At 60.8% G+C, this 57,312-nt stretch carries 55 protein-coding genes, 1 pseudogene and 1 riboswitch (1 of these 57 only partly in view); of the genes and pseudogenes, 26 read left to right on the top strand and 30 right to left on the bottom strand.

The window, feature by feature from the left end; all coding sequences use genetic code 11:
- Both GSQ77_RS28830 and GSQ77_RS28825 read right to left on the bottom strand, forming a co-directional pair.
- Positions 1-178, bottom strand: the 5' end (the start) of a protein-coding gene (locus GSQ77_RS28830; protein WP_158907526.1) for an ABC transporter ATP-binding protein. 911 nt of this gene lie to the left of the window's left edge; only the first 178 of its 1,089 coding nucleotides appear in the window; the start codon lies at positions 176-178; the stop codon falls past the left edge of the window.
- A gap of 107 nt (positions 179-285) precedes the next feature.
- Positions 286-1,455, bottom strand: a complete 1,170-nt coding sequence (locus tag GSQ77_RS28825; protein WP_158907524.1) for an ABC transporter substrate-binding protein — start codon at positions 1,453-1,455, stop codon at positions 286-288.
- 287 nt (positions 1,456-1,742) lie between these two features.
- On the opposite strand from GSQ77_RS28825, the gene GSQ77_RS28820 reads away from it, so the two are divergent.
- Positions 1,743-2,669 carry a dihydrodipicolinate synthase family protein gene (locus GSQ77_RS28820; RefSeq protein ID WP_158907522.1) on the top strand — a complete coding sequence of 309 codons (927 nt, stop codon included), beginning with the start codon at positions 1,743-1,745 and terminating at the stop codon, positions 2,667-2,669.
- Positions 2,670-2,947: 278 nt separating this feature from the next.
- On the opposite strand, the gene GSQ77_RS28815 is transcribed toward GSQ77_RS28820, so the two are convergent.
- Both GSQ77_RS28815 and GSQ77_RS28810 read right to left on the bottom strand, forming a co-directional pair.
- Positions 2,948-3,649 (bottom strand): FadR/GntR family transcriptional regulator, encoded by a 702-nt coding sequence (locus tag GSQ77_RS28815; protein WP_158907520.1) that lies wholly within the window; start codon positions 3,647-3,649, stop codon positions 2,948-2,950.
- Between the two features lie 588 nt (positions 3,650-4,237).
- On the bottom strand, positions 4,238-4,858 hold the full coding sequence (locus GSQ77_RS28810) for a hypothetical protein (protein ID WP_254067877.1): 621 nt from the start codon (positions 4,856-4,858) through the stop codon (positions 4,238-4,240).
- Between the two features lie 184 nt (positions 4,859-5,042).
- Here GSQ77_RS28810 and GSQ77_RS28805 point away from each other — a divergent pair, with 184 nt between their 5' ends.
- Positions 5,043-5,570, top strand: coding sequence for a TlpA disulfide reductase family protein (locus GSQ77_RS28805; protein WP_158907518.1), 528 nt, complete (start codon positions 5,043-5,045; stop codon positions 5,568-5,570).
- Positions 5,571-5,653: 83 nt separating this feature from the next.
- On the opposite strand, the gene GSQ77_RS28800 is transcribed toward GSQ77_RS28805, so the two are convergent.
- On the bottom strand, positions 5,654-7,201 hold the full coding sequence (locus GSQ77_RS28800) for a GGDEF domain-containing protein (RefSeq protein ID WP_254067876.1): 1,548 nt from the start codon (positions 7,199-7,201) through the stop codon (positions 5,654-5,656).
- A 260-nt stretch (positions 7,202-7,461) separates the two neighbouring features.
- Here GSQ77_RS28800 and GSQ77_RS28795 point away from each other — a divergent pair, with 260 nt between their 5' ends.
- The 3 genes from GSQ77_RS28795 (at position 7,462) to GSQ77_RS28785 (ending at position 9,685) form a co-directional block, all read left to right on the top strand.
- Positions 7,462-8,451 carry a CHAD domain-containing protein gene (locus GSQ77_RS28795; protein WP_158907516.1) on the top strand — a complete coding sequence of 330 codons (990 nt, stop codon included), beginning with the start codon at positions 7,462-7,464 and terminating at the stop codon, positions 8,449-8,451.
- Between the two features lie 110 nt (positions 8,452-8,561).
- Positions 8,562-8,861, top strand: coding sequence for a hypothetical protein (locus GSQ77_RS28790; RefSeq protein WP_158907514.1), 300 nt, complete (start codon positions 8,562-8,564; stop codon positions 8,859-8,861).
- 20 nt (positions 8,862-8,881) lie between these two features.
- A complete protein-coding gene (locus tag GSQ77_RS28785) occupies positions 8,882-9,685 on the top strand; it encodes a DUF4239 domain-containing protein (RefSeq protein WP_158907512.1) in 804 nt (267 codons plus the stop codon).
- On the opposite strand, the gene GSQ77_RS28780 is transcribed toward GSQ77_RS28785, so the two are convergent.
- On the bottom strand, positions 9,682-10,272 hold the full coding sequence (locus tag GSQ77_RS28780; protein ID WP_158907510.1) for a TMEM165/GDT1 family protein: 591 nt from the start codon (positions 10,270-10,272) through the stop codon (positions 9,682-9,684). The two genes, GSQ77_RS28785 and GSQ77_RS28780, sit on opposite strands and share 4 nt — an antisense overlap.
- 21 nt (positions 10,273-10,293) lie before the next feature.
- Positions 10,294-10,467: riboswitch (yybP-ykoY riboswitch) on the bottom strand.
- A gap of 205 nt (positions 10,468-10,672) precedes the next feature.
- Between GSQ77_RS28780 and GSQ77_RS28775 the strand changes: the two genes are divergently transcribed.
- Complete coding sequence (locus GSQ77_RS28775; RefSeq protein WP_158907508.1) at positions 10,673-11,815, top strand: porin; 1,143 nt, start codon at positions 10,673-10,675, stop codon at positions 11,813-11,815.
- Between the two features lie 105 nt (positions 11,816-11,920).
- Here the strand turns inward: GSQ77_RS28775 and GSQ77_RS28770 are convergent, their stop codons facing one another.
- Entirely contained in the window at positions 11,921-12,757 is an 837-nt protein-coding gene (locus GSQ77_RS28770; RefSeq protein ID WP_216854969.1) for a GntR family transcriptional regulator, read from the bottom strand.
- A 151-nt stretch (positions 12,758-12,908) separates the two neighbouring features.
- On the opposite strand from GSQ77_RS28770, the gene GSQ77_RS28765 reads away from it, so the two are divergent.
- From GSQ77_RS28765 to phnE, 10 genes are all read left to right on the top strand, one after another.
- Positions 12,909-14,306 (top strand): 3-isopropylmalate dehydratase large subunit, encoded by a 1,398-nt coding sequence (locus tag GSQ77_RS28765; protein ID WP_158907507.1) that lies wholly within the window; start codon positions 12,909-12,911, stop codon positions 14,304-14,306.
- A gap of 55 nt (positions 14,307-14,361) precedes the next feature.
- Complete coding sequence (gene leuD, locus GSQ77_RS28760) at positions 14,362-14,970, top strand: 3-isopropylmalate dehydratase small subunit (RefSeq protein WP_158907505.1); 609 nt, start codon at positions 14,362-14,364, stop codon at positions 14,968-14,970.
- 150 nt (positions 14,971-15,120) lie between these two features.
- Entirely contained in the window at positions 15,121-16,155 is a 1,035-nt protein-coding gene (locus GSQ77_RS28755; protein WP_158907503.1) for an ABC transporter substrate-binding protein, read from the top strand.
- Entirely contained in the window at positions 16,152-16,970 is an 819-nt protein-coding gene (locus tag GSQ77_RS28750) for an ABC transporter ATP-binding protein (RefSeq protein WP_158907501.1), read from the top strand. The genes GSQ77_RS28755 and GSQ77_RS28750 overlap by 4 nt, the downstream gene beginning before the upstream one ends.
- 8 nt (positions 16,971-16,978) lie before the next feature.
- Complete coding sequence (locus GSQ77_RS28745) at positions 16,979-17,779, top strand: ABC transporter permease (protein WP_158907499.1); 801 nt, start codon at positions 16,979-16,981, stop codon at positions 17,777-17,779.
- The gene (locus tag GSQ77_RS28740; protein ID WP_254067874.1) at positions 17,772-18,545 is read left to right on the top strand and encodes an ABC transporter permease; all 774 of its coding nucleotides are present in this window, start codon (positions 17,772-17,774) and stop codon (positions 18,543-18,545) included. Before GSQ77_RS28745 ends, GSQ77_RS28740 begins: the two co-directional genes overlap by 8 nt.
- Before the next feature lie 16 nt (positions 18,546-18,561).
- Complete coding sequence (locus GSQ77_RS28735) at positions 18,562-19,452, top strand: oxaloacetate decarboxylase (RefSeq protein ID WP_158907497.1); 891 nt, start codon at positions 18,562-18,564, stop codon at positions 19,450-19,452.
- 126 nt (positions 19,453-19,578) lie between these two features.
- Entirely contained in the window at positions 19,579-20,478 is a 900-nt protein-coding gene (locus tag GSQ77_RS28730) for a phosphate/phosphite/phosphonate ABC transporter substrate-binding protein (protein WP_158907495.1), read from the top strand.
- Entirely contained in the window at positions 20,475-21,335 is an 861-nt protein-coding gene (gene phnC, locus GSQ77_RS28725) for a phosphonate ABC transporter ATP-binding protein (protein ID WP_158907493.1), read from the top strand. The genes GSQ77_RS28730 and phnC overlap by 4 nt, the downstream gene beginning before the upstream one ends.
- Positions 21,336-21,354: 19 nt before the next feature.
- On the top strand, positions 21,355-22,167 hold the full coding sequence (phnE, locus tag GSQ77_RS28720) for a phosphonate ABC transporter, permease protein PhnE (RefSeq protein WP_254067873.1): 813 nt from the start codon (positions 21,355-21,357) through the stop codon (positions 22,165-22,167).
- Between the two features lie 21 nt (positions 22,168-22,188).
- Here the strand turns inward: phnE and GSQ77_RS28715 are convergent, their stop codons facing one another.
- Both GSQ77_RS28715 and GSQ77_RS28710 read right to left on the bottom strand, forming a co-directional pair.
- A complete protein-coding gene (locus GSQ77_RS28715; protein WP_254067872.1) occupies positions 22,189-22,407 on the bottom strand; it encodes a helix-turn-helix domain-containing protein in 219 nt (72 codons plus the stop codon).
- A gap of 52 nt (positions 22,408-22,459) precedes the next feature.
- The gene (locus tag GSQ77_RS28710) at positions 22,460-23,767 is read right to left on the bottom strand and encodes a type II toxin-antitoxin system HipA family toxin (protein ID WP_254067871.1); all 1,308 of its coding nucleotides are present in this window, start codon (positions 23,765-23,767) and stop codon (positions 22,460-22,462) included.
- Positions 23,768-24,032: 265 nt separating this feature from the next.
- On the opposite strand from GSQ77_RS28710, the gene GSQ77_RS28705 reads away from it, so the two are divergent.
- The 4 genes from GSQ77_RS28705 (at position 24,033) to GSQ77_RS28690 (ending at position 30,706) form a co-directional block, all read left to right on the top strand.
- Entirely contained in the window at positions 24,033-26,462 is a 2,430-nt protein-coding gene (locus GSQ77_RS28705) for an acetamidase/formamidase family protein (RefSeq protein ID WP_158907489.1), read from the top strand.
- Between the two features lie 241 nt (positions 26,463-26,703).
- Positions 26,704-27,633 carry an ABC transporter substrate-binding protein gene (locus GSQ77_RS28700; RefSeq protein WP_158907487.1) on the top strand — a complete coding sequence of 310 codons (930 nt, stop codon included), beginning with the start codon at positions 26,704-26,706 and terminating at the stop codon, positions 27,631-27,633.
- Entirely contained in the window at positions 27,633-29,291 is a 1,659-nt protein-coding gene (locus GSQ77_RS28695) for an amino acid ABC transporter permease/ATP-binding protein (RefSeq protein WP_158907485.1), read from the top strand. Before GSQ77_RS28700 ends, GSQ77_RS28695 begins: the two co-directional genes overlap by 1 nt.
- Before the next feature lie 173 nt (positions 29,292-29,464).
- Positions 29,465-30,706, top strand: a complete 1,242-nt coding sequence (locus tag GSQ77_RS28690; RefSeq protein WP_158907484.1) for an acetamidase/formamidase family protein — start codon at positions 29,465-29,467, stop codon at positions 30,704-30,706.
- A 22-nt stretch (positions 30,707-30,728) separates the two neighbouring features.
- Here GSQ77_RS28690 and GSQ77_RS28685 read toward each other — a convergent pair whose 3' ends face one another.
- From GSQ77_RS28685 to GSQ77_RS28620, 14 genes are all read right to left on the bottom strand, one after another.
- Entirely contained in the window at positions 30,729-31,703 is a 975-nt protein-coding gene (locus GSQ77_RS28685; RefSeq protein ID WP_158907482.1) for a glycosyltransferase family 87 protein, read from the bottom strand.
- A 729-nt stretch (positions 31,704-32,432) separates the two neighbouring features.
- Positions 32,433-33,452 carry an IS110 family transposase gene (locus GSQ77_RS28680; protein ID WP_158907480.1) on the bottom strand — a complete coding sequence of 340 codons (1,020 nt, stop codon included), beginning with the start codon at positions 33,450-33,452 and terminating at the stop codon, positions 32,433-32,435.
- A gap of 78 nt (positions 33,453-33,530) precedes the next feature.
- Positions 33,531-34,118 (bottom strand): hypothetical protein, encoded by a 588-nt coding sequence (locus GSQ77_RS28675; protein WP_158907478.1) that lies wholly within the window; start codon positions 34,116-34,118, stop codon positions 33,531-33,533.
- A gap of 276 nt (positions 34,119-34,394) precedes the next feature.
- The gene (gene lipA, locus GSQ77_RS28670; protein ID WP_158907476.1) at positions 34,395-35,402 is read right to left on the bottom strand and encodes a lipoyl synthase; all 1,008 of its coding nucleotides are present in this window, start codon (positions 35,400-35,402) and stop codon (positions 34,395-34,397) included.
- A gap of 56 nt (positions 35,403-35,458) precedes the next feature.
- On the bottom strand, positions 35,459-36,175 hold the full coding sequence (lipB, locus tag GSQ77_RS28665; RefSeq protein ID WP_158907474.1) for a lipoyl(octanoyl) transferase LipB: 717 nt from the start codon (positions 36,173-36,175) through the stop codon (positions 35,459-35,461).
- A 61-nt stretch (positions 36,176-36,236) separates the two neighbouring features.
- On the bottom strand, positions 36,237-36,524 hold the full coding sequence (locus tag GSQ77_RS28660) for a DUF493 family protein (protein ID WP_158907473.1): 288 nt from the start codon (positions 36,522-36,524) through the stop codon (positions 36,237-36,239).
- Between the two features lie 14 nt (positions 36,525-36,538).
- Positions 36,539-37,423 carry a D-amino acid aminotransferase gene (locus GSQ77_RS28655; protein WP_158907471.1) on the bottom strand — a complete coding sequence of 295 codons (885 nt, stop codon included), beginning with the start codon at positions 37,421-37,423 and terminating at the stop codon, positions 36,539-36,541.
- Positions 37,424-37,514: 91 nt separating this feature from the next.
- Positions 37,515-38,705 (bottom strand): D-alanyl-D-alanine carboxypeptidase family protein, encoded by a 1,191-nt coding sequence (locus tag GSQ77_RS28650; protein ID WP_158907469.1) that lies wholly within the window; start codon positions 38,703-38,705, stop codon positions 37,515-37,517.
- A 48-nt stretch (positions 38,706-38,753) separates the two neighbouring features.
- Entirely contained in the window at positions 38,754-39,419 is a 666-nt protein-coding gene (locus GSQ77_RS28645; protein ID WP_158907467.1) for an alpha/beta hydrolase, read from the bottom strand.
- A 116-nt stretch (positions 39,420-39,535) separates the two neighbouring features.
- On the bottom strand, positions 39,536-39,856 hold the full coding sequence (locus GSQ77_RS28640; protein WP_158907465.1) for a ferredoxin: 321 nt from the start codon (positions 39,854-39,856) through the stop codon (positions 39,536-39,538).
- A gap of 114 nt (positions 39,857-39,970) precedes the next feature.
- Positions 39,971-40,621 carry an ABC-type transport auxiliary lipoprotein family protein gene (locus tag GSQ77_RS28635; RefSeq protein ID WP_158907463.1) on the bottom strand — a complete coding sequence of 217 codons (651 nt, stop codon included), beginning with the start codon at positions 40,619-40,621 and terminating at the stop codon, positions 39,971-39,973.
- A gap of 11 nt (positions 40,622-40,632) precedes the next feature.
- Positions 40,633-41,559, bottom strand: a complete 927-nt coding sequence (locus GSQ77_RS28630) for an MlaD family protein (protein WP_158907461.1) — start codon at positions 41,557-41,559, stop codon at positions 40,633-40,635.
- Positions 41,549-42,508, bottom strand: coding sequence for an ABC transporter ATP-binding protein (locus tag GSQ77_RS28625; protein ID WP_158907459.1), 960 nt, complete (start codon positions 42,506-42,508; stop codon positions 41,549-41,551). Before GSQ77_RS28625 ends, GSQ77_RS28630 begins: the two co-directional genes overlap by 11 nt.
- Positions 42,508-43,638 carry an ABC transporter permease gene (locus GSQ77_RS28620; RefSeq protein ID WP_254067885.1) on the bottom strand — a complete coding sequence of 377 codons (1,131 nt, stop codon included), beginning with the start codon at positions 43,636-43,638 and terminating at the stop codon, positions 42,508-42,510. Before GSQ77_RS28620 ends, GSQ77_RS28625 begins: the two co-directional genes overlap by 1 nt.
- Positions 43,639-43,937: 299 nt before the next feature.
- Here GSQ77_RS28620 and GSQ77_RS28615 point away from each other — a divergent pair, with 299 nt between their 5' ends.
- From GSQ77_RS28615 to GSQ77_RS28605, 3 genes are read left to right on the top strand one after another with little or no spacing between them, the layout of a single operon-like run.
- On the top strand, positions 43,938-45,011 hold the full coding sequence (locus tag GSQ77_RS28615; RefSeq protein WP_158907455.1) for a biotin--[acetyl-CoA-carboxylase] ligase: 1,074 nt from the start codon (positions 43,938-43,940) through the stop codon (positions 45,009-45,011).
- A gap of 21 nt (positions 45,012-45,032) precedes the next feature.
- Entirely contained in the window at positions 45,033-46,022 is a 990-nt protein-coding gene (locus tag GSQ77_RS28610; RefSeq protein ID WP_158907453.1) for a type III pantothenate kinase, read from the top strand.
- Positions 46,019-46,546, top strand: coding sequence for a hypothetical protein (locus GSQ77_RS28605; protein WP_158907451.1), 528 nt, complete (start codon positions 46,019-46,021; stop codon positions 46,544-46,546). The genes GSQ77_RS28610 and GSQ77_RS28605 overlap by 4 nt, the downstream gene beginning before the upstream one ends.
- Positions 46,547-46,616: 70 nt before the next feature.
- Here the strand turns inward: GSQ77_RS28605 and rfaE2 are convergent, their stop codons facing one another.
- Positions 46,617-47,099: a D-glycero-beta-D-manno-heptose 1-phosphate adenylyltransferase gene (rfaE2, locus tag GSQ77_RS28600; RefSeq protein ID WP_158907450.1), complete on the bottom strand. Its 483-nt coding sequence runs from the start codon at positions 47,097-47,099 to the stop codon at positions 46,617-46,619.
- A gap of 113 nt (positions 47,100-47,212) precedes the next feature.
- Complete coding sequence (locus GSQ77_RS28595; RefSeq protein ID WP_158907577.1) at positions 47,213-48,085, bottom strand: ferritin-like domain-containing protein; 873 nt, start codon at positions 48,083-48,085, stop codon at positions 47,213-47,215.
- A gap of 692 nt (positions 48,086-48,777) precedes the next feature.
- On the opposite strand from GSQ77_RS28595, the gene GSQ77_RS28590 reads away from it, so the two are divergent.
- Entirely contained in the window at positions 48,778-49,380 is a 603-nt protein-coding gene (locus GSQ77_RS28590) for a chalcone isomerase family protein (protein ID WP_158907448.1), read from the top strand.
- A gap of 63 nt (positions 49,381-49,443) precedes the next feature.
- Here the strand turns inward: GSQ77_RS28590 and GSQ77_RS28585 are convergent.
- From GSQ77_RS28585 to GSQ77_RS28565, 5 genes and pseudogenes are all read right to left on the bottom strand, one after another.
- Positions 49,444-50,592: pseudogene (locus GSQ77_RS28585) on the bottom strand (patatin-like phospholipase family protein); the annotation flags it as partial.
- A 123-nt stretch (positions 50,593-50,715) separates the two neighbouring features.
- On the bottom strand, positions 50,716-51,486 hold the full coding sequence (locus tag GSQ77_RS28580; protein WP_158907444.1) for a PhaM family polyhydroxyalkanoate granule multifunctional regulatory protein: 771 nt from the start codon (positions 51,484-51,486) through the stop codon (positions 50,716-50,718).
- A gap of 162 nt (positions 51,487-51,648) precedes the next feature.
- Positions 51,649-52,476, bottom strand: coding sequence for an enoyl-CoA hydratase/isomerase family protein (locus GSQ77_RS28575; protein ID WP_158907442.1), 828 nt, complete (start codon positions 52,474-52,476; stop codon positions 51,649-51,651).
- 107 nt (positions 52,477-52,583) lie between these two features.
- On the bottom strand, positions 52,584-53,744 hold the full coding sequence (locus GSQ77_RS28570; protein WP_158907440.1) for an ABC transporter substrate-binding protein: 1,161 nt from the start codon (positions 53,742-53,744) through the stop codon (positions 52,584-52,586).
- Positions 53,745-53,986: 242 nt separating this feature from the next.
- Positions 53,987-54,976 (bottom strand): fumarylacetoacetate hydrolase family protein, encoded by a 990-nt coding sequence (locus GSQ77_RS28565; protein WP_158907438.1) that lies wholly within the window; start codon positions 54,974-54,976, stop codon positions 53,987-53,989.
- Between the two features lie 160 nt (positions 54,977-55,136).
- Here GSQ77_RS28565 and GSQ77_RS28560 point away from each other — a divergent pair, with 160 nt between their 5' ends.
- A complete protein-coding gene (locus tag GSQ77_RS28560; protein WP_158907437.1) occupies positions 55,137-56,051 on the top strand; it encodes an IclR family transcriptional regulator in 915 nt (304 codons plus the stop codon).
- Positions 56,048-57,312: DUF3108 domain-containing protein (locus tag GSQ77_RS28555; RefSeq protein ID WP_158907436.1), on the top strand; the 1,265-nt coding region annotated here is incomplete at its 3' end. The genes GSQ77_RS28560 and GSQ77_RS28555, both read left to right, overlap by 4 nt.

Below are 57,312 nucleotides of genomic sequence, written 5' to 3'. Positions count from 1 at the left end.
CGGCAATGCAATTCAATGCAGTCGACTTGCCGCACCCCGACGGCCCCAGCAAGGCGATGAATTCGCCACGCTGTATGTTCAGATCCAGCCCCTTGAGGGCGTGAACCTGCTGGCCTTCGGCGTTGGTGAAACTCCGGCATACCGAATCGAGCCGCAACTGCTTGAAATTGTGCTTCATAACGATGTCTCTAACGCTTCAGATGAGTGATCCGGGCGCAGCAAAATGCACCGCCCGGATCACGTCGTAAAAAGCGGCCACACAACATGTGACCGCTGCCGTACTACTTACTTGGACTTCTGTGACCCAACCTCGGCGTCCCACTTCTGGAACGCAGCCACCATCGCCGACGCATCGAGCGGCACTACCTGCGGATGATCCGCGATCAGCTTCGTGTACTCGGGACGGCCGTAGGTCTTCAGCACCTCCTGGCTATGCGCAGGCGCTTGATCGATCGACACGCCCTTGATCACGGGACCCGGATAGAAGTAGCCGTCGTCGTAGGTCATCGCTTGCTGCGTCGGCTCAAGCATGAAATTCATCAGCTTGAACAGCACGTCCAGCTTTTCCTTGGGCACGCCTTTGGGGATCACCATGTAATGCGCGTCGCTGACCCAGGTCATATTGTCGAATGCCTGGATCTTGAAGCTCGCGGGAACAATGCCCAGTGCGCGCGGGTTGATGTCCCAGCCCGTCATCGACACGGTCATGTCGCGTGAACCTTCGCCCAGCTCTTTCATCACTGCAGACGTGCCGCCCGGGTAGTAGGGGATGCAGTCGTTGAGTTGCTTGAGAAACGCCCAGGTCTTGTCCCAGCCGTGGATCGGATCGTGCGGATCCTTATCGCCCAGCAAGTACGGCAAGCCCATCAGGAAGGCACGTCCCGGACCGGAATTGGCCGGACGCGCATAGATCAACTTGCCCGGATGTGCCTGGCACCACGACAGCAATTGCGCCGGCGTCTTGGGCACGTCGGTCACCTTGGCCGGGTTGTATTCCAGCAGCGGGCCGGCCGGCGAATAGGTCACTTCGAGGCCGAAGCCGTGCGCAAGCTCCTGCATTTTGAGCGGGCCGGCGGCGAATTTGTCCAGGACACCCGGAAACTTGGCAGCTTGGTCCGGCAACAATGGCATCCACAGGTTTTGCTGGATGCCGGCGGCCAGCGCATCGGTGCCGGTCAGGACCAGATCGATATCGGAACGTCCGGCGGCCTGCATGGCTTTCAGCTTGCCCGGCAGTTGCGGCGCCGGCGCGTTGGTGAAAGTCATGTTTGAAACGAGATCGGGGTATTTATCGCGGAACGCTTCGAACCCCTTTTGCGTCAGCGCCAAATTGCCGGCCACGTCGACTATGTTGATAGAAACGGGGGCCGCGTACGCCGGCACAGTTGACCACATCGCAGTCAGCAGCACGCCCAAAACGGACAGGCGCCCCGCTAATTTGCTTGATAACTTCATATCGTCTCCTTTTTTTTGGTTCTTTGGACCGCGTAAATCGCCCCGGTTCTACCGAGTTTTGTCAAAGATAGCTAAGTTGTCTTACTATTGTCAAGGAACCTTTAAATGGTTGTTTTAGAGAAAAATTGCAGAATTTTCATAAAAATCAATTATTTATGCTTTCATCAATTTTTCAGGGTCGGTAAAAACCCTTAGCAAAAATAGTGTATTTGCTTTTTTGTCTTACAACTTTTATACTGATTCAACATTTTGGCGATCCCTTTTTCGCGATTCAACAAGGAGCATGCATGAACCCCATCTCAGCGCGGCGCGCGGATTTGAACCTGTCCCCGCTTGCGGTCCCTCCCGTCGCGCGCAATGCCGACCTGTCATTGAACCCCGTCGAGAACGGTAAGCTGATTCGGCACCTCGAAGAGGGCGGGATACGATTCCTGATGTATGGCGGCAATGCCAACTTCTATCAGTCCCAACTCAGCGAATACGCTGAAATGCTGAGCATGCTGGACGATTTAAGCAGCGACCAGACGTGGATCATCCCGTCGGTCGGCCCCGATTTCGGCAAGATCATGGATCAGGCGCCCATCCTTAAGAAGCTCAACTACCCGACCGCAATGGTGCTGCCCTACGTCGGCCCGATGACGCAGGCAGGCTTGCTTAATGGGCTGCGCCGGTTTTCAGATGCATTCGGTAAGCCGTTCTTCCTGTACATCAAGTCCGACGAATACATCGACCCGCAGCACGTCGCAACGCTCGTCGGCGAAGAGCGGATTCTGGCGGTGAAATACGCGTCGGTGCGCAGCGATCCGGCCAACGATCCCTACCTGCGCAGGCTGTTGGAGGCGGTGCCGGCTGAATACTTCATCAGCGGCATCGGTGAGCGCCCGGCGATTGTCCACTTGCGCGAATTCGGCATGAACAGCTTCACGACGGGCTCGGGTTGTATCGCTCCGCGCGGTTCGCTCGAAATCTTGAAAGCCATCCTGGCTGGTGATTGGAATCGTGCCGCGACATTACGCGAGCATTTCATGCCACTCGAGGATATTCGCGACGCGACCTCCCCGATCCAGGTTCTGCATGATGCGGTCTCGGCTTCGAAAATCGCTCAAATGGGCCCCGCGGTCCCGTTTTTGTCCAATACCCTGCCGGAGAACCTACCCGCACTGACCGAGGCGGCGCTTCGCTTGGCCGCATTCAATCAGTCGCTGTTCGCTTGATGACAGGCTGACGCCGTAGCTGGCTCGATAGCGTTCGACTGCGTCAATTTGACACGCCCCACGGCAAAGCTTGCCGTGGGGCGTTTGTTATTGAAGGCCGCGATGTTTATAGAGGGATATTCTGTTCTTGCCGGATGACCGGCGCATGAATCGCAGCTTGCGTCGCTGCTTGCATCGCTGCATGAGCCCGTACATGAGCCGGTGTATGAGCCCAGCCGCGGCCCCGGGCCTGGACCGGGTTGGGATCCCAGGCGTGGACCGCCGCCCGCCGAGCGGGACTAATCGCCCTGGAACATGCGCTGTTTCGCGTTGTCGATGTGCTCGCGCATGCTGATTTCCGCCTGCAATTCGTCGCGCCGCCGGATCGCCTGCAGCACCCTGGCGTGTTCCGCTTGCACCTCTTCGCGACGCTGGTCGCTCCTCTCCTGCGATAAGCTGCGCGAGAGTTGCATGCTGAAAGCCGTTTGCTCCTGGATCGAATCGAGCGTCGACACGAAGAAGTTGTTTTTTGAAGCGATCGCAATGGCGCGGTGAAACAAGAAATCCTCGTGAGAGCCGACCTTGTCGGACGCGATCACCTGGTTCAACGCTTCGTAAGCCGCTTCGAGCGCAACGATGTCGGCCGAATCGTGCATCTTTGCCGCCAAACGCGCCGCACCCGCTTCCACACTCAGGCGGAATTCATAGCACCGACGAATATCGGCGATGCTTTCGACACGCGCGAAGCGCAAAACGCTCTTGCTCGGCGTATGCGTGACGTAGGTGCCCGATCCTTGACGCGAAACGATCAGGCCGTCTGCCCGTAACCGCGCCAATGCCTCGCGCACCGTAGGACGCGACGTGCCGAAACGTGAACATAGCGCTTCCTCCGTAGCGAATCGCTCGCCCGCCTTGAACTCGGCGTCGACTATCAACTTCAGTAGCTCACCATATAGGACATCGACCACTTTCTGGCGATTCGGACCGGTGCTAGGCGTCATTAAAAAATTCTCGGGCATCAGTAATCTATTGCGTAAACCGTGCACATAGTGGCGCTTCACCATGGGATTGAAGCGTAAGGAGAAATTGTCTCACATGTTGTCAGACAGATCGACGGTTGCTTATCCCATTTGGAGTTCTAGCCTCGCGCAGACCCTCGCCGTCGCGCTTGCCCCAGCCTAACCGTCGCCGCTGCGACGCTCTGTCATCCCTGTCGCCACGCTGCGGGCCCAAATAAAACCTACATAAATCGCTTGTCAAGACTTGACTTATACACAATCGCCTTTTTTCCCAACCGATGCGGTTAGGTCGATGTGTCCCCACGACCGTGACCGCTTAAACCGTTGATTTCATTGCACTTGGGCATTTTGCCCAGAATGCTGGCAAAGTGTCTGGAAGCCTTGCCGTTCAAGCATTTAGCGTCGACTTTCAAAGATATCCACAAAGTTATCCACAGGAACTGTGGATAGTTTTAAAAGCGCTGCCGAATCAGTGAGATAAGCGATTTAGCTCGTTTTCACTTTAGCTCTGAGCGCCATCTTTCAAACCTTGCGCCGCGGCCTGGCAGTCAAAAAATCGTCGACCGAGCATCAAAATAACTTAAACGAATCGAAGAATTGATCGACCTGTTCGGTTGCGGGCTCGGTGGGTGCCACGATGACCACTTCGTACACGCGCGCGCCATGCGCAGCAAACCGCGCCGACATGAACCGGTGCTCGTGTTTGGAATCGGGGACGACCCCGCTGGCCGCGAACTGCGTCGCCGGGATGCTTTCGCCCGTCGCATCGAGCTGGATGCGCGCGGGCTGCACCTGGGGCGCCACACCAATGTTCCTGGCCAGCCCTTGTTGCAGATAATCGAGCACCGCCGCCTGCAACGCCGGGGTGTCGGCCGGCAGCATCACCACGCCGACCGCGAACACGGTGTCGCCGACCCGTGCGCTTTGCATCTGCATGCGCAGCGATTGCCCGGCAATCTGCACTGAACGTTCGTCCAACGCCGGCTTGGCCGGATAGGTCGCACTGAAGCCGCCGTCCGTGTTGGTGACGCTGCGCCAATCGAATGCAGGCGTGCACGCTGTCAGGCAGGCGCCAAGCGCCAGGCCGGCCGCGCCTAGCAAGACTTTCCGCGGATTCGGGAGTGCGCGGCGGATCACGTCAAAGGCGCGCAGCAAAGTAGCAAGCGAGGGAATGGTGGGTAGTTTGAACATGGCAAGGAAAAGGGGCCACCGGCACAAGGAGTGCCGGTAAAACGTCTATTATCCTTCACCCACGCCCGGCTTAGGTTCTATCGTCGGCCCAGCCATTTAAGAGGGCATTTAACGCCGCACTACGTCCTTCACCAATTTGCACTAAAATGCCAAGGCAGCTGGAAAAAGTCCCGAGGTCAAGAAAATGAATTCACCGCAAGCCGCTACACGTCGCTTCGCCCCCGCGCACATTGCGCTGCTGGTCGCGGCGATCGTCATTGCCGCACTCGCCTGGTTTGCGTTCGGTACCTCCAAGCAAGTGCCGTCGGCAACCTTCACGCTGCTATCGGGGCAAAAGATTTCGACCGATCAGCTCAAAGGCAAGGTCTACGTGATCAATTTCTGGGCGACCGATTGCGACACCTGCATCCAGGAAATGCCGCAAATGGTGCACACGTATAACGAATTCAAGGATCAAGGTCTGGAATTCGTCGCGGTGGCGATGAGCTACAACGCTCCGATGTATGTCGCCAACTACAGCCAGACGCGTCAGTTACCGTTCAAGGTCGCGCTCGACGACGGCAGCGCAGCCAAGCAGTTCGGCGACATCCAGTTGACTCCGACGACGTTCGTGGTCGACCGTGACGGCCATATCCTGAAGCGCTATGTGGGCGAGCCGCAGTTCTCGGAACTGGACGATCTGCTGAAGAAAGCGCTGGCCAAGCAGGCTTGAAAGCGCGTTTGACTCGATAAAGAGGACGGGGGCTCAGCCGGTAGAGAGAGACCCGCCTCTTACCCGGTAACGAGACCCGCCTCTCATCCAATAAACAGATCCGCCTCCTCGCGCGCGCACACTCGGTTGCGCCCGGTCAACTTTGCCGTATACAAAGCCTTGTCCGCGGCATCGATCAATTCTGTCGGTAGTGTCGTTCCGCGAGCCGGAACAAAGGCCCCCACACCCGCGCTCAACGTAACAAAACCCGCCGGATTACCGGCATGTTCGATTTTCAGGTCGTGAATCGCATTGCGGATTTTCTCTGCGACGTTCACCGCACCGATGACATTCGTGTTTGGCAGCAACACCGCGATTTCTTCGCCCCCGTACCGGGCCGCGAGATCGCCGGGGCGTTGTGGCGTCAGGTTCTTGATCGTGCGGCTAATCTCTCGCAAACACTCGTCACCGGCAGCATGGCCGTAGATGTCGTTATATTGTTTGAAGCAATCGACATCCATCATGATCAGCGCAAGCGTACTGGCCTCGCGTATGGCCCGGCTAAACTCGTTGCCTAGCGTCACGTCGAATTGGCGGCGGTTGGCCAGTCCGGTCAGGCCATCCTGCATCGCGAGCCGCTCCAGCGTTTGGTTCAGGCTTTCCAACGCATCGCGAGCGCGCACGACCTCGGTCTCAGCCTTGGTCCGAAATTCGATCTGCTGGATCAGGCGCCAGCCGAAGAAAGCCACCACCAACGCCAGAAAAATAACGCCCCCGGAATGCCAAAGCGTGTCGCTCCACCATCCGGACAACACTTCGTCCTTGGACAGCGCGGCGGCGACGAACAGCGGATAGCGCGTCAAACGACGGAAGCTGAATATCCGCGTTACACCGTCTTGCGAGGACTTCGTCAATCGCATCCCGACCGGGCCCTGCGCGACGTAATCGCGAAAGAGTCCGGTATCGCTCACGTTCTTTCCGACGGAACCCTCCGCTAACGGGCGACGCACCAGCATCACTCCAGATTCCGAAATAAGCGCAATTGCACCGGCGTTGCCGATGTCGAGGCTAGCGTAAAAGCGCGAAAAAAAATCGATATCGATCGTGGCCAGCGCCACGCCCGCAAAACTGCCGTCCGGGTGATTGATGCGTCGCGACACCGGAATAATCCACTTTCCGGTCGACCGGCTGATTACGGGGACCCCGATGTGAGGGCCCCGGTCGGTATGGGTACGATGAAAAATGAAGTATTCGCGATCCGAATTATTCAGATTCAGCAGAACCGCCTGGGAATCCGCAATCCACCGTCCGTTTTCGTCGTACACGAACAAACCGTTCAATTGCCCGAGCGCGGCCGCCTGTTGCGTCAAGACCGTGTGTATCCGCGCTAAAGCCGCCGGGCTGGTGCCGTCGTGCTCGATCCGTTCCACGATGCCAATCAGCGCGGTATCGGCCTCCTTGAGGGTGTCGTCCGCCTGCTGCGCGGTCGCGCGCGCAAGGTTCGACGCGGCCACTTCGGTTTGGCGCAACTCGATCGCGCGCCCGTTCCAGCTTCGCCAGCCGTCGATCACGATAAGACTCGTGCACACGGCCACCACAAACGCAACCGCTCGCAATGTGATGGAGGACCGCTTGAATATCGAATCGCTCACAATTTATAGGGCTCCGCGGGTAGGCAGAAACGGTGCACGCCGTTCAATATACAGGTCGGTGGACCGAGATCGAGTTCGATAAGCGAATTATCGGCGCCGCCGGCTGCAACTTGAATTGCCCGCGCACTGAGCAAAAACTTAATTTTTTACGTGAACGAATGGAAGCCAACGGGCGTCTCACCACAGAGCCACGCGGTTATTCTGAGTACTATAAATAATAGGCTCGGGGTCATCCCCAGCGATTTTTGGACCGCTACGACGTGAAAAGCGAAACCGCATTGACGCCTGACGCATTGACGTCTGAAACGACCGCTGCCGAAGGGTTTCGAAGCTTGGTTCCCGCCCTCATCGAAGCCGCGTTAGGTCGTGCGCGCGAGTTGGAAAACAAGTCCGACGCCGAAGATTTTCACAAGCTACGCATCGCCCTGCGACGTTTGCGTTCGCTTTGGTGGGCGTACGAGCCGCTGCTCGACAGCCAGGATGCCGAGCTTCATCGGGAGCAATTCAAGCGGCTCGCGGACGCTGCCGGCAACACCCGGGACTGGGACGTTGCGCTTGAGCTTTTCTCCAAGAAAAAACGCACGCGGACTTCGTTCGCCGAACTGCTGCCGGCCCTCGACGAGCAGCGCATCCGTGCATTGCTGCTCAGCCGCGCCACCATCAATCCCGCCGAGGTCGAGCAAATTTTGCAACGCGCGCTGGATGACGCGCTCGAACAACTGGCCCGCGACGACAGCGCGATCAAACTGACCCAATTTGCCAATGAGCGCATTCGCTCGGCCGAAAAAACGCTGCGCAAGCGGCTCAAGCAGGCAGCGAAATCGGATTGCGATTATGAGGCCCTGCATCGGGTACGCATCGCCGGCAAGAAAGTGCGATACATGCTGGAATTTTTCTTACCGGTGCTCGACGACTCGCATCGAACGACCCTCGAACACATGGCCGAGTTGCAAGAGGAACTCGGCGAGCTCAACGATTTCGTCGCCAGCGAAAACCTGATTCGGCACTACGCGAGCCAAATTGGGCGAAAGACCGGTGGGCGAAAGACCGGCGGGCAAAACACGAGCGAGCGAGAGACAAGCGGGGGAAACACGGAGCGGGGAAAAGACGCGGGCGGAAAAGACAAAGGAGCGCGAGACCAGGCCACACAAGGCGATGTCGACGACGCGTTGCGATGGCTAAAACGTAGAAAGCGGCGTCGCATGGATCGTGCGCACACGCTGTTAAAGCGCCTGCACGCCCATCGTTAGCGCTACGGCGCCAAACTAGGCTCAAGTAGGGCTCAATCTCGAGGGACCTACCGCGCGCCGTGTTATATGATTGCCCGATGGGCTTCGAGCCCTTCGACGGGAGGGTCCGTATGCAGTCTCCAACCGGGTCGGTTGTCGCATTGAGCTCCGCCGCATCGACCGTCTTTTCGATCGGCATGGTATTTCTCGGGTATTGGGGCTTGAACGAGTCGACGAAATGGCGGCCGCTCGACGTAGTGGTTGCCGCCTTGGCGATCTGCGGCTTCGTCTGCCTCGCCTCGGTGCCGTGGTTCGCCACCAAACCCAGTCACGACCCCGATGAGGCTGCGGCCTTGCGCATCGCGCGACGCGCGTTCCTGTTGGGCGTCAGCGCAGAGTGGCTGGCCATCGTTGTTTCCCTGTTCGCATGACAAACCGACACTGACCGGACATGTCCGAGATCGGCTCAGCCCTGCTGGTTTTTGTACTGCTGCTGGTCGGCACCGGCGTGGGCGTACTCGTTCGGCCCTTGCTGCCTGAAGAGCACAAAGCTCACGAAACCGTGCAGCTCATTCAGTTGGTTATCGGCATGCTCGTCACGTTCGCGGCGCTCGTGCTGGGCCTGATGACCGCCTCCGCAAAAAATGGCTTCGATGCCATCAGCAACGACTTTCGCACCTATGCGAGTGACCTCGTACGGCTCGATTCGAGCTTGCTCGAATACGGCCCCGACGCGAACCAGGCGCGCAGCGTCTTGCGCACTTATACCGCCGCTGCGATCGCGAGCACCTGGCCGCACGAGCCGGCGCCGCCCGGTAACGACTACCCGCGCCATCTACGCACGGACCCTGGCACGGAAGAACTCGAAAGCGTCGAACTCGGCAATTTGCTTGGCGTAGTGGAACGAGATATCCGCGCGCTAAACCCCAGCGACTCGCTGCACCGTTCCCTGGCTGACGATAGCCTGATGCAATTCGACCGGCTCAGCACAGCTCGCTGGAAATTGATCGAAGAAGCCCATAGTTCGATCTCCGAACCGTTCTTCGTTACGCTGACGTTCTGGCTGTTCATCATCTTCCTGAGCTTCGGGCTGATCGCGCCACGCAACGCGCTCGCTCTGGTCACCATCACCTTGGGGGCACTGTCGATTGCGTCGGCCGTCTACGTGCTCGTCGACCTGGACACGCCCTTCACGGGTTCGATCGCGATATCGAGTCAGCCGATGCGTGACGCGCTTGCCCATTTGAACCGCTAGAACATCGGATGCGCGACCGGGTATAGCGCAGTGCGCAGCGCGAATCCGCCCAGCACTACGAAGATGATGGCCGCAACGATATGCACGGCCTGTGCCGGTAGCCGATCGGAAAACCGGTTGCCCAGATAAATCACCGGGACATTCGCCAACATCATGCCCAGCGTAGTGCCGGCCACTACGCCAAAGAATTCGTGAAAGCGCGCAGCCAGGGCGATGGTGACGATCTGGGTCTTGTCACCCATCTCCGCCACGAAGAACGTGAGCGCCGTAGTCAGGAACACGCCCATCGCGCGCTTCGTCGCAATCGCGTCGGCGTCGTCCAGCTTGTCCGGAATCAGGATCCAGACGGCCATCAATGCGAAGGATGCGACCACCGCCCAATTCATGATGTTGGGGCTGACCACGCTCGCGAGCCACGCACCGAGCGCGCCGGAGCCGGCGTGATTCAGCACGGTCGCAACGAATACACCGAGGACGATCGGAATCGGCTTTTTGTAGCGGGCCGCGAGCACCAGCGAAAGCAGTTGGGTTTTGTCGCCGATTTCGGCCAGGCCGACTACGGTAGTCGACACGAGAAAAGATTGCATGGGATTCGCTCTGGTCACCGGGTCGCATGTCGAACGATGGCGCATATCCCCGCGACCCGGCTAGGTGGGAATACGCGTCATCGGTCTTGCCAGGCTTTACGCTGCGCACGCCATGAGCGGTTTACACCGCGCAAGTATGTTGACGTGCGCCCCTGGACATTGCGTCCAAGGCGGCTACTCCCCGAAGAGCGAGCGAATTATAACTGACCGCTAAGGCATGGGGCGATGAAGGATCGCTATCGCTTTTTATTCGCCATTAGCGCGAAACGCCGCGACTGCCTTGAAATATTCGGTCATCGACACTCTTTTTTCCAAATACAAACAATTCTCATTTATGTTTAGAATGACCGCTCTTTCGCTCATGCGGCGCCTCGCCTCTTGCATCTCGATCGTCAACGATATGAAAAGCAAATCCTTCGTCATTGCCTCATTGGCCGTCGCTTATGCCTGCAGCGCTCACGCGCAAAGCAGCGTCACGCTGTACGGTTTGATCGACGCCAGCATCGTCTACGTGGATAACCCAAAAGGTCAAAGCGTGGTGCAGGCCGGCAGCGGAACCGTGACCGGCAGCCATTGGGGCATCGACGGTCGCGAAGATCTCGGCCAAGGGACCCAGGCGATCTTCGAGCTTGAAAACGGCTTCAGTGTGACGAACGGCTCGATCCGGCAAGGCGGTCGGGAGTTCGGTTATCAAGCGTACACAGGGCTCGGCAATAACCGGCTGGGAACGGTGACTTTCGGCCGTCAATACGATTCGGTCGTCGATTATCTCGCGCCGCTCAGCTTCACCGGGGCACACCCGGGCGGTAACAACCTGAGCGTGCATCCGTTCGATAACGACAATCTGAACAACTCGTTTCGGGTCGATAACGCAGTCAAATACTCGAGCATCTCGTACTCGGGCCTGAGATTCGGCGCGCTATACGCGTTTTCGGATGAGGCAGGCGGCTTTGCGGACAATCGGCTGTACAGCTTTGGCGCGTCGTACAGCGTCGGCCCATTGAGCCTGGGCGCCGGCTATTTCCAAGCGAACAATCCTGGCAGCAGCAACACCGATGGCGCCATAACCCTGACCGAGCGGACCTTTATCGCCGCGCTGCAACGCACTTACGGCGCAGGGGTAAATTACTCGCTCGGCGCGGCAAAAATCGGCTTTGTCTGGACGCGCACGCAGCTCGGCGGTCTCACGATGATAAACGGCGCGAATAGCCTCGGGATTGCGGAGAATGGCGACGGCGCCAGCTTCGACAACTACGAAGTCAACGGTAGTTATCACCTCACACCCACTTTAAGCCTGAACAGCGAGTACACGTTTACCGATGGCAACCTGTCGAGCGCGACAGGCCAGCACCGTCCGAAATGGCACGAGGTATCGCTGCAGGCCGATTACTTTCTTTCCAAGCGGACCGACGTGTATCTGCAGGCCAGCTACCAACATATCAGCAGCGATGGTTCCGGTTTAAGCGCCGATATCAGCGGCCAAGGCATGTCGGGATCGGACCAGCAGTTGTTGGCGGCAGCCGGTTTGCGGCATCGGTTCTAGAGGCGCAGTCTAGAGGCGCGGTCTAGAGGCGCGGTCTAGAGGCGCTTCTACACGCCGGTTCTATAGGCACGGCCTTCGGCCGCGCAGTTCCAGCCCGTGCCGGTTCTACGCCGCGTCGTCTTTAGCCACGCTACGCCGACGTCGCCGGGTCGGCGGCGCTTTTAACAGCGCCTCGCTCGACGCCGCCAAAGCCGGGTCGATCTCGGTCGCATGGGGGTCGAGCGTCGGCGTGTTCACGTCTTCTTTCAAATCCAGACTCAAACGCGCATCGGCGATGTGACGGCGCATCAATTGCTCCGCCAAATCCCCATCGCGCGCGCGCATGGCCCGCAAAATCTCGCGGTGTTCTTCGTCGGCATTGGCGCGCTTGGGCGTCACGCCCGAGCGTGCGCGATATAGACGCAGCAGGTAATACATGTCGCCGCACAGGTATTGAATCAACTGCCGATTCAAACTGGCCTGGGCGATCCGGTAATGGAAATCCCATTGCTGCGGCTTGCGATGAAATGCGCTGCCGGCCGGCGGTTCGGCCGAAACGTGGCGAAACTCCACGCACTTCTCCAATTCGTCGAATTCGGCATCGCTCATATGCTGGGTCGCGAGCTTGCATGCGAGGCCCTCCATGACCTCGCGCACGGCAAAAATTTCACTCACATCCCAATCGGACAGCGCGGCCACGCGCACGCCGATGTGCGGCACCCGGTGGATCAGGCGCCGCCCTTCCAGTCGGTTGATCGCTTCGCGCAGTGGCCCGCGGCTGATGCCCAGCCGCGCCGCCAGCTCCGACTCGCTCAACTGCATGCCGGGCGGCAAAGTGCCGTTGAGAATCGCGTGGTCGAGCATTTCGCACGCACGGTCGGCCAGCGTCTGGATTTCGAGGCGGCGCATACCGGTATCGGGAGGCGCCAATGCCGAACGGAAGTCGGCTTGCTCAGTCGTCATGTTTGCGTTTTGATGTTTAAATTAAACTGTTGACAGGTATTGCACATACCTTCTATTCTCGCTCAAAAGAAGTAGACGAAGATATTTTTATCGCTCAAAAAAGTGCGACGAGATATCTTCTCGCTGACAAGAAGCAACGCGGGGACACAAGATGCAAACGCTTTTCAATAAAATATGGGACAGCCACTTCGTCGCGCGTCGCGACGATGGCAACGAGTTGATCTACGTGGACCGGCATGTGCTGCACGACCTGCATGCGCCGCCCGCATTCGAACGCCTGAAACGCAGCGGTTTTCCGGTGCGCAGGCCCGACCTTACGGTCGCGGTGACCGACCACATGGTCGCGACCGCGCCGCAGCGCACCGAAAGCAGCAACCCCGAGGGCGCGCCGTTCCTGGCCGCCACGCGCACCGGCTCGGCGCTGCACAAAATACGCCTGATCGGCCTGGACGATCCTGCGCAAGGCATCGTGCACGTGGTTTCGCCGGAGCTGGGCATAGCGTTGCCGGGCAGCACGCTGGCGTGCCCCGACAGCCACGCGTGCACGGTCGGCGGCTTGGGCACGCTCGGCTTTGCGACCGGCACGACCGAACTGGTGCATGTGCTAGCAACCCAGATGTTGGCGATTCGCAGGCCGCGCCAGATGCGCATCATGCTCAATGGCACGTTGAACGCGCATGTCACCGCCAAGGATTTGATCCTCTACCTGATCGGACATTACGGCTCGGCAATCGCACGCGGCCACGCGGTGGAATATGCGGGGCCGGTCGCGCGAGCGCTGCCGGTCGAAGCCCGGCTCACGCTATGCAATATGACCGCCGAATTCGGTGGCCGCACCGGGCTGATTGCTCCCGACGACACGGTGTTCTCCTGGCTGGCCGGGCGCGACTGCGTGCCCAGCGGCGCACATTGGGACGCAGCCCTGGCCAGTTGGCAACACTTGGCGAGCGACGACGCGGCGCACTTCGACCAGGATCTGGCCATCGACTGCAGCGACCTCGAGCCGCAAATTACCTGGGGCATCGATCCCACGCATGTGCTGCCGATTTCAGGACGCATTCCCGACCCGGCCACCGCGGCACTCGACGCGCGGCCCGGCTACGAACATGCGCTCGACTACATGGAATTGCGCGTGGGCATGCCGATCGAAGGCGTGCCGGTGGACCGCGTGTTCATCGGCTCATGTACCAACGCGCGCTTGAGCGATCTGCAAGCAGCGGCGGCTGTAGTGCGTGATCGCAAGGTAGCGCCTGGCATGCTGGCCTCGGTGGTGCCCGGTTCTTCCACCGTCAAGGCTGAGGCCGAGAGCCTGGGGCTGGACCGCATTTTCCGCGACGCCGGTTTCGATTGGCTGTCCTCCGGCTGCTCGATGTGCGCGGGTGTCAACGGCGACGAAGGCCGGCCGGGCCAGCGCATCGTCTCGACCACCAATCGCAATTTCGCCGGTCGCCAGGGCGCGGGCGTCAAGACGCATCTGGCCAGCCCCGCGATGGCGGCAGCGGCGGCGATAGCGGGCAAGATCGTCGACGTGCGGCGCTTTCTTAGTTGATCGATGAGTTGACCACTGAGTCGATCCCCTCCTCTCCTATTCTCCTTTTCCAGCCATGCGACGTTTCGAGCTAGTGCAAGGCATTGCAGCGCTGCTGCTGCAAGACGATATCGATACCGATCAAGTATTGCCATCGAGCTATCTGCGGGGTCTGCATTCGGACTACGGCGTGGGCCTGTTCGCGCAATGGCGCAAGGACCCCGACTTCGTGCTGGCTCGGCCCGAGTATCAGAGCGCAAAAATCCTGATCGCCGGTGCCAACTTCGGTTGCGGCAGCACACGCGAGCATGCCGTCTGGGCCATCGACGGATTCGGCTTCAGGGTATTGATCGCGCGCAGCTTTCCCGAAGTGTTTCGCGCCAACTGCCTGAAAAATGCGCTGCTGCCCATCGTCCTCGACGAGGCGCCGCACGCTGCGTTAGTGAACGCTGTGCGCGCCGCGGGCAGCACCGGCCAGTTCACGGTTGATCTGGTGAACCTGCGGATCGCCGGCCCCGACGGATTCACGCTCGCATTCCAGATTGCACCGAGCGACCGTACCGCCTTGCTCGAAGGGTTGGACGAAATAGGCATGTCGCTGCGCGCAAGCGATGCGATCGACGCCTACGAAGCACGTGAACGCGCCGAGCGGCCCTGGCTTCAGGAATTGAAAAAGCCGAGCTAAAGGCGCCGACCTAAAAATCCGATTTCAAAACGCAATCTAAAGAACCGAACTTCAGAACTCAGCTTCACAGCCCGATTTCACAGCCCGACTTCAGTGCCCAGCATAAGGGCCCACGTCACTTGCCCGGCTTATACGTTTTACGGAGGAGACATGACACAAAACGCCATAACCAACAAAGCCCCTGGCAGCACCACGATCCGCTCGGGGCGCAGGTGGCCCCGCGCACTGCTTGCGCTGAGCGCTGCTTGCGTCGCACTGTCAGCCCCGGTGAGCTCGCGCGCAGCCGAAGTCGTGGTGTCGCATTACGCCGAGCTGATGTATGGGGTACCGTGGGCGATCGCCCTCGACCAGGGCTTCTTCAAGAAGCGCGGTGTCGATATCACCGGCTTTCTGTCATCCGATGGCGGTGGCACTACGATCCGCAATATGATGGCCAGCGACATGCCGTATACGGAGACGGCATTGAGCGCCGCGGTGAGCGCTATCCATGATGGCCTGGATCTGAAGATCGTCAACGGTGCCGTCAATAATGCGGCGGACCTGGTGTGGGTCACGTTGCCGAACTCGCCGGTCAAGAACATCCACGATTTGGCCGGCCGCAAGATCGCCTACACGCGCGCCAGTTCAACCACCGAAGTACTGGGCTTGCTCGCCCTGCAAAACGCTGGCATCCCGACCGACAAAGTCACACGCCTCTCGCTAGGCACCATAGGCGGCGGTCTGACCGCACTCGATCAAGGCGCAGTCGACGCCGCGCCCGAGCTCGAGCCGACCTACTCGCGCAACATCAAGAAGTATCGCGTGGTATTCAACGTTGCTGATGTGATGCCGCCGATCACTCAGCATGTCGGGGTCGTCAGCACCAAGTTCCTGCACGATCACCCCGATCAGGTCAGGGCCATCATCCTCGCCCGCCGCGACGGCGTGCAATTCCTCAAGGCGCATCCTGAACAGGCCGCGAAGATCGCCGCGCAGGCCTACGACATGCCGCTGCCCACCATCGACACCGCACTGCATCGCCTGCTCGCTGCCGGTTACTGGGACGAGGGCAAATTCGATTATCAGGCGATGGACCGCTCGGTGGCCGCGCTGCATCTGGTGGGCGCTTATCCCGATCAGAAGGTCGACTGGTCGACCATCGTCGACGAATCGGCGCTGCCGCCCGACCTGAGGAGCAAGAAATGAGCGCCACGACCAAGGCCGCCAAGGTCGGCCTGCGCATCGACGCGCAGGGTTTGACGCGCCGCTACACGCGCGCGGATGGCAGTGAATTGCACGCGCTCGGCCCGATCGATCTGGCCTTGCGTCCGGGCGAATTTTTCTCGATCGTCGGCCCCTCCGGTTGTGGCAAGTCGACGCTGATCGATATCCTCACGGGGCTCGCGCCTCCCGATCAAGGCACTGTGTCCGCTGACGGCGTGCCCTATGCCGGCAAGGTGCCTGCCGGTGTCGGTCTGGTGCTGCAGGAGGACGCGAGTTTTCCCTGGCTGTCGGTGTGGGACAACGTCGCGTTCGGCCTGAAGCGTCTGGGCCGGTCGCAGCAGGACATCGACGCGCGTGTGACGCACGCGCTCGGGTTCATGGGCTTGACCGAATTTGCGCACTCACGCACGAATCAACTCTCGGGCGGCATGCGCCAGCGCATGTGCATCGCGCGCACGCTGGTGCTGGAGCCGCGTTTCCTGGTGCTCGACGAGCCGTTCGGCGCGCTCGACCAGCAGACCCGTCTGCTGATGGGCGACGAACTGTTGCGAGTGTGGCGCGAAACCGGCGCTACAGTGCTGTTGATCACGCACTCGCTGGATGAAGCCGCGATGCTGTCGGACCGCGTTGCCATCATGTCGGCACGCCCGGGCACCTTGCTCGAAACGATAGAAACCGGATGGGACCGCGACCGCGACAGTACGGTCGCCAGCACCGCGGCCTTCGGCGCGATCTCCGGCAGGTTGTGGGAGCGCCTGCGCGGAGAGTCCATGAAATCGATGCGAGGCGCGACGTGATTAGCCACGTGCGCAGTCAAGTCAAAAAGCCCGGTCTGCTGCGGCGCGCCGGCCCACTGCGCTTGGCTATCGTCCTGCTGGCCCTGGTGGCACTGGAGGTAGCCTGTCGCGCGGGGTTGATCAAGCACATCACCATGGTGCCTCCCAGCACCATGGTCGTCGCGGCCATCGATGCCCTGCTCGACCCGGCCATGCGGCACTCGATCTTGATCACCCTCGGCGAAGTGCTGGTGGCCAGCGTGCTATCGATCACGATCGGCGTGGCGTGCGGCTTCTGGCTATTTGCGGTGCCGTGGCTGCGCAAGTTGGCGGACCCGGTGCTTAGCGCGTGGTACGCGGTGCCCGTCTTCGTGTTTTACCCGGTCATGATCGTGCTGTTCGGCATCGGCGCGCGGCCGATTATCGCCATCGCCTTCGTGTTCTCAGTCGCGGCGATGGTGCTGAGCACCGTGACCGCGCTCGACCGCATTCCCGTTGCGCTGTTCAAGATGGCGCGCTTGCATCGGCTCGACTTGCCGCGCCGCGTGTTCTTCGTCTTGCTGCCTGCGGCTTTGCCACACTTGATGGTTGGACTGCGGCTGGTCACCGCCTATGCACTGATCGCGACGATTGCCGGCGAGTTTATTTTGTCCAGCGTCGGCATCGGTCACGAGATTGCGTTCAGCTATGACAACTTCATGACCTCACGCATGTACGGACTGATCCTGATCGTGATTTTTGCCGCGGTCGGGCTGAACATGGCGCTGTCGATGCTGGTGCGGCGCATGGGCGGAACGGTTACGGTTATCAAGGGGGTGTCCGGTGTCTAGTACCTACCGTTTGCAGGGACCGGCGCGTTGCCTGGGCCGTCTGCCATTGCCCGGCGGCCTGGCCGCGCTGGCGTTCGTCGCGCTTTGGCAAGTGCTGGCGCTGTGCCTCGGACCCGATGCGCTGTCGGGTCCGGTGCCCGCAGTGCAAAGGCTGATCGAAATCCTCGGCGGCGCGCGCTATCGCCCCGATCTGGTCGCGACCGCCGAGGGCTTCACAATGGCGCTGGCCATTTCCTGGATCGCGGGGTTGGCCGGTGCGGCCTGGCTAGGTATGCGGCATTTGGCGGGCGATGTCGCCGAGCCACTGCTGGTCTCGTTCTATGCGATTCCCAAGGTGACGCTGTATCCCGTCGTGCTGTTGATCTGCGGGCTCGGCCTGCCGGCCAAGGTCACCTTCGGCGTGATGCATGGCATCGTGCCGGTGATATTGATCGGCATGGCGGCGATTCGCAATCTCAAACCCGTCTATGTGCGTACCGCGCGAGCCATGCAGCTGTCGCGCCTGAACACGTTCTTTCACGTGCTGTTGCCTGCGGTTCTGCCGCAGTTCATTACCGGCATGCGCATCGGCTTTTCGCTGACGCTGCTGGGCACGCTGATCGGCGAAATGTTCGGCGGCGGGCGTGGCCTGGGCTACATGCTGATACGCGCGATCAACCTGGCCGATAACGACACCATCATGGCGATTGCCTTGCTGCTGCTCGTATTCGCGGTAACGGCCAACGGCGTACTCGGCTATCTTGCACGGCGCTTGGCCGGCGATTAAAGGAAGAAAAAAAACAATGCATCCAGGAAAACGTCTGCGAGAACTATTGGCGCAACCCCGCATCGCGGTGTTGCCGGGTGTCTATGACGCGCTGTCGGCCAAGCTCGCGCAAGCGCACGGTTTCGAGGCGCTGTTGGCAGGCGGCAATGCGGCAATGGGTACGCTGCTGGGCGAGCCTGATCTCGGACAGATCAGCATGCGCGACTATGCAGACCACTACGGCCGGATCGCCGCTGCCGTGCAAATCCCCGTGCTGGTCGATGCCGACACCGGCTTCGGCGGAGTCCACAGCGTGCGGCAGGCCGTGCGCGCGTTCGAGCGTGCCGGCGTGGCCGGGCTGTTCATGGAGGACCAGACTCTACCCAAGCGCTGTGGATACCTGGCAGGCAAGGCGGTCGTGCCGATCGACGAGATGCTAGGCAAACTCGCAGCCGCGCTCGACGCACGGACCGATCCGAATTTCGTGATCTGCGCGCGCACCGACGCGCTCAGCGTACTGGGGCGCGACGCGGCAATCGAGCGAGCACAGCGGTATTGGGAAGCCGGGGTCGACATGACTTTCGTGCAAGGCGCCGACCGCATGGAAGATCTGCGTGCCGTTTGCGCGGCAGTGCCAGGTCCGCAATTGGCCAATGTGTCGCAGGCGGCGCAGGTCGCCGGGGCATCGATAGCCGAGATCGAAAGCGCGGGCGCGGCGGCCGTCATGTACTCGATCACGACGATCCTGTCGGCCGCGCGCGCGGTCGATCAGGTGCTGGGGGCACTTAAGCGTGACGGCAATCTGAGCGCGGTGACCGAGCGCTTGATGCCGATCGAACGGTATAACGAGATCTGCGGCCTCGCCGAAAAAGAAGCGCAAGAGCGTCGGTTTTCAAACCCGACGCCGCGTCGATCACGCCCTGGTTAACTACGCGGCAGTTCAGCTCAACCCAGCCGATCACACCCCAATAAAGCGCCGACGGCCGTCACGGATCCGTCACAAGCGATCCCTATACTCATCGCAACTCAACGTTGTGCTGATGGGAGATTGAACTTGAAGGCGTCCTTATTACTAGCCGTGGCTGCTCTGGTTACGGGTTTCACTGCCGGCACGGCAAACGCTGCCGGCGTATGCCCAAATGGCGGAGTGATCCGGTTCGGCGTCGAACCTTTCGAGTCGGCACAACGCATCCTGCCCGTGTACACGGACCTCGCCAAGATGATCGGCGACAAGGTCGGCTGTAAGGTGGAGTTGTATGTCGCCACCAGCTACAACGCCGAAATCGAAGCAATGCGCAACGACAAGCTGGAACTCGGCGAGTTCGGCCCGTTGGGCTACGTGCTCGCGCACCAAGTTGCCCACGCTGAAGCCGTCGCCACCTTTGCCGGCGCTGACGGCAAGCCGGCTACCTATTACGCCTCCATCGTCACGTGGCCGGGTTCGGGCATCAAGACGCTGACCGAGACCAAAGCGCGCTCGTTCGCCTACGCCGATCCGGCCTCCACCTCGGGCCACCTGTTTCCCGCGTTCGGTCTGCGCAAGGCCGGGGTCGACCCTGACACCGGCGTGAAAGCCATTTATGCCGGCAGCCACACGGCGTCGTTCGAAGCGTTGCGCAACCACAAAGTGGATGCCGGCGAACTGAACAGCGAAGAGATCGCCAGCGCCAAATTGCACAACGAATACGACGCCGCCGCCTACACCACGCTGTGGCAGTCGGAGCCGATTCCGCTGGATCCGTTGGCGATTCGCGGCAATCTGCCTGCCGAGTTCAAGGCCCGCTTGGCCAAGGTGCTCAGCTCACTCGACTTGCACGATTTGCCGGCGGACGATCAGAAATTCCTGGCAGCCAATGAAAGCCCGGCTTTGATCACGGTGCCTCAGTCCGACGCTGCCTACAATCAGATCCGCGATCTGGTTTCCACGCTGCACATCGACCTCGCCAAGCTGTGAACACTCTGTATAGCAATGCTGACGCGTTTGCCCTGGATGATTCGGGGCATACGAACGTCGACGGCGGCCGGCAAGCTACGGTCGCCGCAAATAGCGCCGCCCGCACGGGCGTGCGCTTGGCTGTGCGCGACCTGGCCATGCGCTATCCGAACGGACACACCGCGCTCACCAATCTGAACCTGGCGGTCAACGCCGGCGAGATGGTGGTTGTCTTGGGCAGCAACGGTAGCGGCAAATCGACTTTCATGAAATGCGTAGTCGGCCTCAATCGACCAACCAACGGTTCGATCGAGGTCGCTGGGCGCGACCTGGCCCAGTTATCGGGCAAGGATTTGCGCATCGGCCGTCTGCCGCTCGCGATCATTTCCCAGAATGCCAATCTGGTCAAACGGCGTAGTGTGTTGGCGAATGTGTGCTGCGGCACGCTGGGCCGTCACCGTACGTTGGCTACTGCACTGGGCCGAATTCCGAAAAGCGAAATCGAGTCGTCGTTGGGCTTTCTTGACGAAGTTGGCTTGCTGCACCTGGCGCACCAGCGTGCCGGCACGCTGTCGGGTGGTCAGGCGCAGCGCGTGGCCGTTGCACGCGCACTCGCGCAACGCCCGCAAGTGCTGCTCGCTGACGAACCGGTAGCTAGCCTCGACCCGGAGGCCGCCGATGAAGTGATGCAATTGCTGCGCCGTCTGGCAACCGACGACGGCCTGGCAATCGTGTGCGTACTGCATCAGCCCGAGCTGGCGTCGCGCTATGCCGACCGGCTGATCGGCTTGCGCCGCGGCCGGATGGAATTCGATCAACCTGCATCCGCGGTGTCCAGCCGTCAGATAGCCAGCCTGTACACGTCAGAAGCCGCTTAAGGCTTGAGCCAAGACCCGCATGAATCAAACTTTTAGTCCTACCCTTCCTGGGGGCATGCCCCCCAGGAAGTCGGCGCTGCATACGGCATGGTTCGTATTCGCGGCCGTCGTGGCGCTGGCGGTATTCGCCCAGACGCTGTATGTCGTGCAGGCCCGTCCGCAAGACCTGATCACCGGCGCGCATGGGATGGCCGATATCATTTCGCGCGCAATGCCTCCCGCTTATGACCAGTTCGTGCCGAATCTTTGGCCGGTGCTGGAAACGATCGATCTGGCTATTTTCGGCACGGTGTTTGGCGTGTTGATGGCGTTTCCGCTGGCGATCCTGGCTGCGAGTAATGTGACGCCGGCTCGTCCGCTGTATTTTGGCGCGCGGGCGTTGATTGGTATTACCCGCGCGGTTCCTGATCTGGTTTGGGCGTTGTTGTTTGTTACGGCGGTTGGCTTGGGTCCGTTTCCAGGTGCGCTGGCGTTGGCGGTGCATTCGGTTGGTATGCTCGGTCGGTTGTTCGCCGAGGTTATCGAGGATATGGATATGGGGCCAGTGGAAGCGTTGACGCTGACCGGTGCCGGGCGTCTGCAGGTGTTCACGCATGCGGTGGTGCCCGGGGTGCTGCCGTCGCTGCTGGGGATTAGCCTGTTCCGCTTCGATGAAAACCTGCGCTCGTCGCTGATACTCGGATTCGTGGGTGCGGGCGGTATTGGGTTCCAGTTGCTGACTTCGATGAATCTGTTCCAGTATCAGACCGTATCGTTGCTGCTGATTATTACGTTTGCACTGGTGGCTTGTGCGGAGCGTGTTTCGGCTTATTTGCGCAGCAAGGTGACCTGAGTAGCATAGGAGGAAGGGCCGTTAAGTCGGCTGGTCGGGTTCGTTCCGCCGGACCCGGACGAAACCGACCTGCAGACCGAAGAGCTTTGCGACGCTGTTGAGGGAGTCGACGGTCGGGTTGCCGGTACCGCGCTCGATGTCCTGGATGACCCGGCGGCTGACGTCGCGATGCGCGGCGAATTCCTCCTGGGTCAAGCCTGTCATCTGGCGCATCGCTTTCATCGCCTCAGGAATGGTCATGTCGCCGCGGCCGATCCTTTCGTAGAAAGTTCGGCGCAGAGCGTTCTGCTCGTCACGGGTAGGTCGGGTCCGACGGGGCATGATGAGTCTCTGGAGGTTGAAGGGCTTTCAGTTGGCGGACCTGCGTATCAATGGATTGCGTCAGGAACTCGATGATGTCGCGATCGACGCCCTGCGCTTCCATGATGTCGGGCAGGCATTCGACCTGCTTGGCAAACCGGCTCAATGCCTGGGCGAGCACTCGGCGCTCGTGTTCATGTATAGGGAGCACCGCGAGCACGTCGGCCCAGTCCGTCAGCTCGATGCGGCTGTCGGGCGCATACCATCGCAGCGCACGTGGAATCAATTCGGGATCCAGATACATGGGCGCGAAGTCGAACAGGGGCGTGAGCCGGACCTGACCGTCAACCCGTTGCACGGCTGTATTGCGCGCGTGATTGTCTGTGTTGCGTAGCGCCAGATTGAGCACGTCCCGCTTGATGAATTCGAGTGTTTCTGCCGCGGGGTCGGTGACAACCTTGCGGATCCCGACCACCACGTCGAAGAGGCTCGGGCGCAGCTCAAAGCCGGACAACCCCAGAATGGATGCCACGCTTTCCTGATGAAGGCGAACGACTTTCCCATCGCGCACGATCCGGTCAAATCGCGGGATCAGCAGAACGTCGCCGTGAAGAGTCGGCAAATCCGTATGCGTACGAATACCCAGCGCGGCGGCCACCCGCATATACGCCGCTTCGTTGCGCAGGACTTTGTCATCGGCCGTGCTATTCCCGCGCGGTAGCTTCGCGATCAGGTGCTCCGCCGCATCGGCATCGGGCAGGACGGCATCACCATGCAGCAGGCCCGCTCGGTCCCTGGTCAGCAGGTATTTCGGCGCCGCACCCTGGACCCCCGTGGTGCCGGTGCCCAGCATTCCATGCAGGAACATCATCTCCTTGAATTCCGCGCTGCGCAAGACGACCTCGTCGATCGTCAGGCCGGGCAGGCCACGCGTGGCCGGGTGCCGTGCCACGTGTGTATCAAAATAGCCGACCGCCTCCGCCACCCGGATCCGGCCGATCGGATTGAAGGCGCCTGCGCGGACCAGCGCAAAGTCCGCGTTAGGGCCATCGGACAGTTTCAGCTCGCTCAACAAGAAACGACGACCGGCTCCCTGCGGGACAAGGTCGTAGAGGAAGGCGGGCATGGTCCGGGCCGCGCGAATGTCAATGTCTACGGGCTCAGCCAGTGATAGCGGAGCGTTCGTATGCTCCACGGCGTACATGACCAGGTAATTCCACTGGCAAAGGCCGCCGTTAAGCTCGATCTGCGCGCAGTCGACCCAGCGATCATCGAGAAATATCTGTAGGTTGCAATCCATGAAACAACTCCTTACGCATCATATATGCAGCACAATAAGGCGGTGGATTGATTATACGCTTCTTATAAGTGCTTTTTAGCAAATCGAACGATGGATGGCTTGCGCGCCTAATCTGTGCATCCTCGCTCCGCCGCAGTGCATCTTCACACCAATGCGTCGATGCGTTCTACCGGTCTGGCTTGAATCGGGCCGCCCGCGTGCATGGCGCGATGGCATGGACATTGCGTAGATATCCTCCCACGATCAACGTCTCCAGGGTATCCGTTTGGACTTGCAGCGCTTTACCACCGAGTCATATCCCGAAGCTGAACGCTTGCGCGCATGGACCGGCGCATTGGATCGCGTCGGCCTGCGCAGCAGCACCAGCGCGGACGAGGTCCGCTCACTGCATGGCACGATCAAGTCACAGACTTCCACTGGCGGATTCGAGCTGAGCCTGCTGACTTCGGTCGCGCAAACGCTGGACCTCAAGACCGACGCCGGCGACAGCCTGATGATCGTGCTGCACGCGGACGGCGACGCAACACTGGTGGCCGACGGCGTGCGGGAGCGCGTAGCGATCGGCGACATCGTGTATGCGTCGTCCCGCGAGCCGTTACGCCTGGCGTTTGCGGCGGAATTCCGGGTGTTCGTGGTCCGTGTGCCGAACAACGCGGTTAACGCCAGGTTGTTGATGCCATTTTCATTACGGGCCGGCTGCCTCTCGGGCGACACGGGTATCGCGCACGTGTTTTCGGGTTTCCTGCGCTCAATTGCCGAAAGCGTCGAGACGCTGTCATCGAACGATCTGCGCCCGCTCGAGTTGGCATTGGCCGAATTTCTCGTCGCCAGCCTCGCCGGTCATGAACGGGAGGGCAGCTTCGGCGGCCTCACTCCCTCACAGGCGGCGATTTTCTCGCGCGTTTGCCGGATCATCGAAGCAAGACTGGCCGATTCGGAAATCAGTCTTGCGCTGATCGCCAAGGAAGAACGCGTCTCGCCACGTTATCTGCAAAAACTTTTCGAAACCGTCGGGCAAAATTTCTCGACCTATCTGCGCTCGCGCCGACTCGAACGCTGCCGGGCCGAACTGGTCGATCCGCTGTACGACAAGGTGTCGATTTCAGATATCTGCTTTCGCTGGGGCTTTAACGATTCGGCCCATTTCAGCCGGGTATTTCGCGAGCAGTACGGCGCGTCGCCGCGCACCTTCCGGCATGAAGCGAGCCTCGAGTTGTCGCGGCACTTGGTGCGGCGCATCTCTCGCGGGTTGCCGCTTAATGCGCAGAGCCTGCTGCAGCATGTCCAACCCGTACCCCATGATAGTGCCGACCTGTCGCGTACGCCCACGGTCGCCGCCGCGGATACTTTGGTCGCGCCGCCTCCCATCGACACGCATCAGGGCAAACCGGAAATCGCCGCCAAAGCACCGTCGCGATCGCGACCGCGTCATCATCTGCTGCGCGCCACCGCCAACACCGTTCACTGGGGTTATTTCAGCCATGACCTGAAGCCGGTGCTCGAGGTCAGCAGCGGCGATACGGTGACGATAGAAACATTGACACAACACGCCGCCGACGACTGGGCGCGCATGATCGAAGGCGATCCCGGTGCCGAAAGCGTATTCCACTGGACCGCCAAGCATAAGAACGTCGACCGGCGCGGCGCGGGTCCGATGGACGCGTCGATCTATGGACGTGGCGCAGGCGAAGGCTTCGGCGTACATATCTGCACCGGGCCGATCGCCGTACGCGGCGCGCAGCCAGGCGACGTGCTCGAGGTACGCATCCTCGACATCCATCCGCGTCGCTGCGCGAACCCGCGCTTTCCTGGCCGCGCGTTCGGCAGCAACGCGGCCGCCTGGTGGGGTTTTCATTATCGTGAGCTGCTGACCGAACCCAAGCCTCGTGAGGTGGTCACGATTTACGAACTCGACGCGACCGACGCCGCCAACCGCGGCAATGCCAATGGCGAAACCGCCTGCGCGCGGGCGGTCTACAATTTTCGCTGGACACCGCAGCGCGATCCGTTCGGTGTGCTGCATCCCACCATCGACTACCCGGGCGTGCCGGTCGACCATACAACGGTGGTCGAAAATCACAACATCCTCAAGAACGTCAAGATCCCGGTGCGTCCGCACTTTGGCGTCATCACGGTGGCGCCGCAGCAGAATGGCCTGATCGATTCGATCCCGCCCTCCACCTTTGGCGGCAACCTCGATAACTGGCGCGTCGCTCGCGGTGCCAGCGTCTTCTTGCCGGTTGGCGTGCCCGGCGCACTGCTGTCGATTGGTGACCCGCATGCATCGCAAGGCGATTCCGAACTGTGCGGAACGGCGATCGAGTGTTCGCTGACCGGCGACTTCGAGCTAGTGCTGCATAAAAAAGAAACGCTGGCCGACCAGCCATTTGCAGACCTCACCTACCCGCTGGTCGAAACCGCAGACGAGTGGATACTTCACGGCTTCAGCTATCCCAACTACCTGGCTGAATTTGGCACCAGCGCGCAGAGCGAGGTCTACGACAAGTCGACGCTGGATTTGGCCATGCGCGACGCGTTCAATAAAACGCGACGCTTCCTGATGACGACAAAAGGGCTATCGGAAGACGAGGCGATCTCGTTGATTTCAGTGGCGGTGGATTTTGGCGTGACGCAAGTGGTCGACGGCAACTGGGGTGTCCACGCAATAATCCGCAAGGCTTTGTTCACCGACTAGCGTCCCTTGCTTTCGTTGGCCGACCAACGCCCCCCGCCTTCGTTGGCCGACCAACGTCCCCTCCGTTTCGTCGAATTGCACCCCGAGCGGATGACCCGCACCCCGACGTGCACCCTCGTGCAAGCATTTGTGCGTTTCAAGACAAGCCCCCGGAATTTCCTTCACCTACGCTCCTACCTGTGCGATGCAACACGGCCCGCGCGGTGCAGGCCATTGTCATCAGCCGCTTAGGAGTTTTCCGATGCACACCAACCTTTTCGACTACGGGCAAAGCTTCCGGACCGCAAACAGGGCTATCGGGCGTTGGCGCCTGGCCGTGTTCGGCTGCGTCTGCCTGATGGTGTTTTTGATCTCGGGGCGCGCCCAAGCGGCGACGTCGGCGGTACCGGCCGAGTGCACAGCCTTGCAGGCGAAGTACCCGCAATTCAAGGGTAAGACGCTGATCAACGCAATCAACCCGCACACGCCGGGCTACGAAGCGCTCGACCCCAACGACCCGAGCAAATACATCGGCTTCGACGTCGATCTGGGCGACACGATCGCCAGTTGCCTGGGCGCCACCATGAGCTACACGCCCGTCACGTTCGCGGCCTTGTTGACCACCCTGCAAAGCGGCCAAGCCGATATCGTGATCTCCGACATCTATGCGACCGAGGACCGCGCCAAGGCAGCCGACTTCATCACCTATTCCAAAGTGTTCGACGGCGTTCTGGTCGTGAAGGGCAACCCGAAGAAGATTACCGGCATCAACACAACGATGTGCGGCGATGCGGCGGCGGAGAACACCGGCTATGTAGAAGTGCCGCTGATCCAGAATCTCGGGCCGGCGTGCAAGGCCGCGGGCAAACCGGAAGCCTCGGTGCAACTCTATGACAACAACGCCAACGCCATTCAGGCAATCCTGGCCGGCCGCGCCGATACCTACGTCAATGACGTCAATACGGTGGACCAGGCGGTCAAGGCCTTTCCGGACAAGCTCGCTAAGGCAACTGCCGTAACGCTGCCCTATTCGGTCGGCATCGCCGTGCCCAAGGACAAGCCGGAGTTCCGCGCCGCCGTCATGGCCGCACTGGTCGCAATCCAGAAGGCCGGCATCCAGACGCAACTGCTTAACAAGTGGGCGCTGGGCGCAGAAAACCTCGAAACACCCAAGCTTATCGTGTCGAACTAATGAATCTTTTTTTGCACTATCTTGGTCTGCCTTACCTGCTTAAGGGCATCGGCTTCACGGTCGCGGTCACTGGGTTGGGTCTGGCAGGCGGAGTGTTGGTAGGACTGGTGTTGGCGAGTATGCAGCTCAGTCGCGTCGGGCCACTGGCCGCGATCGCTCGCGGCTATACGGTGATCTTTCGCGGCACGCCGCTGATTCTTCAATTGGTTTTTGCTTACGATGCCTTGCCGCACATCGGCCTGAAGTTGAGCGCGATGGCCGCGGCGGGTCTCGCCCTGGCGGCCAACGAAGGGCCATTCATCGCGGAGATTCTGCGCTCCGGCGTGCTGGGTGTCGACCGCGGCCAAGTTGTCGCGGGCCAAGCACTGGGGATGACGCCCTGGGTGCTGATGCGCCGCGTGATAGCGCCTCAGGCGATACGCACGATGGTGCCGGCGCTTGGCAACGAGTCGGTCAGCGCGTTGAAGAATTCGTCGCTGGCTTCGGTGATCGCCGTCGACGAGTTGACACTGCGCAGCACGCAGTTGGCTTCGTCGACGTTCGACTTCTTCTCGATCTTCTTTGCGTCCGGCCTGATTTACCTGTTGTTGACTGGCGCGATCAGTGTGATCCAGTTATTCGTCGAAGGTGCGCTCGATCTCGACCGGCCAACGTCGCCGAATCGCTTCAAGCAACTTTTTGCGCGTTTGTTTGCGCGGGATAACTTCAGCGTTGCTGCGAGGTCGAAGGCAACGGCTTCGGCCGAGTTGGCGACATCGCTAACGCCGCTAACGCAGGCATCGTCCGTACATACATCGGACGAGCCGCCACCGACTATCGCCAGAGCACCGATGCCCGATCGGGCCAAACGCTACGCCGCACTCGCGAGTGAAGGCCCAGCGGTGCAAGTGCGTGGCTTGAAAAAGCGCTACGGTGAGCAGATCGTGCTCGATGGGTTCGATCTTACGATCCGTACCGGAGAGGTCGTCGCGCTGCTTGGGCCCAGTGGGTCGGGCAAGAGCACGCTGCTGCGCTGTATCAACCATCTTGAGAGCTGGGACTCAGGCGATATCCGCGTCGAAGGGCGGCGCATCGGTTTTCGCGTCGACGGGCGGCCGTCCAACCAACACGAGCTGGCAAACGAACGCGCCAGCGTGGGCGTCGGCATGGTGTTCCAGCAATTCAACCTGTTCAGCCACCTGAGCGCACGCGAGAACGTGGCCGGCCCGTTGCGCTGGGTGCACGGCATGGCGCCCGCGGACGCCGATCGACGGGCACGCGAGCTGCTGGAGCGTGTCGGCCTCAGTCATCGCGCCGACGCGTTGCCCCGGCATCTGTCCGGCGGACAGCAGCAACGCGTAGCCATTGCGCGCGCCCTGGCGCCGAACCCTCGGGTACTGCTGCTCGATGAACCGACTTCCGCGTTGGATCCGGAGTTGGTCGGCGAAGTGCTCGATGTGATCCAACGACTGGCGATCGAAGACGGGCTGACGATGATCATCTCCACGCACCAGTTGCGCTTCGCCGACGAAGTGGCCGATCGCGTCGTGTTCCTCAGCGGCGGATCGGTGGTCGAAGAAGGTCCGGCGCATGAGGTGCTGACGCAGCCACGCCATCCGTTGACGGCCAAATTCCTTAGCGTGATGGGGGCCGACAGCAGGCTGGAAGTCGCGCCATAAGTGCGTTGCAACAAGTGAGCGGCAATCCGCACGCCGCCGTCAGGAAGATGAGTCAGCACGATGCAGCGATCGGGCCGTCGTCAAGAGCTCTTGAAATCGAGCCCGATCCGTCCGCGTCTACCTATTTCAGAACCGCTGTGCGCGACGCGCGCGGCGCATCACGAGGTCCAAACATGAAGCATCACATCCTTCCCGTGTCGTCCGATACCGTGCATTGGGGATACTTCAGCAAGAAGGTCGCGCCCGCTCTAACGCTGAAGTCCGGCGACCGGGCCACGATCGAGACACTGACTCACCACGCGAATGACGACCACGAACGCATGATCTCCGGCGACCCCGGCGCCGAAAGCGTCTTTCACTGGACCCGCGAGCACAAGGCGGTATCGCGGCGCGGCGCTGGCCCCACGGAGGGCCCGTTCAAACTCGGCTCGGGCGAAGGGATCGGCGTGCATTTGCTGACCGGCCCGGTGGCAATCGAAGGGGCTGAACCCGGCGACGTGCTGGAGGTTCGCATTTTGGACGTGCGCCCGCGACCCAGTTGCCATGCGTGTCACGCCGGGCGCTGCTTCGGCTCGAATGCGGCCGCTTCATGGGGCTTCCATTATCACGACCTGATCGAGGAGCCCAAGCCTCGCGAAGTCATCACCATCTTCGAACTCGACACGTCCGGTGAACCCTACGCACGCGCCGTCTATAACTATGTCTGGACGCCGCAGACTGATCCCGATGGCATTGTTCATTCGATGATCGACTACCCCGGTGTAAAGGTGGACCATACGCTCGTGCGCAAGCGCGAGAACATTCTGCGCAACGTCAAGGTCCCGGCACGCCTGCATTTCGGAACGATGGGGCTGGCACCCTCGGAGTCGGACTATGTCAGTTCGATCCCGCCCAGCTACACCGGCGGCAATATCGACGACTGGCGGGTCGGCAAGGGGGCGCGGATGTATTACCCGGTCGCGGTCGAAGGCGCGTTCTTTTCGGTGGGTGATCCGCACGCGGCGCAAGGCGACAGCGAACTAGGCGGCACCGCCATCGAGACCTCGCTGACCGGCGATTTCGAGTTCGTACTGCATAAGCAGTGCGACTTGGGGGGCACCATCATGGAGGGCTTGACTCATCCTCTGCTGGAAACGGATGAGCAATGGTCTGTCTACGGCTTTACCTTTCCGAATTACCTGGCTGAACTCGGGCCCAACGCGCAAGTCGAGGTGGCGCAGCATGGCAGTGTCGACAAGGCCATGCGCGACGCATTTCGCAAGCTGCGGCGCTTTCTGATGACTGTGCACCATCTGAGCGAAGATGAGGCGATCGCGCTGATGTCTGTCGCGGCGGACTTCGGCGTTACCCAGGTGGTCGATGCCAATTGGGGGGTGCATGGGTCGATACGTAAGAATGTTTTTACGGATAGCTGAGCTAGGCAGAGCGTTGCACTATTTAAGACCCGAGGTTTGTGCCCACTAATGATTGATTCGCGACGGCGGCCGCGCTCATCTCCTGGCGCGTGCGCCGCACAGCCACGAACATCAGTGCCATGAAAACCAACGGTCCAAAACCCACGTTCCACAGATGTCCAGTGATCGAACCCAGCGTGGGATAAAGCCACGCGACGCACAATATCTCGCGCTCCCATCGCTGCCATCCCTCGCGCAGCGCGCGGGCGGTAAATAGTGCGATCGGTGCGCCCAGCCATACCGCATCGTAGTTGTAGATGTATGGGCTCACCAAGAACGTCCCGGCGACCAGTGCCATGGCACGCACGTCCAATTCGCGGGATCTCAGCCATACCCAGGCAACGGTGCCTGTCGCCGCGACGGCCACGCATGCCTGGGCCACGTAAGCAGGCAAGGCCGCGACGTGGAGTCCACGCAGCGCTGTGAACAGGCTCGCGGTCTCTGCCCACGGCAGCACGCCGTTGGCGAGGTGGCCGTTAGCTTCGCTCAGTCCATGCAGAAACGCGGGCAGCACGGCCATCCCAAACATGGCGACCGATGCGCCGACGAACAATACAACCGTTGCAGCCGCCGCGATGAATGTGGTCCACATACCCGCACATGCGAGCGCAATGGGAAACAGGATCGCGAGATGCGGCTTGATCGACAACATGCCGATACATACCCCCGCCAGTACCGGCCGCTTCTTCAGCAATAGGAATGCGCCCAGCACCAGGGCGGCTGTCAGGCATCCGTTCTGTCCATACCCCGCATTGAGCCAGATACCGGGAAAGGCGAGGATCGGTAGCCACGCTTGGCGCATCGGCAGCACCCGGCGAAGCAGAAGAACGAAAATCGCCGAGGTGACGAAAATGAAAATCGGATAGGCAATAGGACAGGGCAACAGCGAGAGCGGCTCGACCAGTAGCAGGAAGTTCGGTGGGTAAGACCACGCTCCTGGCACTGAGATATGGGGCATCGCGCTCCGCGCAACGTGGGTGATGGCTTCGCGGGAGTACGCTTCGAGCGGCGTGCCATTAAGTGTAAGGCGCGATGCGGCCCAGAATGTTACGAAATCGAAACCGTTCGGTTGGCCGTATATGCGCCAGGCCTGCCATGCGCTACGCAATCCGTAGATCGTGAATGCAATGATTAGCGTCGCACAATAGGTATGCAACCGGCGTAAATTCAGCCAGTGTCGGGCCGGTGATGCGGGCAACGCATGCATTGATTACCTAACAAAAGGACATTCAAAGAGGGGTGGCGATGAATAGCCACCCGGTAAAGGTGACAGCGCTAGATCATAGCGCCGATTCGGCAGGTTTTGAATTGGCCGCTTGCTGATGAGTCGACAAGGCGTGCCGGGTTTCGGCCAGGTTAGTGTTGTTTTGCATGGAATCCTAACCCAACTGGTCTTAGTGGGTCAGGCTTCGGTGCATGTATGGACCCGACGCGTTTTGCAAGCTCTGTGTGGTGACTGGAAATGGTCTGCATGCATGTATTCGGCTTGCTTGTGGGCAGTTGCCGAAGCACGCCCGCAGCCTCGATGAGATCCGCGCACCCTATCCTGAGCAAATCATCGGCTTGAGCCTACTCAGCCGGCACTGAAGGCAGGTTTCAGGATGCTGGTTCTACCAATTTCGTCATCACCTATAAGAGCTACGCAAACCTGCGCTGGATGAAACACCAATCTCAATCTATCGTACGTTCATGCTGCCGCCGGCCGATACGCCGCGTCGCTGCTTAATAAAACTTGAAGAATCCGCGCGTTCTTGTTGGCTAGGGCCACCGCCGCGCAATTGTAGCCACGTCGGGCAATCAATTGCTGCAGCCAGCGGCTTCGTTTATCCGTCTTAGCTCCCGCGTATTGCAAAACAGTTCTTGCGCCATGAATCAAGAGCGTTCGCAAATAGGTATCGCCTCGCTTGCTAATGCCCTGCAAACGGGCTTTCCCACCCGAGGAGTACTGGCGAGGCACCAAGCCCAACCATGCAGCTAAATGGCGGCCGTTGGAGAACTGTTTGGCGTCGCCGATGGCGCCGACAATAGCGGTTGCAGTAAGCGGACCAACGCCCTCGACAGCGGTGATCTTGCGACACAACTCGGAATTCTTCACGAACTCCTTGATCGACACTTCAAGCCAATGAATTCGTGCTTCCAATGCCTGGAGATGTTGCAACATCTCGGTGAGCAGTGCCTGGCAGAAGGCGGTGAGTTCAGAGCCCTCATTGCCCAACGAGATCGGTATCGCACGCTTGAATGCTTGTGGCGAGCGTGCAGTGACCAAGCCGCGCTCTGCCAGCAAACCCCGAATTTGATTGATGATAGCCGTGCGCTGGCGGACCAGAATCGCACGCATCCGATGCACGGCTTGAATATCCTCTTGCTCGACCGATTTAATGCTAACAAAGCGCATTGTGGGCCGAGAGACGGCTTCGACAATGGCCTCAGCGTCGTTACGGTCGTTCTTATTCGTCTTCACGAACGGCGACACATATTGGGGGCTTATAAGCCGCACTTCGATACCCAATGCTATAAAGCGACGTGCCCAGTGGTGGGCTGAACTGCAAGCCTCCATCGCGACGATTCGGGGACGAAGCTTGTGAACGGTCTCGATTAATGCGCCACGACCGACTTTGGAGCGGTGGACGGCCCGCCCACTGCGCTCAGCGCCATGTAACTGGAAGACGTGCTTGGCTAGATCAATGCCGAGAATATCGATTTCCATGATGAACCTCCTGATGTTGTCTGGTGAAGACGACATTCAGTATGTAACGCGCCTCCCCGAAGGGGCGCCGGGTCCATCTCAGTAAATCAACAGCCCGGTCACAGAATCGAATTGCTCAGCAGTCCATAACCGATCAGCCCGGAAGATGCCACAAACGACGCGCTTGAGAAGATTGCTAGACGATCCGAAATAGAATCTGACCAACTCAAGCATTGGGATCAACACGATCGCGCCGCTATACATGAATCGCATGCACCACGATTCAGTATGAGCGCGATGGTAGGGGTGAGCGGCAAACGGAAGCCAGTAATTTCCAGTCACGGCACCGTTATCGCTGGCGCCAGCCCTTACAGCGATAGCAGATGTTGGATCGATTTTTATTTCTTCGATGTTCGTCACCGAGACATCGTATGGCGATACTTTCCTGCCATCAGCCCAGATCGAATCGATGGGAATTCCGGACAGCTCGCCTACCGGGACTACCGTATCAACTAGATTCTGTTTAACCGTGGCGTGACCAATCGACTCGAGCGTCACGGATATCGTGGGCTGTGTATAAAGCCGCGTCTGATAATGGAACGCTACATCACCGAGCCATGCGACGCGCCAAGTTCCTGTAGGGAAAGTGAGAAGCTTGAAATCTCTACTCGACGTCACCTCGGCCATGGACAGGTTTCTATACGTTCATTTTTTGAACAGGGCGAATCGATCGATTCGCCACTACCCGGACCGCACACGAGCCCACGGATTGGGTCAATCCTAGTTGACAATATCTCGATGCATCGCCGTCACCATCGATATTTAGCCGCCTCAAGCGGCACAATCATATCAAGCCATTGATTTATATGGATAAAGATGGTTTTTCAGGAGCATCTTTGGTCGCGGAAATTATCAAATATCACCACAAATTTTCAGATAATTCTGTAAATCTGAACGATATTTTCAAATAACGTTGTCTATCACACCCGCTTCAAACGCCTGCACATCAGCGTGATAGCTTGAACGTACCATCGCACCCACTGCTGCATGCGTGAAGCCCATCTTGTTAGCTTCGGCCTCATACATCTTGAACACGTCCGGATGCACATAACTGCGCACCGGCAAATGATGCTCCGACGGCTGCAGGTACTGACCTATCGTCAGCATGTTGACGTCATGAGCGCGCAAGTCGCGCATCACCTGAAGAATCTCTTCCTCGGTCTCACCCAAGCCCACCATCAACCCCGACTTGGTCGCGACTTCCGGATGCGACGCCTTGAACTGCTTGAGCAAGTTCAGCGAATGCTGATAATCCGAACCCGGCCGCGCTTCACGATACAAGCGCGGCACCGTTTCCAGGTTATGGTTCATCACATCGGGCGGCGCTGCCGTAAGAATTTCCAACGCGCGATCGAGCCGTCCGCGGAAATCGGGCGTCAAGATTTCGATGCGCGTCTGCGGCGACAGCTCGCGCACACGTCGAATACATTCGACGAAGTGAGCCGCGCCACCATCGCGCAAATCGTCGCGATCCACGCTGGTAATCACCACATATTTGAGCCTGAGCGCCGCGATGGTCTTCGCGAGGTTTTCCGGCTCATTGACGTCAAGCGGATCCGGCCGACCGTGCCCGACATCGCAAAACGGGCAACGACGCGTGCACTTGTCGCCCATGATCATGAAGGTCGCCGTGCCCTTGCCGAAGCATTCGCCGATATTCGGACAGCTCGCTTCCTCGCACACCGTGTGCAACTGATGTTCGCGCAAAATCTGTTTGATTTCATTGAAGCGCGAACTGCCGGTCGCCGCTTTCACGCGGATCCAATCGGGCTTCTTGAGCTTTTCCGCCGGGATGATCTTGATCGGAATGCGTGCCGTCTTGGCCTGCGATTTCTGCTTGGCAGTAGCGTCGTAGGCAGTGCCGTCGGCCGCGATTGTTTCAGTCACGGTACCGGTATGTGCTTCGGTCATATCAATTCCATTTTCTTGCATCCGCCGCAGCCCACCATGAGCCTGGCCGCAAGTTTTCAGACAGCTTCGATCTCGACAACAGGTGCCTGCAACGCCGCCGCAGTGCCGCAAAACTGCACGGCCAGTTGCTCGGCAAGCGTGAGCGCCGCATCGTTCCAGTCGGCCTCGATGCCGAGGCTGGCCATATCGACCGTCTGCAAACCCGCATAACCGCAAGGGTTAATCTGTAGAAACGGACGCAAATCCATACTGACATTCAGACTTACGCCGTGATAACTGCAGCCTTTGCGAATTTTCAATCCCAGCGCGGCTATCTTGGCGCCGGCATAACGTGCAGGCGCAAAGTCCTGCGTCAGATAAATGCCGGGCGCGCCGGCCTTGCGTTCGCTGGCCAAATTATACGCCGCGAGCGTATCGATCGCCGCCTGCTCGATCCGGCGCACCAATTCGCGCACCGTCAGTTGGCGGCGGCGCAGATCGAGCAGCAGGTAAGCCACCACCTGGCCCGGGCCGTGGTAAGTGATTTGCCCCCCTCGGTCGACCTTGACCAGCGGGATGGCGCTATTCGGATTGAGCAGGTGCGCCGGGTCGCCGGCCAGCCCCAGCGTATAGACCGGCGGATGCTCGACCAGCCACAATTCGTCGGGCGTATCGGCTGTACGTGAGTCGGTAAAGGCACGCATTGCGTCGAAGCTGGCGGCGTAGTCTTCTACGCCACGCCGGCGCAACACTATGGGCAAGACAGGAGAGTTGGCGGGAAATTCGGATTCCATCGCGCAAGTGTACCGAAAAGCGGCCGGCGGCGCGCACAAGCCGCCCCCGCGCCGACTATCATTACATGACGACCTTGACCATCGGGTGCGCGGTGAGCGCACGGTAAATATCGTCGAGATGCGCGCGGTTGATGGCGCGCACGGTGCAGGTCAGCCCTGTGTAGTTGCCCCCGCTGGACGGCCGCACTTCCATCGTGCCGGCATCGAACTCAGCATCGAATTGCAGTATCACCTCGGTTACGGCACCGGCGAATTCCGGATGGCTCTTGCCCATCACCTTGATCGGGAAATCGCACGGAAAATCAAACAATGCGTCGATCGCACTGGTATCGGTACTGTCGGTAGTCATGACATTTCTCCTTTTCAGGCTTGGGCCGAGCGCGCCTTCATCTGCTGATAGCCGTCATACAGCGCCTTAAATACCGGCCCCGGCCGACCCGTCCCCACTGCAACGCCGTCGATGAGCGCGACCGGCACCACTTCCTTGGACGCCGAGCTGAGGATGATTTCATCGGCACTGCGCAATTCCGCTTCGCTGATTGCACGGGCTTCGAAGGGTATGTCCGCCGCTACGCAGAGTTCCTCGACCAATGCATAGCGTATGCCTTCCAGAATCAAGTTGCTACGCGGCGGCGCCAACAAGCGCCCTTGTCGTACCACCCAAACATTAGACGACGACGCCTCGGTCAGATAACCGTCGCGCAACTGGATTGTCTCCAGCACATCGTTCTCGGCCGCGTGCTGCGCCATCAACACGTTGCCGAGCAGCGAGGTCGACTTGATATCGCAGTGCAGCCAGCGCTTGTCGTCGGCCACCACGACCGCGACGCCGCGTTCGCGCTGCGCAGCGCTAGGCAGATTGAGCGGCGTGACCATCGCAAACACGGTCGGCGTGACGTGCGCCGGAAACGCATGGGCACGTTTGGCGACGCCGCGCGTCACCTGCAGATACACAAGGCTGTCGGGCACCTCCGGATCGAGCGACGGATTGGCCGCCAGCGCCTGGCCGATCAGCTCGCGCCACTGAGCCGGGCTGTGCGGATCCGCGATGCCGACCTTGGCCAGGCTGCGCGCAAGCCGCTGCAAATGCTGCTCCAGCCTGAACGGCCGCGGCCCTTGGGCGCTGTGATACGCGGGCACCACTTCATAAATGCCGTCGCCAAAAATAAAGCCTCGGTCCAGCACCGATACGCGAGCCTCGGAAACTGGCCCCCAAACTCCATTTAAGTACACCACCTGTTCGGTCATAACGTGATCCTGACGTGCGCCTCAGTACCCGAATCGCTCTTCGGGTTATCTGTCGGCTTGTTGCTGGACTGTTGCTCGCTTTTCTGCTGGCTTATTTCTTCTGGAACATCAGCAGCGCCGAATCCCACAAGCGGCCCAGAATACCCGCTTGCGGCACGGCGTTGAGTGCCACCACCGGCACGCTGGCAATTTCCTTGCCGTCGTCCGACATCACTTTGGCCGTACCGACTTGCTGGCCCACCGTAATCGGTGCGATCAGCGGTTCGTTCAATGCGAACGCGGTCTTCGTCTTGGCAGCGGCGCCCTTCGGAACCGTCACGAATTGATCGAGCTGCACGCCCACTTTGACCTGGCTTGCCGTGCCTTTATAAACGCGCGGTGTGGCCAGCGCCTGCCCGCCATGAAAGAGGCGCACTTCGTCATAAGCCGAGTAACCGTACTCCAGCATCTTCATGCTGTCCTGCACCCGGTTGTGCTCACTCGGTTCGCCCATCATCACCGATACGAGGCGGCGGTCCACGCCGTCGGCTCCCGCCAACGGACGTTTGGCCGAGGCAATCAGGCAATAGCCGGCGGCTTCGGTATGGCCGGTCTTCAAGCCGTCGACAGTCGGATCGATCCACAGCAGGCGGTTGCGGTTCGGTTGCTTGATCTTGTTGTAGGTAAATTCTTTGATCGAGAAGATCCCGTAGTACTGGGGAAAATCGCGAATCAGACGCGCCGATACGATGCCCAGATCGCCGGCGCTCGTGTAGTGCTGCGGATCGGGCATGCCGTTCACGTCGGCAAAGTGGGTGTGCGTCATCCCCATTTTCAGGGCTGCCGCATTCATCATCGTGACGAAATTCGATTCGCTGCCGCCGACCAGTTCGGCCAGTGCGATCGCGGCGTCATTGCCCGACTGAATGATCATGCCGTACACCAGGTCATGCACGGTGACGGGCTTGTTCGCCTCGATGAACATGCGCGACTCGTCCGTATGCACACGGCGCACCGCGTCGCTGGGCAAGACCGTCTGATCCATCGAGATCTTCTTGTCGGCCAGCGCCTCGAACACCAGATAGGCGGTCACCAGCTTGGTCAACGAGGCGGGTTCAACCCGTTCGTCCGGGTTTCCGGAGGCGAGAATCTGATTGCTCGTCGCGTCGATCAGCACCCAGGAGCGGGCGGTAACGGCAGGTGGCGGCACCTGGGCCGCGGCCTGCAGCGAGAATAGCGAAACGTAAGACGTCAAGGCTGCGGTAAGCAGGGCGGAACGGGAAAATGCGACGGGGAAAGTCATAACGGGCGGGGAAAGCTCACTGGAGAAGGTCAAGAACAACGGCGCAAATTATACGCGCCACGCATCGGTAATGATTTGTTTGAGCAGGTGCAGCTTGCGGTGAAAGAAATGTTCGGCGCCCGGAACCACGATCACCGGCAGTTCCTGGGGCCTGGCCCAGTCGAATACGGATAGCAGCGGCACCGTCTCATCTGTCTCGCCGTGAATCACGATGGTGTTGGCGGGCACGTCCGCCACTTGCCAGCGGCTCGCGGCCGTGGCGACCAATATCACGCGTAGCGCGGGCGTGCCGGCCTGCGCGAGTTGCTGTGCTACGTGCGAGATCACAAAGGTACCGAATGAAAAACCCGCCAGCACCAGCGGCAACTCGGCAAACCCGGGCCGGGTGCGGGCATGCGCGATCACGGCCAGCAGGTCGTCACGCTCGCCGATACCTTCGTCATGCGTGCCGGCCGTACGTCCGACGCCGCGAAAATTCGAGCGAAATACCGCGTAACCCAGTTGTGCCAGCGTGCGGGCCAGGGTTTGCGCGACTTTGTTGTCCATCGAGCCGCCGAACAGCGGATGCGGATGCGCAACCAGGGCAATTCCCTTTAACGCACCGGCCTGCGCAGCAGGGTCTGCCAGCGCGCGCGCCGCGTCAGGCAAGTCGAATGCGACCTCGATGGCCCCCACGGGACCATCGATCAGGTAAATCTCGGTGTGTACGTTCATTGTCTCGGATCGGTCGCGAAAAAAGAAGCGCGGGTAAAAAGTGTGATGCCTAAGTCTGGTAAATAAGTCAGGTCAGTAAGATATGTAAGATGCCCAGCGAAGTATGCCCAGCGCCTTTACTGCGGCAGCAGCAGGCGTTCGACAATCTTGCCCTGGACCAGATGGCTATCGACGATTTCGTCGATATCGGCTTCGTCGATATAGGTGTACCACGTGCCTTCGGGATAGATGACAACGACGGGACCTTCCTCGCAGCGGTCCAGGCAACCCGATTTATTGATGCGCACTTTGCCCGGGCCAGCCAGTCCCAACTGCTTGACGCGACGTTTGGCGTATTCCTGCATTTTCTCCGAGCCGCAGGCCGCGCAACTGGGCCGGTCGCTGCCTTCGCGCTGGTTCAAGCAAAAGAAAACATGGTGTTTAAAGTAGGCGCTCATGGCATTCCATCGTAAAACAGTCTTGGGCAAGTCGAATTGACCCGCCGGGGTCCGGTGAGTTCATTATAACGAGTGCGGCATCGGCCCCACTTCTATCCAGCCGCATTCTTGCACTTACTTCAGCGGCTGCGCCGCCAACCATTGGATCAGCGATCCGATCGACGCGTCGGTGGCCTGCCTCAACGCCCGCGCGCCGCCGGCCGCGTCGGCCGTGGCCGCGGGCGCCTGTGCCTCGAAATCGTGCTGGCCCGTCACCGTGCCACCGCGGCTTAGCGTGGCTCTGAGCCGTATCACTGCATGGCTGACGCCGATCTGGTCGAACACCTGCTCGAACTTGAGCAAATCGACTTGCAGCACCGGCGCATCGGTCGAACCGAGATTGGACATGACTGCGCCGTGCTGCGAAAGCTGGTTGCGTAGGCGCTGCGTCAGCATTTGCGGAGGTGTCATCGACCAGTGGCTGGTGGTGTAGCTGCGGCTCTCGAGATCGCTTAAATACTTCAAGCGGTAATTGATCCGATCGTTCTCGAGATCCGATGGCGCGCGCACATCGGGCACAACCAATACGCCCACACGCAAGGCATCGCTCGCGGTGCTGAGTGTCGCAGGCGGCTCGCCCAGATCGAATCGATTTTGCACGACGGTGGCGGTGTTCATGCAGCCGGCAAGGCTGCCAACCAACACCGACGCGATAGCCGCGACCAGCGCCCGCTTTGCCGGCCGGCGCGCGCCGGAACGCTTCGAGGACAACGCTATGCGATCCATGACGACTCCAATCAGGGTTGAGCGGAAGACCGCGAGTTCGGCCATTTGAAGCCCGTCTCGCCCGGCCCGGGTTCAGGCGTCGGATTGCCGAACAGGAAACTGCGCGGATTGGAACCCAGTGAGTCTGTTGCGCGATTGAACGAGCGCGTGGCGGCACGCACGTCATCGGACAAGGCGTTCAAGCGCGGCAAGGTATCGTCGGCGACCCGGTCGGACACGGTCTGGACCGCGCGATTGATGTCGTCGGCTGCCTGGCCGACCTTGTTCAGATTGCGCACCAACGGGCCGTTATCCTTGCCCATCGCGATCATCAGTTGAGTGGTCGAATCGAGCGTGCGGTCGAGTTTATCGATCGTGTGCGGCAATTGCTCCAAGGCCGGACGTGCCGCATCGGCGGTCACTTGTATGCTTTTCGCCATGGCCAGCAATTGGTCACGGGTCTGCTCGTCGGTCAGCTTGTCGACATGCTGCGCCACCAGTTCCATTTCTCGCAACAGCACCTCGCCACGCTTTTGCAATTGCTCCAGCAGGCCCGGGTTGAGCGGTAGTCTGGCGACGTTCTTGGGCGAGGTTGCCAGCGGCCGTTTGTCGTCGCCCGTGTCGTCGAGTTGCACGAAAGCGATCCCGGTCACGCCCTGAAAACTCAGGCTGCCGTAGGTCGAATGCGTGACCGGCGTCCCGCGATTCACCATCACGCGAATAATGATCTGCCCCGCATTGGTAGGATCGAACTTGATGCTCTCCACCCGGCCGACGCCGAGACCCCGGTAACGCACCGATGCGTCATTGGCCAGCCCGGTCACATTGGTGGTCGCGATCAAATCGTAGGGCACCCGCTCGGAGTGGTCGCGATTGAACCAGAACAGGATCAGCACCACAGCCAAGCCAAGGCTGATCGTGAATAAGCCAGCCCAGAATGCGTGTGATTTATTTTCCATCATCGATTCCTGATCGCGTCGAGCGCGTTCCCGGGTTGATGCCGCTGTCGGGAGGCGTCGGGTGTTGCGCCGGGGGTGCCGGAGGATAGGCCAAACGCACCGGCGCCAATGCCGCCGCGCAAAGTGTTGCACGGCGCTCCGGCGGCAGCGCCTCCAACGCGCGTCGCCCCCGCGCGCCGAGAAAATATTCGCGGATGAACGGATGATCAACGTTGGCCACCTGCTCCACGGGCGCGCAGATCAGCACGCGCTGATCCGCCAGCACGGCCACCCGGGTAGACAAGGAAACGGTGGTATCGAGATCGTGCGTCACCATCACCACGGTCAAGCCGAGCATGCGGTGCAAGGTGGCGATCAAATTGACGAATTCTTCGGACGACTGCGGGTCCAGGCCCGCTGTCGGCTCGTCCAGAAACAGCAACTCCGGCTCCAGCGCGATCGCGCGCGCGATGCCTACGCGCTTGACCATGCCACCCGACAAGGCCGCGGGCATTTTGTTGGCGTGCTTGAACGGCAGGCCCACCATTTCGAGCTTGAGCATCACGATGTCGCGCAGCAACGATTCCGGCACTCGCCCCAGTTCGCGCAGCGGCTGCGCCACGTTGTCGAACACGCTCATCGCCGAAAACAACGCGCCTTGCTGGAACAGCATGCCCGAGCGGCAACGCATCAAGCGCGCGGTGGGGGCGTCGACCTTGCTGATATCTTCGCCGAACACCTTGATGGTGCCGGACGTCGGGCGCTCCAGGCCGATGATCTGGCGTACCAGCGTGGTCTTGCCGGAACCGGAGCCCCCCACGAGCGCGACGATTTCGCCGCGCACGATATCCAGGTTCAAGCGATCGTGGATCATATTCCTGCCGTAGCACTTGATCAGGTTCTGGATCTCGATCACCTTGTCCGGCGCTTCGAGTGCCGGGCTGGAGCTCACGGGGGCGGTCACTGTCATTAGCTGTACCCCACGCCCTGGAACGCGATCGCAAAGAGCGCATCGGCCAGAATGACCACGGTGATCGAGACCACCACCGAGGTGGTCGTGCCTTCGCCCAGGCTTTGCGAATTAGGCTTGATACGAAAACCGAAATGGCAGGCAGTCAGGGCGATCAGCATGCCGAACACCGCGCCTTTGCCCAAGCCGATCCAGAAATTCGAAATCGGCACGGCACCGGGCAGCGCTTGAATGAAGTACGAGAAATCGAGATCGAGGCCGAAGTGGGCCGCGAGCATGCCGCCAGTCAGCGACACGATATCGGTCCACACCACGAGCAAGGGCAGCGCAATGGCCAGCGCCAGCACGCGGGGCAGAATCAGCCGCATGCCGTGGGAAATGCCCATGACCCGCATCGCGTCGAGTTCTTCGGTAACCCGCATGACCCCGAGCTCCGCGGTGATCGCCGAGCCGGAGCGGCCCGCGACCAAGATGGCTGCCAACACGGGCCCTAGCTCGCGAATGATCGAAAGACCGAGGATATTGACGACGAAGGTGCTTGCGCCATAAGCCTTGAGCTGCTGCGCCGATAGGTAGCTCAGCACCACGCCGATCAGGAACGCGACGACGGCGATGATGGGCATCGCGCGCGAGCCGGTCGAATAGATGTTCGACGAGATTTCCTTCCACGGCGCCTTGGCAGGGCTGCGCAGCATCCGCAGCAGATTGAAAATGAAACCGCCCAGGATCGCAATGCCGTCGTACAAATGCCCGGCGAAATTGAATATGCCCAAACCCAGGTTCGTGACGGGATCGATGCGTGGAACCGGCGCCGGCCGATATTCGACTGAGTCGACCTGCGATTGCAACTCGGCAATGCGCTTGAAAATTTCCTGCTGGGTGGGCGTCAGTCGCACCTGCACCGGTAGCGCTCGCCCCCATACCTGCCAGATCGCCTGGCCGCCGACGTGGTCGATACGCTCGATGCCGGTCAGGTCCCAATGCAATTGCTGGCGGATATCGATTTGTCGCAGCCGCGTGGTCATGCCGCCGCGAGCGAGGTCGCGCGCCAGTGCGAGCGCCGTCCACTGCCCCGAGAGCTGCACCAGCGAGCCAGTCACACCGGATTGGGCCGGGCTGACGATCTTCAGAGCGGGCGGTTGGTCAAAAGTCAAAGGAGGTCCAAAGCAGGTCTGGTGCAGAAACGCCAGAAGGCACGGTGCGCCCCGGTGCCGCGGGCGAGCTCACTTTAGTCGACGCAGGACCCATTGTATCTAAGGCGGCCAGCAACGCTCGACATAATCGATGCCGCGCAGGCGTCGGATGGGTTCCCGCGCGGATCAGCCGTGGGTCACGTGCGGATTTCCCCGCGGGTTCCCCGTGGATCCCCTCTCAGCCCTCGAATTCACGCGCGCCGCCCGCTTTGTCATGCACTCGTTACAATACGCAGATGGATACTTCGAACCGACCCGATATCACCGGCGCCAACCCGCTCACCACCGCACGCGCCGCCGCGGCGGTTACCGCTGCAGCCGGCGGATCGACTGCAAGGACAGCCGGCACGGCCGACCCCGCCCGGATAGATCGGGCCCGGCTGGAAAGCCTGCTGGGCGATGGCGCGCGCGGCTGGTCCATCGAGATCGTCGAACAGACCGGTTCGACCAATGCAGACTTGACCGATCGCTTGCGTGAAAGCCGTGCCCTGCCCGCTCCAGTGGTTCGTGTCGCCTATCTGCAAAACGCCGGGCGCGGGCGCCGCGGGCGCCCTTGGCTGGCGGCCCCGGGCCACGCGCTGCTGTTTTCGCTGGCGTATCCGCTGCAACGCGCGCTCGACGGCTTGGCCGGCTTGAGTCTGGCTGTGGGCACCGCCGTCACGGCGGGCTTGCGAGCGTTGCCGCTCGATGCCGCACACCGGCTTGCGCTGAAGTGGCCCAACGACATCTTGCTCGACGGCGCAAAACTCGGTGGCGTGCTGATAGAAACGGCGTGGAGTACCGCCGAAATGAGCGCGGTGGTTATCGGCATCGGCTTGAACCTGCGCGACGTCAACGCGCTTACCGCGGGATTGGCTGCGCTTTCGGCCGCCGCCGGCGACGCGTCGGAGGGTCGCGCAACGAGCGCGGCGACGAGTGCCTACTCAAATAAGCACCCGAGTACGAACATGAACACCGACCCAAGCGCCCCGCCTACCGCTGCGGCCACGCTCGAACAAACGTGGCCGCAACCCGACATCACGGAAACACTGGCGCAGTTGCTCAATGCGTTGGCTCATACCTTGGGCCGCTTCGACCAAGCCGGTTTTGCGCCATTTCGCGAGCTGTGGTTGGCCGATCACGCGTATGCTGGGCGCCAGGTAGCATTGATCGAGAACGGCGTGACGATTGCGCATGGCACCGCCGAGTCGGTCGACACACTGGGCCAATTGTTGATTGCTACCCCGCAGGGCAGGCATACTTGCGTCGCTGGCGATGTGTCATTGCGTTTGCGCCACGGCGCGCACGCAAATTCCACTGACGGACCGTGAGACCGCTTATCCATGCCCCTCATGCCCACTTCTGCGTCCGACCTTCTGCTTATCGATGCCGGCAATAGCCGTATCAAATGGGCGTTGTCGAACGCATCGGGCGTGCTGCAGGCGCGTGGCGTAGTGCCGCTGGCGACGTCGGCGGATGCATCGCCCGGTGCGGCTGCGCAAGCCGCGGCGCTCGACGGTTGGCCCGACAATGCGCGCCCCATCGGCGCCTGGATCTCCAATGTTGCTGGCGCAGTCGGTGCACAGCGCATCGGCGACTGGCTGGACGCGCGCTGGCCGGGATTGCCGCGTCATCTGATAAGCGCATGCCGCGAGCAGTGCGGCGTGCTCAATCGGTACGACACACCGGCCCAGTTGGGCAGCGACCGCTGGGCCAGCCTGATCGCCGCGCATGCGGCCTATCCCGGTGAGCATCTATTGATTGCCACGTGCGGCACGGCCACCACGTTCGAATCGCTGCATGCCGACGGCACTTTCGATGGTGGCCTGATCGCACCAGGCCTACGACTAATGATGCAGGCGCTGGGGCAACACACGGCACAACTGCCGCTGATTGCCGACCATCATGAAATTGCGGCTGACGTCCGCGGTGAATCGCCTGGGCTCGCGGCTCATGCGTCCACCAATGCGCCGATCGAGGCTGTCGCACCAAACTCATCAAGTGCTAATCGCGAGTCCGTCGAAGAGCCTCCTCGCGCGCCGCAGTTCGCGCGCGAAACCCTGACGTCCATCGGCCGCGGTTGTTTGCTGGCTCAAGCAGCACTGATCGAGCGGGCGTGGCGCGACTGGGCGGAGCACTTACATGCCGACGTCCGGCTCGTGCTCAGCGGCGGCGACGCCGACGCTATTTCTCCATTGCTGAACGTGCCCTACACGCGCCACGACCATCTGGTGCTCGAGGGACTGGCGAGGATCGCCGCAGATACGAATCCTGGCGCGCCGCAGGCAGTCGGCGACCGAAGCGCGTCGATCGAGCGCGCCCATCCGGAGCACCTCATTTGAACAGGCCTTTGACGACGCGCATCGCGATCGTGCTATTGCTCGCGATCAATGTGACCATGTACTCGGCCAATTCCGGGCTGTGGGGAGCGCCGCTCACGGCCGGCTTGCGCAACCCTGCACCGCTGACGAGCCAATTGAATCCTACCGCGATGCAAGTACGCCCCCTGGCACCCGGAGAAGGCGATGATCATCCGGTTGTGGGTCCTCCCGTGCCGGACGTCAAAGTCATGCAAACCGATCTCTCGGGGGCGGCCGCTGGACAGCAGCCCGATGGCGCAACGGGTGCGGCTTCGGGAGCCAGTGCTCCGACCGCGTCGCCTGCACAGGGGGGCAGTTCTTCGATCGGGCTCCCGGTGGCGACCGCGGGCGCTTCTGCCGCGCTGGGCGCTTCGAGTTTGGGAGTCGCCTCTGCGGCTCAGGGAACTCCGGCGGCTTATGCGCCCCCGGCGACTCAAGCGCCCTCGGCTCCAGCTACGAAGGCCACGGGACCGGCCCAGAAAACGCCGGGCGCGCCCAAAAGTTGAGCTCTGTTCCGCGAAATGTGTGCTTGAGTATGCTGGACAGCGCTGCTAACGACGCACCGTCACCAGCCTATCAGTCGGCCGCTCGAACGCGGCGCAACAAGGCGGTGGTCGAGCGCTCATGCTCGAACGGAATCGCCAGCGCGACACCACCCCAACTGCGTACCAGCGCCGACTCGGGCAGCGTATCCATTTGATAATCGCCCCCTTTGACCAGCACATCCGGGCGCAGCGCCGCAATCAAATCCACCGGCGTCGATTCGCCGAAGCACACCACCCAGTCGACGCTTTCCAGCGCGGCCAGCAAAGCCATGCGATCGGCTTCGTTATTGATAGGGCGGTCGTCGCCTTTACCTAAAGTGCGCACCGAGGCATCGCTGTTCACCGCGACGATCAGACAACTGCCTTGCGCGCGCGCATCCGCCAGATAAGTAACGTGGCCGCGGTGCAGGATATCGAAGACGCCATTGGTAAACACCACCGGCGCGGCCAGGCCAGGGCGCAACGCCAACAGCGCCTCGCGAGTCAGAATTTTGCGTTCGAAAGCGGCGGGCATCGGAAGGGGCTAATGAAAAAATCGATGGGTAGTTCGCGGGAGCAGTGGCAGTTCGCGAGAGCCGCGCACCGCCACCGAGCGACCCGTGGGGGCCGCAGTTTTCAAGCCTGCTTTTAAGCCTGTTCGGGCTGGATTTCGCCCTGTGCTTGCAAGCGCGCAACCACTTCTTTGCGGTAGCGGTTGAGCTCCTGAGCGGTATTGAACGTGCGCTCGAACAGCAAGGACATATTGTGAAGAATGCGCTCGACGACCTTCTTCTCCCAGGTATCGTCGAAGCAGATTTGCACGTCTAGCCAATGTTCGAGCCATTCCGGATCGGGCAAGCGCGACTGGATCGTATCGAGCGGGAACAGGTCGCGATTCACGTGCAGATTGGTCGGGTGCAGCGGCTTTTCGGTGCGGCGCGCCGAAGCCATCAGTACGCCGATCTTTGCAAAAGCTGCGCGGGCACTGTCGCCGAATTGGGTCAGCGCTTTCTTCATATAGCGCAAGTACGCGCCGCCATGACGCGCTTCGTCGCGCGAAATGGTTTCGTAAATGTGCTTGATCACCGGTTCCGTATGCCATTCCGCTGCACGGCGATACCAGTGATTGAGGCGGATTTCGCCGCAAAAGTGCAATGTCAGTGTTTCGAGCGGCGGGGCTGGGTCGAACGGAAAGCGCACCGCCTGCAGTTCGGCTTCGGTGGGCACCAGCTCGGGGCGAAAGCGCCGCAGATATTCCATCAGCACCAGCGAATGCTTCTGCTCTTCAAAAAACCAGACGCTCATAAACGCAGAAAAGTCGCTGTCGTGATGGTTATCGCGAAGAAACATTTCGGTCGCAGGCAACGCGGACCATTCGGTAATCGCGTTCATTTTGATCGTCTTGGCCTGCTCGTCCGACAACAGCGATGCCTCGAACTTGTCCCAAGGGATATCTTTTTCCATATCCCAGCGCACCGATTCCAACGATTTATATAGTTCTGGATAAAGCATGGTGTTCATTTTCATGACCCCTGTTCTGCATAACATCATTCACGAGCGACGACGACGATAGACGTCAGCTAACGCTGCAATGGTGCGTGGTTAAGCGCATGATGAATGCAATTCGGTGCAATTCAAGTATTCGCGCCCGTGATTACTTATACGTCGGCGGGGTGGAACCGGATGCCGTGAGGCAATTCGGCCTAGCCTGCTGCGACCCGGTTCGACCCAGGCGGGACCGGCAATTCGGACCAACCTGGCTAGCGGGCGATTTACCCCCGGGCAAACCTTTCAATCATAACATGCGCAGATGGCGGTTCTATTGCAGTCGGCGCGCACGCGACATCGCCTTTTCAGGGTCTGCATACACCGTAGCCCTCCCCCTGACGTCCGTCAATCGGGGGTTTGCGCCGGTCCCTCGGTCTTGGTCAGTTAGCACCCCGCAGCTATCCACGACCCTGACCGGCCCAATGTAGCCCGGCGCGCCAGTCGGCGTTTTGATTTAGAACAAATCGCGTGGCTTCCAGTTCCCCCAGTGACTTCCGGCCGTTGCGCAAAAACATCCATAGATAGTAGGGCCATGCCCCGATCGCTCAGATGTAGACGCGCCAGACCGGCATGCCGCCTTCGCCGGCGGCGTTTTGCGCCGGAGTGGAACGCGCCGGACCGCGTGTGGTCGAACAGCTTGCCTTCGTACCGTATAGGGAACATCGATGATTCGTTCGCCTCTCCCCGCTCGTGGCTTACCGCTGGCAAACCGCGCATGGCGCCTGTTTGCCGGAGTAGGCGCCACGCTTGCCCTGCTCGGATGGTTCAGCACCTCTGCGCTCGCATTCGACGCGCTCGACACTGTCAAGCAAGTGATTCCCGATGCACGCTTGGCCGGCACAGGGCCGCTGACTTGGCTTGGCTTTCACGTGTACGACGCTCGCTTTTACGTCAGTCAGGCGGGGTTCTCGCCCGATCACATGACGACCGAACCGTTCGCCCTGGATCTGGATTACGCCCACGCCTTGAGCGGCGTGAAAATTGCGGCCAAGGGCCAGCAAGAGATGGATCAGATGGGCATCGCGACCAAGCAGCAATCGGACGCGTGGGAAAAGCAAATGGCGAGCATTTTTCCGGATGTGAACGAAGGCGATCACCTGATCGGCTTGTTCGTCCCGGGCAAAGGCACTTCGTTTTATCTGAACGCAAAGCTGCTTGGTACGATTGCCGGGAATGATTTTGCCTACGCGTTTTTCTCGATATGGCTGGCTGCGAAAACGCCGGCGCCGAAACTTCGGACGTCCCTGCTGGCGGGTGCGGCGCCCTGATGGCGCTCACTCGTCGCCTATCCGTTGGCTGGCCGTCGTCGCTCTTCGCTCTGAGAGCGTTCAGGCATCACTTAGGAATGCGCTCAACTTATGCGCGTTGGCTTGCGCATCGCGATAGCCGAGTTCGATCAGCTCGCGCGTGTACGCGGCCTCGAACAGCAAGTAACTCGCAAACGCCGCACCTCGTGCACGGTCCGCGCCCACCGCGCCGAACAGGCCGCGTATCGTCACGGGCAGTTTATGCAAATGGCGCGCGGCGATCAATTCGATGCGTTCGCTCGGCGCAATCGCCAGTACATCCATCTCACGCCAACCGCTCTCGGCTGGTACGCCGTGCGGCAACTGCCGCACAATCTGGTTGATGTGTTCGATGCGCTCGATATCGCCGCCCAGCGAATCGAGGAAAACGCTGGCCAGCACCTGCTGTCCAATTTGAGCAAGCGACGGATAATCCTGAATGCGTTCATGGTCAATCGGCACTTCGGGCTGGGCCGCAGCCGCCCCGACTACCAGAATCTTCGAGGCGCCGAAGTGTATCGCCGGGCTTAACGGCGCAATCTGCCGGATCGCGCCATCGCCAAAATATTCGATGCGCCCGTCGATTTCCAGCGGCACCGCCGGAAACGCGAGCGGAATGGCACTGGAGGCCAGCAGATGCTCGGGCGATAACTCGACCAGTCGTGCCGAGCGCTGTGCGCGCCGCCACGCCTCGATCGGCTCGGCGCTCTGGTAGAAAGTCACGTGTCGCCCGGACGAATAACTGAGCGCCGTCACCGCCAGCGCATGCAGATGACGTAGCTCCAGCATCCGTTCCAGCCTGCCGAAATCGAGGCGGTGACGCAGCAGCGAGGCAAGCGGACTGTTGTCGAGCAGCGCGCGCGGCGAGCGGCGCACGGCCCAGCCGAACGTCAGCGCCGAGAGCCAACGCACTCCGCTGGCCATCACGCCTAGCCAATCGGAACGGTACACTTGCTCGACATGGAAATCGTGCCACACGGCTTCGAGGTGAACGACACCGTGCGCAAAATCATCGGCGTGCATCGCCAGCGAGGTGGCATTGATGGCACCTGCCGAGGTGCCGCACACGATGGAAAAAGGCGAAACGCGCCGGCCGGGATGCAGCGCCTGTTCGATTTCGACAATCCCCTTGAGCACGCCGACCTGATACGCGGCCCGCGCACCGCCCCCCATCAACACGATCGCCACGCGCATGCGCAACCCCGCTACTGAATGGCTATTCGAACGGGTTTACGGCGCTGCGTAGCTGCGCGGATGTCGCCACCCTCGTCACCACGCCCGTCGTTGCACCCGTCGATAACGCCAATCTCGACTATGTTAGGAATCGGACGGTTTGTCGCCAGGCACGTCGGGAGCCGTGGTCGATGCATGGGTTTTCTTGATGCCGGGCTTCTTGGCCGCGGCTTCGGTTGATTTTTTTGCCGGGGCTTTGCCTGCCGTGTCCTTGGACGTCGAAGCCTGGGGCCCCGTCGCGGCGCCGGTCGCGTGAGCGGGGTTCGCTCCTTGCTGTGCCGCCAATGCCATCCCCGCGATCTGGTTGAATTGCGTTTGCAGCAGATTCCACCACACGGTGGGATCGATCTGCCCCGCGGCGGCTGCCGCAGCACCTGTCGCGGCATTGTCGTCGGATGCGGTCTTCGTCGATTCTGTCGATGCCGCTGGCTCGGCCGACGCAGCCGTTTTTGCCGACGCAGCCGAATGCGGGTCAACCGCTGTCGGCCCAAATGGATTATTCACCGTGGGCGTCGCCGCTGCGGCCTGTTCCATCGAGGTTTTTGCGAACGCGCCAAATGCCTTGAGCGTGGCGAGCGTCGCGCGCTGCACTTCCAGCGCTTGTATCGCCGACTGCAGCATGCTCAGGTTGAGCTTGAGCCACTGTTCCACGGCCCGCATGTCGGTGATGCGCTTGTCGAGATCCTCGATGTTGGTCATCGGTGCCATCATGCTCGACATCATCGACGACGGGCCGCCCGGGGTACCGCCCAAGCCAGGCACCTGCATCATTCGCCACATCTTTTCCAGCATATCGAAGCCGCCTGTGGTCGAAAAAGAACCGAACGGAAACTGTGACTCGGGTGCGTCGCTCATGGTTGTCTCCTGGGAATCTTCAAGCAGTGGGATGCGAGCAATTCGTTAAGCAGTGGGATGCGGGCAATCGTTAAGCAGCGGGATGCGGGCAATCATCAAGCAGCGGAATGCGACCAACAATCAAGCAACCGGATGACTAGCGATCATACGCTCGCCATCTCCTTAGAACGGTGCATCGCCCGAAAAATCCGGAGCCCGTCGCTCGCGCAACGATTGAATGCCCTCGCGCACGTCAGGTCCGTCGAATCCCATGAATTCCAGCGCCAACGATGCATCAAACGTAGGACCCGCAAGTCGCAACCAATTGTTCAACGCGTATTTGGTCCAGCGGATCGCCGATTGCGAACCGCGCGCAAGCCGATTCGCGACATCGAACGCGCGCTCGATCAATTGATCGTCGTCGACCGCCAGCGACACCAGGCCGATGCGCTCCGCTTCCTCGCCACTGATCGGCTCGCACAGCAACAGGTAATACTTGGCCTTGGCCATCCCGCACAAGAGCGGCCAGACTATCGCGGCATGGTCGCCGGCCGCCACGCCGAGCCGCGTATGGCCGTCGATGATGCGCGCGGTCTTGGCCGCAATCGACACATCCGCGAGCAAGCCCGCCACGAGGCCCGCGCCCACAGCCGGTCCGTGCATCGCCGAGACGATGGGCTTGCTGCAGTTGATCACGTTGTAGACCAGATCGCGGGCCTCGCGCCAGACCCGCGCGCGCACCTCGAAATGGTCCGCCATGTCCTGCACCAGATCGAGATCGCCGCCGCCGGAAAAACCTTTACCTTCGCCGCGAATCAACGCCACGCGCGTCTCGGGATCGGTGTCGACGTCGCGCCATATTTCGGCCAGCTCGCGGTGCATGCGATGGTCAGCGGTGGCCAAGCCGCTGCGGTTCGCACCCGCGCCGTTCATGATGATCTCGAGTACGCCGCCGGGGTGGCGGCGCAGCGTCAGCGACTCGTAACGCGCGTAGTGAGCTAGCGTATCCATTTCTCGTGCCTTCGATTAAAGCGGGCCGCATCGGCTAGGACCAAGGTCCAAGGACCAGGAGCAAGGGCCAAAAGCAGGGCCCCGCACCAAGGGCCGAGAGCCCAGGTTCAGGGTTGATACACCCATTGCCCATCGCGAATTTCCACCATCACGCGAGCTTGCTGGTCGAGTCCCAGATGGTCGGTCGGACTCATTTGGACTACGCCGTTAGTGTCTTTGAGGCCATGCGTCTGCTCGAGCGCTGAGCGCAAAGCCTGCCGGAATTGCGGCGTGCCAGGCTGGGCTGTTTTCAAAGCCTGCGGAATCGCGTTTTGCAGCAGCATGCCCGCGTCCCACGTGTACGAACCGAATGCCGAGACGCTGCCCGGGCCGTGCTGCGCTTCGTACAGCTTGATGTAGGTCAGCGCTTCGCGTTTGGCCGGATGATCGTTAGGCAATTGAGCCGCCACGAGCACCGGGCTGGTCGGCAAGAAGGTGCCGTTACAGGCCTTGCCGCACACCCTCAGGAAGTCTCGGTTGCCTACGCCGTGGTTATGATAAATCAGGCCTTTGTAGCCGCGCTCGATCAGCGTGGTCGGCGGCAATGCCGCCGGTGTGCCAGCCGCGCCGACCACCACTGCATCGGGGTGCGCGGCGAGTATCTTCAGGACCTGTCCGGTGACGCTGGTGTCGTTGCGGTTAAAACGCTCGCTGGCCACCACCTGGATATGATGGAGCTGCGCAAATTTGGCGACTTCGACATAGAACGCTTCACCCAATGCATCGGCCTGTCCGATGTAGGCCAGCGTTTTGACATTGTGATTGCTGGCGTGTTCGGCAATCGCAGAGGCCATCATCGCGTCGGTCTGCGGTGTCTTGAACACCCAGGCCCGCTTGGCATCGACCGGTTCGATAATGCGTGCCGACGACGCCAGCGAGATCATCGGCGTCTGCCCTTGCGCAACCACGTCTATCATCGCCAGTGAATTGGGGGTGATCGAGGAGCCGATGATGGCGTCCACGTTCTGTTCGGAGATCAGTTTCTTGGTGTCCTGCACGGCCTGCGTCGTATCGGACGCGTCGTCCAGTACGATGTATTGCACCTGCTTGCCGCCAATTTCGTGCGGTAACAGCGCTACGGTGTCGCGCGCCGGGATACCCAGTGAAGCGGCCGGCCCCGTCAGCGACAATACCAGGCCGATCTTGACCTGGGCGCTGGCGGCGCCGCTAGCCGCAACCGCGGCGGTGGCGACAGCCGCGATCAGGCTGCGGGTAAAAAATCTACGCATGGGGTGGTTCTCCTTGTCCATTATTGTTTTGTTTTTTGGTTTGCCGTGCGGCCGCGCCGGCCGGGCGACGCACTAAGACAAACAACACCGTAGTGTAACGACAGCCGTACCCCTGCCGCATCCGGCTAAACCAGCATGCGAACCTCAGGGTGCGTCAGTTGCCCGCCCGCTACTCGGACGCATTTCCGTGCGCGCCCCTGCGCCCCCCTACGCGACTCGTCTGCTACCCGCCGGTTATTCGACTATTCGTCCGTCGTGGGCGAGACTGCCTGTTCGATCGCGCCGAAGATCGATTTACCCGCGCCATCGAACATCTCAATGCGCACCCGGTCGCCGTAACGCATGAATTCGGTTTGCGGTGCGCCGTGTTCGATGGTCTCCAGCATCCGCTTTTCAGCGATGCAGCAGTAACCGCGGCTACGATCGACGTTGGAGATGGTGCCCGAGCCCACGATGGAACCGGCCCGCACGTTACGGGTGCGCGCAATGTGCGCGATCAGTTGGCCGAAGTGGAACACCATGTCGGTGCCGCAATCGGGTTGCCCCACTTTCTTGCCGTTCCAATGCACCGTCATCGGCCGATGCACGCGTCCGTCGTGCCAATCGGCGCCTAGCTCGTCGGGCGTCACGGCTACCGGCGAAAACGCGGTGGCCGGCTTGCTTTGGAAAAAACCGAAGCCTTTGGCCAATTCCGCCGGAATCAGGTTGCGCAGCGACACGTCGTTGACCAGCATCAGCAGACGCACGCCGTGCAGCGCGTCGGCGGCTCTCGCTCCGAGCGGCACATCGGTGGTAATCACGGCCACTTCTGCCTCGAAATCGATGCCGAACGCCTCGGATGGGCAAACGATGTCGTCGTGCGCGCCGGCAAAATCGTCGCTACCGCCCTGGTACATCAGCGGATCGGTCCAGAATTCGGGCGGCATTTCCGCGCCGCGGGCACGCCGTACCAGTTCGACGTGGTTCACGTAGGCCGAACCGTCGGCCCACTGGAACGCGCGCGGCAACGGCGCCATGCAATCGCCCGGGGCAAAATTGAACGGGTAACGGGCCCGGCCCTGATTGAGCGCGTCATAGAGCGACTCGAGTTGCGGAGCATAGAAAGCCCAGTCGTCGAGCACCTTTTGCAGGGTAGGGGCGACGCCGTCGGCGATGACCGCGGTGCGCAAATCGCGCGAAACGACGATCAATTGACCGTCGCGCGATCCATCTTTTAACGTAGCTAGTTTCATGGCAGTTAAAATGGCTAAGTGGTGAACATAGGTTCAAAGACCGGATGCCCGCTTTGGCGGCCCGATTTCAGCGAACCCAACGCATCGATTACAGTCTGCCTTTATACACGCTGTTTTTGCTCCGACTTACACTTGCCATGTGGTTTTACCTGAATCATCCATGACTTCTTCGACGATACCCACGCGTGGCGCAGGTGCTCCCTCGGGCGATCGATTAAACGACCCCTCGCCGCCCACCGCCTCCGAAGGCGATGCCGATCTGTCGGAAAACCTGGGCGCCGAAGAGAAACTGCGCTCAGGGATTCAATCGATCGAAGTGGGCTTTCGGCTGCTCGAAGTGCTGACCGCCGAACGACGCGCCATGATGCTGCGCGACCTGGCGCTGGCCGCGGGCATGAACGCCGCAAAAGCGCACCGTTACCTGGTGAGTTTCCTGCGCCTGGGCGTCGTGGCGCAGGATCCCGTGACAGGACGCTACGAGCTTGGCGGATTTGCGCTGCAAATGGGACTCGCGCGGCTGGCCCGCGTGGATGGCGTGAAACTCGCGCGCATTGCATTGACGCAGTTGCGCGACCAGATCGATCAGACGGTCGGCATTGCGGTATGGGGCAATCAAGGGCCGACGGTGGTGCACTGGATGGAATCGAGTCATCCGGCCAAGGCATCGCTCAAGCTAGGCGATGTCATGCCCTTACTGAGCTCGGCCACCGGACTGATTTTCAGCGCCTATCTGCCGCGCAGCAAGACGGGCGCGATGTTGGACGAAGCGTTGCGAGATGCACGCAAACAGCACCGCAGCGATTTGCCACAGACCGCGGAAGCGCTCGAAGCGAGCTTGAACGAGGTGCGCGCACATCAGGCCGCGCGCGTCGAAGGCATGCTGCTGCCCACCATCCACGCGTTCGCGATGCCGGTGTTCGATTCCGTCGGCGATCTGGCGTTGTGCCTGATCGCGTTGGGTCACGAGGGTCTCTTCGACATTGCCTGGGGCGGCGAGGTGGATCGCGCTCTTCGCGAGTGCGCCACCCGACTCTCCTATGAACTGGGCTACAGCCCGCAGGACCGCGACGCGTGAGCGCACCCGCACACCGTATTTCGCCGCCAGGCCCATCTCTCGCTGAAGTGGGGCACCGCCCGCGCTGGCGACGCACTCTGGCTTGGATCGTCCTCTTTTTGCTGGTGCTGGGCGTTCATCTGGCGGCGCGCTATTGGCTCGCACAGCAGATCGCTCGACAGCCGGAGCCGGAAAGCGCACCGCCGCCGGTCGAAGTGGCGCTGCTTACGGCTCAACCGATTCGGCGCGCGCCGCCCAAGCCGGCGGCACACCCGCCGGCACCGCGGCCCAAGGCGGTAACCGCGCCGCAAGAGGGGCCGAGTCTGGAAGCGGTTGAAACCGATGCGCGCGCGCGGGCTGCGCTCGCGGCCGCGTCTAGTGCCGCAGCGGCCAGTGCAACGCAGTCGTCCGCGGCTAGCGCGTCCGACGCGGCAAGTGCTGCGAGTGCTTCCGGCGCCTCGTCCGCATCAAATGCGTCATCCGCATCAAGCGCATCATCCGCCACCGCGGGTGCCGCCAATGCCGCACCCGCTTCCGCTACCGCAACCAACGGCGAGCAATTCTCGCTCCCGCCCGCAGCCGACCTGCGCTATGACACGTTCTTCAACGGCCAGCGCAATATGCCGGGTACCATCAGTTGGCTCACCGACGGAAAGAATTACGATGTCGTGATTTCCGTACCCGTGCCCTTCGTCGGCCGGTTTACCTACATGAGCCACGGGCATGTCGATGCGTACGGATTAGCCCCCGAGCGATATACGGAACAACGCGGCTCACGCCCTCGCGACGAAACAACGTTTGAGCGTGGCAGCAACGACGTGAGTTTCACCCGCACGCCCAATCGCGTCGCGTTACGCCCCGGCACGCAAGACCGCTTCAGCATGGTGTTTCAATTAGCGAGCCTGGTGCGCGGCAATCCGGCGCGCTACACGCCCGGCGTGACACGAGTGTTTTTTGTGGTCGATAACGACAGCGGCGAAGAATGGCCGGTCGAGACGATAGGCACCGAGATGCTCAACACCGGCAACGGCTTCATCAACGCTTTGCATTTCACGCGCCTGCCACGCCATGCTGGCGACCGTCGCAAGATCGACGTGTGGTTGGCTCCGACCTTGGGCTATTTTCCGGTGCGCATCGTGCAGACCGAGCCTAGCGGCACGCAGATCGAACTGTTGCTGCACGATGCGCCGCATCGCCTCGATACGTTGCAGGGCGACGCGAACGATAACGCTGCCGCGAGCCCGCCGCCGCCCGTGGCCCTACCTGCCAATCCGGCCAGCGC

Source organism: Burkholderia sp. L27(2015) (assembly GCF_009765705.1).
Taxonomy (GTDB): Bacteria; Pseudomonadota; Gammaproteobacteria; order Burkholderiales; family Burkholderiaceae; genus LMUX01.
The sequence above is the reverse complement of the archived record's forward strand: the minus strand, read 5'-3'. Positions and strand labels throughout refer to the sequence as shown.

Coding starts and splice junctions, on each gene's coding strand:
- GSQ77_RS28825 (WP_158907524.1), bottom strand. CDS start 1,455: ATGAAGTTATCAAGCAAATTAGCGGGGCGCCTGTCCGTTTTGGGCGTG.
- GSQ77_RS28820 (WP_158907522.1), top strand. CDS start 1,743: ATGAACCCCATCTCAGCGCGGCGCGCGGATTTGAACCTGTCCCCGCTT.
- GSQ77_RS28815 (WP_158907520.1), bottom strand. CDS start 3,649: ATGACGCCTAGCACCGGTCCGAATCGCCAGAAAGTGGTCGATGTCCTA.
- GSQ77_RS28810 (WP_254067877.1), bottom strand. CDS start 4,858: ATGTTCAAACTACCCACCATTCCCTCGCTTGCTACTTTGCTGCGCGCC.
- GSQ77_RS28805 (WP_158907518.1), top strand. CDS start 5,043: ATGAATTCACCGCAAGCCGCTACACGTCGCTTCGCCCCCGCGCACATT.
- GSQ77_RS28790 (WP_158907514.1), top strand. CDS start 8,562: ATGCAGTCTCCAACCGGGTCGGTTGTCGCATTGAGCTCCGCCGCATCG.
- GSQ77_RS28785 (WP_158907512.1), top strand. CDS start 8,882: ATGTCCGAGATCGGCTCAGCCCTGCTGGTTTTTGTACTGCTGCTGGTC.
- GSQ77_RS28780 (WP_158907510.1), bottom strand. CDS start 10,272: ATGCAATCTTTTCTCGTGTCGACTACCGTAGTCGGCCTGGCCGAAATC.
- GSQ77_RS28775 (WP_158907508.1), top strand. CDS start 10,673: ATGAAAAGCAAATCCTTCGTCATTGCCTCATTGGCCGTCGCTTATGCC.
- GSQ77_RS28770 (WP_216854969.1), bottom strand. CDS start 12,757: ATGACGACTGAGCAAGCCGACTTCCGTTCGGCATTGGCGCCTCCCGAT.
- GSQ77_RS28765 (WP_158907507.1), top strand. CDS start 12,909: ATGCAAACGCTTTTCAATAAAATATGGGACAGCCACTTCGTCGCGCGT.
- leuD (WP_158907505.1), top strand. CDS start 14,362: ATGCGACGTTTCGAGCTAGTGCAAGGCATTGCAGCGCTGCTGCTGCAA.
- GSQ77_RS28755 (WP_158907503.1), top strand. CDS start 15,121: ATGACACAAAACGCCATAACCAACAAAGCCCCTGGCAGCACCACGATC.
- GSQ77_RS28750 (WP_158907501.1), top strand. CDS start 16,152: ATGAGCGCCACGACCAAGGCCGCCAAGGTCGGCCTGCGCATCGACGCG.
- GSQ77_RS28735 (WP_158907497.1), top strand. CDS start 18,562: ATGCATCCAGGAAAACGTCTGCGAGAACTATTGGCGCAACCCCGCATC.
- phnE (WP_254067873.1), top strand. CDS start 21,355: ATGAATCAAACTTTTAGTCCTACCCTTCCTGGGGGCATGCCCCCCAGG.
- GSQ77_RS28715 (WP_254067872.1), bottom strand. CDS start 22,407: ATGACCATTCCTGAGGCGATGAAAGCGATGCGCCAGATGACAGGCTTG.
- GSQ77_RS28710 (WP_254067871.1), bottom strand. CDS start 23,767: ATGGATTGCAACCTACAGATATTTCTCGATGATCGCTGGGTCGACTGC.
- GSQ77_RS28700 (WP_158907487.1), top strand. CDS start 26,704: ATGCACACCAACCTTTTCGACTACGGGCAAAGCTTCCGGACCGCAAAC.
- GSQ77_RS28695 (WP_158907485.1), top strand. CDS start 27,633: ATGAATCTTTTTTTGCACTATCTTGGTCTGCCTTACCTGCTTAAGGGC.
- GSQ77_RS28690 (WP_158907484.1), top strand. CDS start 29,465: ATGAAGCATCACATCCTTCCCGTGTCGTCCGATACCGTGCATTGGGGA.
- GSQ77_RS28685 (WP_158907482.1), bottom strand. CDS start 31,703: ATGCCCCATATCTCAGTGCCAGGAGCGTGGTCTTACCCACCGAACTTC.
- GSQ77_RS28680 (WP_158907480.1), bottom strand. CDS start 33,452: ATGGAAATCGATATTCTCGGCATTGATCTAGCCAAGCACGTCTTCCAG.
- GSQ77_RS28675 (WP_158907478.1), bottom strand. CDS start 34,118: ATGGCCGAGGTGACGTCGAGTAGAGATTTCAAGCTTCTCACTTTCCCT.
- lipA (WP_158907476.1), bottom strand. CDS start 35,402: ATGACCGAAGCACATACCGGTACCGTGACTGAAACAATCGCGGCCGAC.
- lipB (WP_158907474.1), bottom strand. CDS start 36,175: ATGGAATCCGAATTTCCCGCCAACTCTCCTGTCTTGCCCATAGTGTTG.
- GSQ77_RS28660 (WP_158907473.1), bottom strand. CDS start 36,524: ATGACTACCGACAGTACCGATACCAGTGCGATCGACGCATTGTTTGAT.
- GSQ77_RS28655 (WP_158907471.1), bottom strand. CDS start 37,423: ATGACCGAACAGGTGGTGTACTTAAATGGAGTTTGGGGGCCAGTTTCC.
- GSQ77_RS28650 (WP_158907469.1), bottom strand. CDS start 38,705: ATGACTTTCCCCGTCGCATTTTCCCGTTCCGCCCTGCTTACCGCAGCC.
- GSQ77_RS28645 (WP_158907467.1), bottom strand. CDS start 39,419: ATGAACGTACACACCGAGATTTACCTGATCGATGGTCCCGTGGGGGCC.
- GSQ77_RS28640 (WP_158907465.1), bottom strand. CDS start 39,856: ATGAGCGCCTACTTTAAACACCATGTTTTCTTTTGCTTGAACCAGCGC.
- GSQ77_RS28635 (WP_158907463.1), bottom strand. CDS start 40,621: ATGGATCGCATAGCGTTGTCCTCGAAGCGTTCCGGCGCGCGCCGGCCG.
- GSQ77_RS28630 (WP_158907461.1), bottom strand. CDS start 41,559: ATGGAAAATAAATCACACGCATTCTGGGCTGGCTTATTCACGATCAGC.
- GSQ77_RS28625 (WP_158907459.1), bottom strand. CDS start 42,508: ATGACAGTGACCGCCCCCGTGAGCTCCAGCCCGGCACTCGAAGCGCCG.
- GSQ77_RS28615 (WP_158907455.1), top strand. CDS start 43,938: ATGGATACTTCGAACCGACCCGATATCACCGGCGCCAACCCGCTCACC.
- GSQ77_RS28610 (WP_158907453.1), top strand. CDS start 45,033: ATGCCCACTTCTGCGTCCGACCTTCTGCTTATCGATGCCGGCAATAGC.
- rfaE2 (WP_158907450.1), bottom strand. CDS start 47,099: ATGCCCGCCGCTTTCGAACGCAAAATTCTGACTCGCGAGGCGCTGTTG.
- GSQ77_RS28595 (WP_158907577.1), bottom strand. CDS start 48,085: ATGAACACCATGCTTTATCCAGAACTATATAAATCGTTGGAATCGGTG.
- GSQ77_RS28590 (WP_158907448.1), top strand. CDS start 48,778: ATGATTCGTTCGCCTCTCCCCGCTCGTGGCTTACCGCTGGCAAACCGC.
- GSQ77_RS28580 (WP_158907444.1), bottom strand. CDS start 51,486: ATGAGCGACGCACCCGAGTCACAGTTTCCGTTCGGTTCTTTTTCGACC.
- GSQ77_RS28575 (WP_158907442.1), bottom strand. CDS start 52,476: ATGGATACGCTAGCTCACTACGCGCGTTACGAGTCGCTGACGCTGCGC.
- GSQ77_RS28570 (WP_158907440.1), bottom strand. CDS start 53,744: ATGCGTAGATTTTTTACCCGCAGCCTGATCGCGGCTGTCGCCACCGCC.
- GSQ77_RS28565 (WP_158907438.1), bottom strand. CDS start 54,976: ATGAAACTAGCTACGTTAAAAGATGGATCGCGCGACGGTCAATTGATC.
- GSQ77_RS28560 (WP_158907437.1), top strand. CDS start 55,137: ATGACTTCTTCGACGATACCCACGCGTGGCGCAGGTGCTCCCTCGGGC.